Source organism: Martinezella lusitana (assembly GCF_014207095.1).
Classification (GTDB): Bacteria; Pseudomonadota; Alphaproteobacteria; order Rhizobiales; family Rhizobiaceae; genus Rhizobium; species Rhizobium lusitanum_B.
Genome location: NZ_JACHBG010000020.1, coordinates 1 through 55,638 on the forward strand (window position 1 = coordinate 1; position 55,638 = coordinate 55,638).

56 protein-coding genes and 8 pseudogenes (1 of these 64 only partly in view) are annotated in these 55,638 nt (G+C 57.7%); 17 read left to right on the plus strand and 47 right to left on the minus strand.

Going from position 1 to position 55,638, the window contains the following annotated elements; translation table 11 throughout:
* Nucleotides 1-56: 56 nt before the first annotated feature.
* From GGD46_RS26650 to GGD46_RS26685, 9 genes and pseudogenes are all read right to left on the minus strand, one after another.
* A complete protein-coding gene (locus GGD46_RS26650) occupies nt 57-371 on the minus strand; it encodes a thioredoxin domain-containing protein (protein WP_081598422.1) in 315 nt (104 codons plus the stop codon).
* Nucleotides 372-654: 283 nt separating this feature from the next.
* Nucleotides 655-1,446, minus strand: a complete 792-nt coding sequence (locus GGD46_RS26655) for an amino acid ABC transporter ATP-binding protein (RefSeq protein WP_004112771.1) — start codon at nt 1,444-1,446, stop codon at nt 655-657.
* A gap of 12 nt (nt 1,447-1,458) precedes the next feature.
* On the minus strand, nt 1,459-1,968 hold the full coding sequence (locus GGD46_RS33995) for an amino acid ABC transporter permease (RefSeq protein WP_240535386.1): 510 nt from the start codon (nt 1,966-1,968) through the stop codon (nt 1,459-1,461).
* A gap of 5 nt (nt 1,969-1,973) precedes the next feature.
* On the minus strand, nt 1,974-2,747 hold the full coding sequence (locus GGD46_RS34000; RefSeq protein ID WP_004112775.1) for a hypothetical protein: 774 nt from the start codon (nt 2,745-2,747) through the stop codon (nt 1,974-1,976).
* A 1-nt stretch (nt 2,748) separates the two neighbouring features.
* Entirely contained in the window at nt 2,749-3,243 is a 495-nt protein-coding gene (locus tag GGD46_RS34005; RefSeq protein ID WP_081598423.1) for an ABC transporter permease subunit, read from the minus strand.
* A gap of 379 nt (nt 3,244-3,622) precedes the next feature.
* Nucleotides 3,623-4,003 (minus strand): annotated as a pseudogene (locus tag GGD46_RS34450) (amino acid ABC transporter permease); the annotation flags it as partial.
* A gap of 94 nt (nt 4,004-4,097) precedes the next feature.
* Entirely contained in the window at nt 4,098-5,114 is a 1,017-nt protein-coding gene (locus tag GGD46_RS26675; protein WP_004112780.1) for an amino acid ABC transporter substrate-binding protein, read from the minus strand.
* Between the two features lie 114 nt (nt 5,115-5,228).
* The gene (locus tag GGD46_RS26680; protein WP_004112782.1) at nt 5,229-5,696 is read right to left on the minus strand and encodes a RidA family protein; all 468 of its coding nucleotides are present in this window, start codon (nt 5,694-5,696) and stop codon (nt 5,229-5,231) included.
* A 9-nt stretch (nt 5,697-5,705) separates the two neighbouring features.
* Nucleotides 5,706-6,944 (minus strand): MalY/PatB family protein, encoded by a 1,239-nt coding sequence (locus GGD46_RS26685; RefSeq protein WP_240535387.1) that lies wholly within the window; start codon nt 6,942-6,944, stop codon nt 5,706-5,708.
* Nucleotides 6,945-7,063: 119 nt separating this feature from the next.
* Here GGD46_RS26685 and GGD46_RS26690 point away from each other — a divergent pair, with 119 nt between their 5' ends.
* The gene (locus GGD46_RS26690; protein WP_004112786.1) at nt 7,064-7,963 is read left to right on the plus strand and encodes a LysR family transcriptional regulator; all 900 of its coding nucleotides are present in this window, start codon (nt 7,064-7,066) and stop codon (nt 7,961-7,963) included.
* 226 nt (nt 7,964-8,189) lie between these two features.
* Here GGD46_RS26690 and GGD46_RS26695 read toward each other — a convergent pair whose 3' ends face one another.
* From GGD46_RS26695 to gcvA, 6 genes are all read right to left on the minus strand, one after another.
* A complete protein-coding gene (locus GGD46_RS26695; protein WP_015341989.1) occupies nt 8,190-9,422 on the minus strand; it encodes an MFS transporter in 1,233 nt (410 codons plus the stop codon).
* Nucleotides 9,338-10,108, minus strand: coding sequence for a cupin domain-containing protein (locus GGD46_RS26700; RefSeq protein WP_004112789.1), 771 nt, complete (start codon nt 10,106-10,108; stop codon nt 9,338-9,340). Before GGD46_RS26700 ends, GGD46_RS26695 begins: the two co-directional genes overlap by 85 nt.
* Nucleotides 10,095-11,126: an alcohol dehydrogenase gene (locus GGD46_RS26705; RefSeq protein ID WP_004112791.1), complete on the minus strand. Its 1,032-nt coding sequence runs from the start codon at nt 11,124-11,126 to the stop codon at nt 10,095-10,097. The genes GGD46_RS26700 and GGD46_RS26705 overlap by 14 nt, the downstream gene beginning before the upstream one ends.
* A gap of 81 nt (nt 11,127-11,207) precedes the next feature.
* Entirely contained in the window at nt 11,208-11,555 is a 348-nt protein-coding gene (locus GGD46_RS26710; RefSeq protein WP_081598424.1) for an FAD-dependent oxidoreductase, read from the minus strand.
* Nucleotides 11,555-12,052 (minus strand): hypothetical protein, encoded by a 498-nt coding sequence (locus GGD46_RS34015; protein WP_240535388.1) that lies wholly within the window; start codon nt 12,050-12,052, stop codon nt 11,555-11,557. The genes GGD46_RS26710 and GGD46_RS34015 overlap by 1 nt, the downstream gene beginning before the upstream one ends.
* Nucleotides 12,024-12,947, minus strand: a complete 924-nt coding sequence (gene gcvA / locus GGD46_RS26720) for a transcriptional regulator GcvA (RefSeq protein WP_004112795.1) — start codon at nt 12,945-12,947, stop codon at nt 12,024-12,026. Before gcvA ends, GGD46_RS34015 begins: the two co-directional genes overlap by 29 nt.
* A 406-nt stretch (nt 12,948-13,353) precedes the next feature.
* Here gcvA and GGD46_RS26725 point away from each other — a divergent pair, with 406 nt between their 5' ends.
* Nucleotides 13,354-13,617, plus strand: a complete 264-nt coding sequence (locus GGD46_RS26725) for a winged helix-turn-helix transcriptional regulator (RefSeq protein ID WP_004112797.1) — start codon at nt 13,354-13,356, stop codon at nt 13,615-13,617.
* Between the two features lie 12 nt (nt 13,618-13,629).
* Here the strand turns inward: GGD46_RS26725 and GGD46_RS26730 are convergent, their stop codons facing one another.
* Complete coding sequence (locus tag GGD46_RS26730; protein ID WP_240535389.1) at nt 13,630-14,370, minus strand: AraC family transcriptional regulator; 741 nt, start codon at nt 14,368-14,370, stop codon at nt 13,630-13,632.
* A 274-nt stretch (nt 14,371-14,644) separates the two neighbouring features.
* Here GGD46_RS26730 and GGD46_RS34315 point away from each other — a divergent pair, with 274 nt between their 5' ends.
* Both GGD46_RS34315 and GGD46_RS34320 read left to right on the plus strand, forming a co-directional pair.
* Nucleotides 14,645-15,103, plus strand: a complete 459-nt coding sequence (locus tag GGD46_RS34315; RefSeq protein WP_004112801.1) for an aldo/keto reductase — start codon at nt 14,645-14,647, stop codon at nt 15,101-15,103.
* 40 nt (nt 15,104-15,143) lie between these two features.
* Nucleotides 15,144-15,590 (plus strand): aldo/keto reductase, encoded by a 447-nt coding sequence (locus GGD46_RS34320; protein ID WP_276307812.1) that lies wholly within the window; start codon nt 15,144-15,146, stop codon nt 15,588-15,590.
* 81 nt (nt 15,591-15,671) lie between these two features.
* On the opposite strand, the pseudogene GGD46_RS34020 reads toward GGD46_RS34320, so the two are convergent.
* The 5 genes and pseudogenes from GGD46_RS34020 to GGD46_RS26755 form a co-directional block, all read right to left on the minus strand.
* Nucleotides 15,672-15,794 (minus strand): annotated as a pseudogene (locus GGD46_RS34020) (ATP-dependent DNA ligase); the annotation flags it as partial.
* A 10-nt stretch (nt 15,795-15,804) separates the two neighbouring features.
* Nucleotides 15,805-16,521, minus strand: coding sequence for a GntR family transcriptional regulator (locus GGD46_RS26740; protein WP_004112807.1), 717 nt, complete (start codon nt 16,519-16,521; stop codon nt 15,805-15,807).
* Nucleotides 16,522-16,795: 274 nt separating this feature from the next.
* The gene (locus GGD46_RS26745) at nt 16,796-17,299 is read right to left on the minus strand and encodes a GNAT family N-acetyltransferase (RefSeq protein WP_004112810.1); all 504 of its coding nucleotides are present in this window, start codon (nt 17,297-17,299) and stop codon (nt 16,796-16,798) included.
* Nucleotides 17,300-17,500: 201 nt separating this feature from the next.
* Nucleotides 17,501-18,169: an HAD-IA family hydrolase gene (locus GGD46_RS26750; RefSeq protein WP_004112813.1), complete on the minus strand. Its 669-nt coding sequence runs from the start codon at nt 18,167-18,169 to the stop codon at nt 17,501-17,503.
* Between the two features lie 78 nt (nt 18,170-18,247).
* Nucleotides 18,248-19,534 carry a DegT/DnrJ/EryC1/StrS family aminotransferase gene (locus tag GGD46_RS26755; RefSeq protein WP_004112816.1) on the minus strand — a complete coding sequence of 429 codons (1,287 nt, stop codon included), beginning with the start codon at nt 19,532-19,534 and terminating at the stop codon, nt 18,248-18,250.
* 544 nt (nt 19,535-20,078) lie between these two features.
* On the opposite strand from GGD46_RS26755, the gene GGD46_RS26760 reads away from it, so the two are divergent.
* Entirely contained in the window at nt 20,079-21,203 is a 1,125-nt protein-coding gene (locus GGD46_RS26760; protein ID WP_240535390.1) for an ROK family protein, read from the plus strand.
* Nucleotides 21,204-21,438: 235 nt separating this feature from the next.
* Here the strand turns inward: GGD46_RS26760 and GGD46_RS34025 are convergent.
* Nucleotides 21,439-21,734, minus strand: a pseudogene (locus GGD46_RS34025) (hypothetical protein).
* Nucleotides 21,735-22,127: 393 nt separating this feature from the next.
* On the opposite strand from GGD46_RS34025, the gene GGD46_RS26765 reads away from it, so the two are divergent.
* The 3 genes from GGD46_RS26765 to GGD46_RS26775 all read left to right on the plus strand — a co-directional run bounded on the left by GGD46_RS26765 (nt 22,128) and on the right by GGD46_RS26775 (nt 23,914).
* Nucleotides 22,128-22,565 carry a hypothetical protein gene (locus tag GGD46_RS26765; protein ID WP_004112820.1) on the plus strand — a complete coding sequence of 146 codons (438 nt, stop codon included), beginning with the start codon at nt 22,128-22,130 and terminating at the stop codon, nt 22,563-22,565.
* A gap of 142 nt (nt 22,566-22,707) precedes the next feature.
* Nucleotides 22,708-23,301 (plus strand): hypothetical protein, encoded by a 594-nt coding sequence (locus GGD46_RS26770; RefSeq protein WP_004112823.1) that lies wholly within the window; start codon nt 22,708-22,710, stop codon nt 23,299-23,301.
* Complete coding sequence (locus GGD46_RS26775) at nt 23,279-23,914, plus strand: hypothetical protein (protein ID WP_244441506.1); 636 nt, start codon at nt 23,279-23,281, stop codon at nt 23,912-23,914. The genes GGD46_RS26770 and GGD46_RS26775 overlap by 23 nt, the downstream gene beginning before the upstream one ends.
* A 146-nt stretch (nt 23,915-24,060) precedes the next feature.
* Here GGD46_RS26775 and hypE read toward each other — a convergent pair whose 3' ends face one another.
* The 15 genes from hypE to GGD46_RS26850 form a co-directional block, all read right to left on the minus strand.
* Nucleotides 24,061-25,107, minus strand: a complete 1,047-nt coding sequence (gene hypE / locus GGD46_RS26780) for a hydrogenase expression/formation protein HypE (protein WP_004112828.1) — start codon at nt 25,105-25,107, stop codon at nt 24,061-24,063.
* A complete protein-coding gene (hypD, locus tag GGD46_RS26785; protein ID WP_004112837.1) occupies nt 25,104-26,261 on the minus strand; it encodes a hydrogenase formation protein HypD in 1,158 nt (385 codons plus the stop codon). Before hypD ends, hypE begins: the two co-directional genes overlap by 4 nt.
* Nucleotides 26,258-26,485: a HypC/HybG/HupF family hydrogenase formation chaperone gene (locus tag GGD46_RS26790; protein ID WP_004112840.1), complete on the minus strand. Its 228-nt coding sequence runs from the start codon at nt 26,483-26,485 to the stop codon at nt 26,258-26,260. The genes hypD and GGD46_RS26790 overlap by 4 nt, the downstream gene beginning before the upstream one ends.
* Entirely contained in the window at nt 26,476-28,749 is a 2,274-nt protein-coding gene (hypF, locus tag GGD46_RS26795; RefSeq protein ID WP_004112843.1) for a carbamoyltransferase HypF, read from the minus strand. The genes GGD46_RS26790 and hypF overlap by 10 nt, the downstream gene beginning before the upstream one ends.
* A gap of 2 nt (nt 28,750-28,751) precedes the next feature.
* A complete protein-coding gene (gene hypB, locus GGD46_RS26800; RefSeq protein WP_004112846.1) occupies nt 28,752-29,621 on the minus strand; it encodes a hydrogenase nickel incorporation protein HypB in 870 nt (289 codons plus the stop codon).
* Complete coding sequence (gene hypA / locus GGD46_RS26805; RefSeq protein WP_004112848.1) at nt 29,621-29,962, minus strand: hydrogenase maturation nickel metallochaperone HypA; 342 nt, start codon at nt 29,960-29,962, stop codon at nt 29,621-29,623. The genes hypB and hypA overlap by 1 nt, the downstream gene beginning before the upstream one ends.
* The gene (locus GGD46_RS26810; protein ID WP_246779168.1) at nt 29,955-30,836 is read right to left on the minus strand and encodes a hydrogenase assembly protein HupF; all 882 of its coding nucleotides are present in this window, start codon (nt 30,834-30,836) and stop codon (nt 29,955-29,957) included. The genes hypA and GGD46_RS26810 overlap by 8 nt, the downstream gene beginning before the upstream one ends.
* 224 nt (nt 30,837-31,060) lie before the next feature.
* Nucleotides 31,061-31,495: a hypothetical protein gene (locus GGD46_RS26815; RefSeq protein ID WP_028754846.1), complete on the minus strand. Its 435-nt coding sequence runs from the start codon at nt 31,493-31,495 to the stop codon at nt 31,061-31,063.
* Nucleotides 31,492-32,238 carry a hydrogenase expression/formation protein gene (locus GGD46_RS26820; RefSeq protein ID WP_051043299.1) on the minus strand — a complete coding sequence of 249 codons (747 nt, stop codon included), beginning with the start codon at nt 32,236-32,238 and terminating at the stop codon, nt 31,492-31,494. The genes GGD46_RS26815 and GGD46_RS26820 overlap by 4 nt, the downstream gene beginning before the upstream one ends.
* Before the next feature lie 275 nt (nt 32,239-32,513).
* On the minus strand, nt 32,514-32,828 hold the full coding sequence (hypC, locus tag GGD46_RS26825; RefSeq protein ID WP_004112857.1) for a HypC/HybG/HupF family hydrogenase formation chaperone: 315 nt from the start codon (nt 32,826-32,828) through the stop codon (nt 32,514-32,516).
* A gap of 141 nt (nt 32,829-32,969) precedes the next feature.
* Nucleotides 32,970-33,551 carry a HyaD/HybD family hydrogenase maturation endopeptidase gene (locus tag GGD46_RS26830; RefSeq protein WP_004112860.1) on the minus strand — a complete coding sequence of 194 codons (582 nt, stop codon included), beginning with the start codon at nt 33,549-33,551 and terminating at the stop codon, nt 32,970-32,972.
* Nucleotide 33,552: 1 nt separating this feature from the next.
* A complete protein-coding gene (gene cybH, locus GGD46_RS26835; RefSeq protein ID WP_004112862.1) occupies nt 33,553-34,281 on the minus strand; it encodes a Ni/Fe-hydrogenase, b-type cytochrome subunit in 729 nt (242 codons plus the stop codon).
* Nucleotides 34,278-36,068 carry a nickel-dependent hydrogenase large subunit gene (locus tag GGD46_RS26840; protein ID WP_004112865.1) on the minus strand — a complete coding sequence of 597 codons (1,791 nt, stop codon included), beginning with the start codon at nt 36,066-36,068 and terminating at the stop codon, nt 34,278-34,280. Before GGD46_RS26840 ends, cybH begins: the two co-directional genes overlap by 4 nt.
* Nucleotides 36,065-37,177: a hydrogenase small subunit gene (locus GGD46_RS26845; protein ID WP_004112868.1), complete on the minus strand. Its 1,113-nt coding sequence runs from the start codon at nt 37,175-37,177 to the stop codon at nt 36,065-36,067. Before GGD46_RS26845 ends, GGD46_RS26840 begins: the two co-directional genes overlap by 4 nt.
* A 94-nt stretch (nt 37,178-37,271) precedes the next feature.
* Nucleotides 37,272-39,215, minus strand: coding sequence for a flavin-containing monooxygenase (locus tag GGD46_RS26850; RefSeq protein WP_004112870.1), 1,944 nt, complete (start codon nt 39,213-39,215; stop codon nt 37,272-37,274).
* A gap of 17 nt (nt 39,216-39,232) precedes the next feature.
* On the opposite strand from GGD46_RS26850, the gene GGD46_RS26855 reads away from it, so the two are divergent.
* Nucleotides 39,233-39,406: a hypothetical protein gene (locus tag GGD46_RS26855; RefSeq protein ID WP_154660802.1), complete on the plus strand. Its 174-nt coding sequence runs from the start codon at nt 39,233-39,235 to the stop codon at nt 39,404-39,406.
* Nucleotides 39,407-40,012: 606 nt separating this feature from the next.
* Here the strand turns inward: GGD46_RS26855 and GGD46_RS26860 are convergent.
* On the minus strand, nt 40,013-41,035 hold the full coding sequence (locus GGD46_RS26860) for an L-histidine N(alpha)-methyltransferase (RefSeq protein ID WP_240535393.1): 1,023 nt from the start codon (nt 41,033-41,035) through the stop codon (nt 40,013-40,015).
* Nucleotides 41,036-41,789: 754 nt separating this feature from the next.
* Between GGD46_RS26860 and GGD46_RS26865 the strand changes: the two genes are divergently transcribed.
* The 5 genes from GGD46_RS26865 (at nt 41,790) to tnpB (ending at nt 45,125) form a co-directional block, all read left to right on the plus strand.
* Nucleotides 41,790-42,968, plus strand: a complete 1,179-nt coding sequence (locus tag GGD46_RS26865; RefSeq protein ID WP_051043313.1) for a cytochrome P450 — start codon at nt 41,790-41,792, stop codon at nt 42,966-42,968.
* Between the two features lie 34 nt (nt 42,969-43,002).
* A complete protein-coding gene (locus GGD46_RS26870) occupies nt 43,003-43,221 on the plus strand; it encodes a ferredoxin (RefSeq protein WP_004112880.1) in 219 nt (72 codons plus the stop codon).
* Nucleotides 43,222-43,738: 517 nt separating this feature from the next.
* On the plus strand, nt 43,739-44,431 hold the full coding sequence (locus GGD46_RS26875) for a porin (RefSeq protein ID WP_004112883.1): 693 nt from the start codon (nt 43,739-43,741) through the stop codon (nt 44,429-44,431).
* The gene (tnpA, locus tag GGD46_RS26880; RefSeq protein ID WP_015341991.1) at nt 44,353-44,796 is read left to right on the plus strand and encodes an IS66-like element accessory protein TnpA; all 444 of its coding nucleotides are present in this window, start codon (nt 44,353-44,355) and stop codon (nt 44,794-44,796) included. Before GGD46_RS26875 ends, tnpA (GGD46_RS26880) begins: the two co-directional genes overlap by 79 nt.
* A complete protein-coding gene (gene tnpB / locus GGD46_RS26885; protein ID WP_081598427.1) occupies nt 44,793-45,125 on the plus strand; it encodes an IS66 family insertion sequence element accessory protein TnpB in 333 nt (110 codons plus the stop codon). The genes tnpA (GGD46_RS26880) and tnpB overlap by 4 nt, the downstream gene beginning before the upstream one ends.
* Here tnpB and GGD46_RS26890 read toward each other — a convergent pair.
* From GGD46_RS26890 to GGD46_RS26900, 3 genes are read right to left on the minus strand one after another with little or no spacing between them, the layout of a single operon-like run.
* Nucleotides 45,033-47,138: a recombinase family protein gene (locus GGD46_RS26890; protein ID WP_240535394.1), complete on the minus strand. Its 2,106-nt coding sequence runs from the start codon at nt 47,136-47,138 to the stop codon at nt 45,033-45,035. The two genes, tnpB and GGD46_RS26890, sit on opposite strands and share 93 nt — an antisense overlap.
* Nucleotides 47,135-47,371 (minus strand): hypothetical protein, encoded by a 237-nt coding sequence (locus GGD46_RS26895; RefSeq protein WP_028754843.1) that lies wholly within the window; start codon nt 47,369-47,371, stop codon nt 47,135-47,137. Before GGD46_RS26895 ends, GGD46_RS26890 begins: the two co-directional genes overlap by 4 nt.
* Nucleotides 47,372-47,424: 53 nt before the next feature.
* On the minus strand, nt 47,425-47,886 hold the full coding sequence (locus GGD46_RS26900; RefSeq protein WP_004112894.1) for a helix-turn-helix domain-containing protein: 462 nt from the start codon (nt 47,884-47,886) through the stop codon (nt 47,425-47,427).
* Between the two features lie 208 nt (nt 47,887-48,094).
* On the opposite strand from GGD46_RS26900, the pseudogene tnpC reads away from it, so the two are divergent.
* Nucleotides 48,095-49,023: pseudogene (gene tnpC / locus GGD46_RS26905) on the plus strand (IS66 family transposase).
* On the opposite strand, the gene GGD46_RS26910 reads toward tnpC, so the two are convergent.
* From GGD46_RS26910 to GGD46_RS34035, 3 genes and pseudogenes are all read right to left on the minus strand, one after another.
* Nucleotides 48,914-50,869 carry a recombinase family protein gene (locus GGD46_RS26910; RefSeq protein WP_004112912.1) on the minus strand — a complete coding sequence of 652 codons (1,956 nt, stop codon included), beginning with the start codon at nt 50,867-50,869 and terminating at the stop codon, nt 48,914-48,916. The pseudogene tnpC and the gene GGD46_RS26910 sit on opposite strands and share 110 nt — an antisense overlap.
* On the minus strand, nt 50,862-51,038 hold the full coding sequence (locus tag GGD46_RS34030; RefSeq protein WP_240535395.1) for a hypothetical protein: 177 nt from the start codon (nt 51,036-51,038) through the stop codon (nt 50,862-50,864). Before GGD46_RS34030 ends, GGD46_RS26910 begins: the two co-directional genes overlap by 8 nt.
* Before the next feature lie 106 nt (nt 51,039-51,144).
* Nucleotides 51,145-51,261, minus strand: a pseudogene (locus tag GGD46_RS34035) (hypothetical protein); the annotation flags it as partial.
* A 77-nt stretch (nt 51,262-51,338) separates the two neighbouring features.
* On the opposite strand from GGD46_RS34035, the pseudogene GGD46_RS26920 reads away from it, so the two are divergent.
* Nucleotides 51,339-51,527: pseudogene (locus GGD46_RS26920) on the plus strand (transposase domain-containing protein); the annotation flags it as partial.
* Nucleotides 51,528-51,624: 97 nt separating this feature from the next.
* Here the strand turns inward: GGD46_RS26920 and GGD46_RS26925 are convergent.
* Nucleotides 51,625-52,641 (minus strand): annotated as a pseudogene (locus tag GGD46_RS26925) (radical SAM protein); the annotation flags it as partial.
* A 914-nt stretch (nt 52,642-53,555) separates the two neighbouring features.
* Nucleotides 53,556-54,008, minus strand: a complete 453-nt coding sequence (locus GGD46_RS26930) for an SgcJ/EcaC family oxidoreductase (protein WP_004112919.1) — start codon at nt 54,006-54,008, stop codon at nt 53,556-53,558.
* Nucleotides 54,009-54,594: 586 nt separating this feature from the next.
* Here GGD46_RS26930 and tnpA (GGD46_RS26935) point away from each other — a divergent pair.
* Nucleotides 54,595-54,846 (plus strand): annotated as a pseudogene (gene tnpA / locus GGD46_RS26935) (IS66-like element accessory protein TnpA); the annotation flags it as partial.
* A gap of 84 nt (nt 54,847-54,930) precedes the next feature.
* On the opposite strand, the gene GGD46_RS26940 reads toward tnpA (GGD46_RS26935), so the two are convergent.
* Nucleotides 54,931-55,638: the 3' end of an IS66-like element ISRtr5 family transposase gene (locus GGD46_RS26940; protein WP_028755357.1), read on the minus strand. 900 nt of this gene lie beyond the right edge of the window; 708 of the gene's 1,608 nt are visible here — the last part of the coding sequence; its start codon lies beyond the right edge, outside the window; it ends in the stop codon at nt 54,931-54,933.

Consider the following 55,638-nt stretch of genomic DNA (forward strand, 5'->3'; position numbering starts at 1 on the left):
CAGTATCAAACTCAGACGAAACAAAGCAGGCAGAAACCCACAATACATGGCCGAAATCATCCGAGCATGACTGTTAACCCGGATTCAGCGCCGTGCTGTTCGATGTTGCTCGATTGCACGATCTCGTCATGCCTTGCATAATAGGCATCCAGGATTTGCTGGGACTTCGGTGCGGGCTGCCGTTCGGCAAGCATCAAGATGACCATGTCCACATTGTTGCGCACAATTAGTCGGAAGACAATCCTGACCTTACCGGTGCGGACGAATTCCTCTTCGATCTGCAGTGCGACATGCGTTCGGTATTCGACGCGATGGGGGCAGGTCGGCGACGAGTATTCGATCACGGTGACGGGTGCTGAGGCGGAGCCAATCGGCGGTCCGCACGCCCTACGGGTGCATCATGTCCCCCGCGTTAGATGCGGTTGGAAGGTTGCCAATCCAAACACTGAGAATTCCCGCGGCGAGGCGCGAGAATAGAAACTTGGCCAAGATATGAATGTCTCCGGATGATTGCCGGTAAGTTCAGGGCGTCAGTGCTTGGATTTAGACCGCCTCAAACAGATGTCCGTGCAGTCCCGAGTCGGTTCGTCACTGACACTGCTGTGTCATCAAATGCTATACGGCCAGTGCCCAAACTTCAACGGTAGCTATTGCCTAGTGACCCAAGATCTGACTGAGGAATGCGCGCGTGCGTTCCGATTGCGGCGCGCCGAAAAATGCCTTGGGTTCGTTCTGTTCTACGATTTGACCCCGATCCATGAAGATCACCCTGTTGGCCACCGCTTGGGCAAAACCCATTTCATGGGTGACGCAGAGCATGGTCATGCCTTCTTCGGCAAGCGCGATCATCGTATCGAGCACTTCCTTGATCATCTCTGGATCAAGCGCGGAGGTCGGCTCATCGAACAACATCAGCCGCGGCTTCATGCAGAGAGCTCGCGCGATCGCCACGCGCTGCTGCTGCCCGCCGGAGAGCTGACCCGGATATTTATGCGCCTGATCCGGTATTTTCACTTTCTCAAGAAAGTGCATGGCGAGTTCCCTGGCTTCCTTTTGCGGCATCTTGCGGACCCAGATCGGTGCGAGGGTGCAGTTCTGAAGGATCGTCAAATGCGGAAAGAGATTGAAATGCTGGAACACCATTCCGACTTCGCGGCGGACTTCCTCGATCTTCTTCAGGTCGTTGGTCAGTTCGATACCGTCGACGACGATCTTGCCGGCCTGATGTTCCTCAAGCCGATTGATGCAGCGGATCATGGTTGATTTTCCGGAGCCGGACGGTCCGCAAATGACGATCCGCTCGCCCCGCTGCACGGTGAGATTGATGTCGCGCAGGACGTGGAACTCGCCATACCACTTGTTCATGGCGCTAATCTCGACGGCGATATCTGCAAGACTTGGCCGGTCGTCCTGTAACGACGCCGTTTTCATCATGATGTTGGTCATTATGATATCCTCCTACCGGTGGTCGGTCTTCAGCCGACGCTCCAAATATTGCGAGTAGCGCGACATGCTGAAGCAGAAGACGAAAAACACGGCGCCGATGAAGATGAAGAGCTCCCAGTATATGCCCTGCCAGTTGGTGTTGGCACGAATGGCGGCGGCAAGGGCGATCGGGTCAAGCAATCCGATGAACATGACGAGCGTCGTGTCCTTGAACAGCCCGATGAAGGAATTGACGATGCCGGGGATTGAGATCTTGAGGGCCTGCGGCAGGATGACGAGCTGCTGGGACTTCCAGTAGTCAAGGCCGAGCGCTTCCGCCGCCTCATACTGTCCTTTCGGTAGAGCGGCCAGACCGCCACGAATGACCTCGGCCATATAGGCGCTGGCAAAGAGCGTCACCATGATCACAACGCGCAGGATGAGGTCAAAGTTCGTGCCGGGCGGCAGGAAGTAGTTGAGCAGCAGCGAAGCCGTGAAAAGGAGCGTGATCAGCGGCACGCCGCGGATGAATTCAATGAACACGACGCTCAGCATATGGATGAGGGCAGGTTGGAACGGCGGCCAAGTGCAAGCAGGATCCCGAGCGGCAGCGACATAGCTATCCCTGTTACGCCAATGATGATCGATAGCAGGAAGCCGCCGACATCGCGCGAGGCGATGCTATCGAGAGCGATTGGAGCCATGCCGTCTGCGAGGGACGAGATCGGCTGGGCCGCATAAACCCACCAGACGCTCGCGCCGATGACAGCAATGCCGACGCTCGGCCCTTTTCCGGCCCGTGCTGCCAACATGAACAGTCCAGCGCCGACAGCGAAGCCGAAATAGACCGAGATCGGAAACCAGAGGCTGCCACCCCAGATCAGGAAATAGGCTATGCCGGGGTAGACGATGCTGAACCAGAGAGCCCGTCGCGGCAAAGCGCGGAGCAGAACTGGCGCCAAAGCGGCGAAGAGCAGCGCGAATGCCAGCACCGGCCGCCAGTAGAGATGCGCAGGGTAGAAACCGAAGAGAAGCTGCGGCCAGCGGTCGCGGATCACGCCCCAACACGCGCCCGGCGCATCGCCCAGGACTTGCCGACACTCGACAAGTGAGTTGGCCCGCCAGACTGAATTGCCGAGCCATGGTGCGACGGCCACGATGAGCCATGCGACCGTAAGTACGGACCCGACTGTTAGAAGCGTGCTGAGCCAGCTGTTGAAAAGATTTTTTCTCGTCCATTCGAGCGTCCCCCCTCGCCCCGAAGGCCTTGGCGATGCGGCGACCATGTCCTGGCGCACAAAGGAGAGGTTTTGCATGTTCATCTCAACGCTCCTTCAGGCTGACGCGATTGTTGTAGATGTTCATGGCAGCCGAGATGCTGAGGCTGATCGCGACATAAGTCAGCATCAGCATCAGCATGCCTTCGAGCTCGCGCCCGGTCTGGTTGATCGTGATGCCCCCGAGCGTCGAACGGAGATCCATGTAGCCGACGGCTAGGCCCAGCGACGTATTTTTCGTGATGTTGAGATATTGCGAGATCAGCGGCGGCACGATGACCCGCAGGGCCTGCGGCAAGATTACCAGACGCATCGTGCGTCCTGAGGAGAGCCCAAGCGCATGCGCCGCTTCAGACTGGCCCTTCGAAATGGCAAGAATGCCGGAACGAACGATTTCCGCAATGAAGGCGCCGGTATAGAGGCTCAGCCCTATCCAGAGCGCGATGAAGGCATTGCGCAACTGCAGACCGCCGGTGAAGTTCAAGCCCTTCAAGGCCGGACAGTCTAAGTGGAAGCCGAGTACGTAAAGGAGGATTATCATCGGCAACGCAAAGACGCCCAGGCTCTTCCACCACGTGGCCGGGCGCTGACCGGTTTTGCCTTGGACCTGCGCGGCGTGCTTTTACCAATCCCCGATGCCCGATGAGTGAAAGCGCCACAATAGTCAGAATCGCTACGTAATTGAGATCAAATGCTCCAAGCACATCAGGAGCCGGCCCCAGGCTTTGCGAGAAGGCGGGCGTGGGTAGGTAGATGCCGCGGTTCGTAACCGCGATGCTGTCCCAGAGCATTATCGCTGCTGTGGGATGCTCGCCGCGAAATGCGTTCGGTGTCGGCATCGCCTGCGACATCACCGCAGCTACGACGATGATCCAGAGCAGAGCCGGAATGTTGCGGAAGCTCTCGACATAAACCGTCATCAAGCGGGCGACGATCCAGTTGTCTGAAAGCCTCAGCACCCCTGCCAAAACGCCAAGAATTGATGCGGTCAAGCACGCCATTGCGGCGACAATCAGCGTGTTGAGCAGGCCGACGACGGCGGCACGGGCGTGTGTGCTTGTGCTGGAGTAGTCGATGGCATGCGGAGAAATGTCGTAACCGGCCGTGCTCCATAGAAAACCGAAGGAGAAGTCTTTTCCAAGTGCGGCGAGATTGCGAATCGTGTTGTCGACCAGCCACGCTGCCGCAAGCAGGAGCAGGATGAACGCCAGGATCTGGATCGTCCGTGCTCGATAACGGGTGTCGTTAAACAGCATGCCCAGGTGAAACGGCTGGCGCGGAGCACCGGTTTTCATTGTCATGCGAGATATCTCCCTGAAGGTCTGCGCGGCCTTCGGTGCGGGCAGACGAGGCGAAAGCGAAAGGCGCGGGGGCAAGCCCGCACCTTGAAGGCTCTCAGCGGAACGGCAGCGGGTACATAAGACCGCCCTGGTTCCACAAGGCGTTTTGTCCGCGGGCCAATCCGATCGGCGTTTTCTCGCCGATGTTCTTGGCGAAGATTTCCCCGTAATTGCCCTCGGCGGCAATCACACGTTTGGCCCAGGCGGCATCGAGGCCGAGCTGTTCGCCGAGATTGCCTTCCTTGCCCAACAGGCGGTTTATTTCGGGGTTGTCGGTGCCGGCGGAAAGCTTCTCGACATTCTCTGCGGTGACGTCGAGCTCTTCGGCAGCAATCAGCGCCTGCAACGTCCATCGCGCCACATCAGCCCATTGGTCGTCGCCCTGACGCACAAGCGGACCCAATGGCTCTTTCGAGATGACATCCGGAAGAATGACGTGGTCCTGCGGAGTCTTGAAGCTGGAGCGCGTAGAGGCGAGGTCCGATCCGTCGCTGGTATAAACGTCGCAGGCGCCAGCCAAGTACTTCTGGGCGATGTCGGCATTGTTCTCGACCGGTACCGGCTCGTAGGTCATGCTGTTCTTGCGAAAATATTCCGCAAGGTTCAGCTCGGTGGTGGTGCCTGTCTGGATGCAGATCGTCGCGCCGTTCAGGTCCTTGGCGCTCTTTGCGCCGAGCGCCTTTGGCACCATGAAGGCTTGCCCGTCATAGAAATTCACGCCGGCAAAGGTGAACTTGAGGTCGACGTCGCGCGAAAACGTCCAGGTCGTAGTGCGCGACAGGATGTCGATTTCGCCCGATGCGAGCGCCGTAAAGCGCGTCTGGCCGGTCGTCGGCACGAAGTTCACCGCATTGGGGTCCTTCAGGACCGCGGCGGCGATCGCCCGACAATAGGCGACGTCCATGCCTTGCCAAACGCCGGACGCATCCGGCGCGGAGAAACCAGCCTGACCACCGGTCACGCCGCAGTTGAGCTTGCCACGCGCCTGGACGTCGGCCATCGTGCCGGCCGACGCTATGCCCGCCGTCAGCGTCGCCGCGGCCACTGTGGCCAACAACAAAGTCTTCTTCATTGACATTCTCCCGGTTTGTGATCCGAAAGCAGCGGCTTCCTGCCGGTTCTCCGCTTTGGGATCGGTTGAGTTCCCGATTGTTCGTCGTTCCGCAGAGCCTGGTGACACGTATTGTTATTGGTCGATTTCGAGCATCGCCTCTATCTCGACGGGTGCATTCATCGGCAAAGCGGCGACGCCGACGGCGGAGCGCGCGTGCTTGCCTTTGTCGCCGCAGACAGCGAGGAGGACATCAGACGCCCCGTTTGCAACGAGATGTTGCTCGGTGAAGTCCTCAGCCGAAGCCACGAAGACCGTGATCTTGATGATCCGTGCAATCCGATCGAGGCTGCCGAGATGTGCCTGCGCCTGGGCGAGGATGTTCAAGGCGCATTGTCTGGCAGCCAGCGCTGCGGCCGTGACGTCAAGCTCGCGGCCGACGAGACCTGTGGCAATCAACTTGCCGTTCGACAGTGGCAGCTGACCCGACGTGAGAATGAGATTGCCGCTTGCGACGATGGGGAGATAGTTCGCTACCGACTTCGCCGCTTCAGGCAGTTCTAGCCCGAGTTCGGCCATGCGTTTTTCAATCGTTTGAGACATCGGCGCGCCTCACAGTTTAGAGATGGCGGCGTTGATGCGGGTGATCGCATCATCGACAGTCGAGCGAGGACAGCCGAGATTGACGCGCATATAGCCGCGGCCCTCAATCCCAAACTTCTGGCCCTTGTCGAGCCAGACGCGCGCCTTGGTCAGCATGAATTTTTCGAGTGTTGCGGCATCCATGCCGAGCCCACGGCAATCCATCCAGGCGAGATAGAGCGAGTCTGCCGGAAGCACGCGGACCTTGTCGGTCGCATTATTGATCCGATCCGCGAAATAGAGGTGATTGCCGCGCACATAGGCGAGCATCTCCTCCAGCCAGGGTTCGCCATGGGCATAGGCCGCTTCGCAAGCGACCATGCCCAGTACGTTGACCAGCGGGAACATGTTGCGGTCGTATTGGCGCAGCAGTTCACCACGCAGCCGCGGATTCGGCACGAAGATATTTGCGCATTGCAGACCCGGCAGATTGAAGGTCTTGCTCGGCGCGGTGCACGTGATGCTCATTTGCGCGAATTTTTCGCCCAGCGATGCGAAGGCGATGTGTTTCTTCGCCGGGTTGAGGATCAGGTCCTGGTGAATTTCGTCGGAAATCACCAGAATGTCGTGCCGGGCGCAGATCTCTCCCATGGTCCGCAGTTCTTCTTCCGACCAGACATTTCCGGTCGGATTGTGCGGATTGCTGAGGATGAAGATCTTCGTGTTGGGCCGTATGGCCGCCTCGAAAATGGCGGCATCGAACCGGTAGCCGTCCTCGGTGCGAACGAGCGGGGCGAAGGCCAGATGACGGCCATTCATCAGCATGTCGTTGTGGAAATGGGCATAGACGGGCGGCTGGATGAGAATGGAGTCGCCAGGCGCGGAAAACGCCTGTGCGGCGACCTTCAGGATGGTAATGATGCCGGCCGAGGCAACAACCCATTCCGGCGCCACGTCAAAACCGAAGCGCTTTGCCTGCCATCCGGTCACGGCCTCAAGGTAATTTTTGGTCATGCCGCCGGGATAGCCGAAGACGCCGTGCTGGACAGCCTCGGCAAGCGCATCGATGACCGGTCGCGGGGCTTTGAAATCGGTATCGGCAACCCACATGGGAAGAGGATCGGCGGCCGCTTCGTCTGCGGACAGCAGGCGCTCGGCGAAAGCCCATTTCATCGAGTTGCTGTTCTTGCGATCGATGACCTCGTCAAAAATAGATGACGGCATGGCGTGATCCCCACGCGGATGCGGCGCAGTTGCAAGCTTCGTCAATACATTTCCTTTCGTCCGTCGCGGCTGCCTCGGCAGGATCATGGTTGACGAAAAGGTTAATCGCAGTTCATTATGAATGGAAATGGTATGAATTCATGTGGTGATGAGCGGAGGTCATAATGATAGATCGGCAGCATCTTGCGATCCTGAGGGAAGTCAACCGTCACGGCAGCGTCACCGCGGCGGCCGAGAAGATGAACGTCACACAGTCGGCGCTCAGCCACACGATCGCGAAGTTCGAGGATCGGCATGGCATCAAGATCTGGATGAAAACCGGTCGGGGTTTGCGCCTAACGCAAACGGGCGAATACCTGCTCACCGTGGCCGAGCGGGTTCTGCCGCAACTGGAGCACGCGGAACGGGTCCTCATAGACTTCTCATTGGGGCGAAGAGGAATGCTCCGAGTTGGCATGGAATGCCATCCCTGCCAGCGCTGGCTCTCGAGAATGGCGACACCCTATCTGGCTCAGTGGCTCGACGTGGATTTCGACGTGCGCACCGCCTTTCGCTTCGACGGGGTCGAGGCGCTGCTCGGTTATGAAATCGACCTCTTGATAACGCCGGACCCGGTAGAGGCGCCGGAGCTGCTGTTCACGCCCGTGTTCGATTACGAGCTGGTCCTTATGGTGCACGAGTCCCATCCTCTTGCCGGCAGGACATGCGTGCAACCGCACGATCTGATGGACGAAGAGCTAATCACTGTTCCCGTCACCCTAGAGCGATTGGACATTTACACCAAGTTTCTCGTTCCCGCCCATTATCGGCCCCGTCAGCACCGCACGGCCGAAACCGTAGACCTGATGTTGCAACTCGTCTGCGCGGGCAGGGGGGTCACCGTCCTTCCGGACTGGTTGCTGCACGAGGATGGGGCAGGAATGCCGATACGGGCGCTCAGCCTCGGAGAAGCCGGCATCCGGAAGAGCATCAATCTGGGCGTCAGGCGCGGCGAGGAGACCATCTCCTATATCGATGGCTTCCTGACGCTTGCCCGAGAGATGGGCCGCACACCCCTCGCGTGATTGCGGGATGCGTGGTGAGGCAGTTTCGTTCGCCGCGCAAGTTGCGTGTCCTGCCGCATTAGCCGTCCGAGACAAAACCGATTGCCATGCCAAGGCGTCCTGGGTGACGGTTGCGCGCGCCACGCCGGAAGCCAAGCGCTCGTAGAAACGCGCTGCGGCCTCAAGACATGAAGCGCGAGTACAATCTGATCGAGCGACGCGCGGAAACCGACACTAGAGTCCTTCCTCATCTGTTGCGGGGTAAGCTGGCGGCGCGCGATACCAACGGAACGAGCATAAAAGCTACGGCCGGCAGCACAAGCCAGTTGACCGTGCTCCAGCCTGAGCTGTGCAGCAGCGAACCGGCGAAAAAGGAGGCGCAGGCAACTGTCCCGAACACCATAAATGCATTAGCGCCCTGCGCCTTGCCGCGTTCGGATGGCGAATGACACTCGGCAACCATCGCCGTGGCGCCAATGAAGCCGCAATTCCAGCCCAGCCCCAAGAGGATAAGCGATCCCCAGAAGTGCGCGATATCGACACCGCTGAGCGCAATAAGCGCCGACCCGCCGATCAGGAGAAGTCCCACCGCCGCCACGCGCTCCTTGCCGAAGCGTGCCATGAGGCGGCCGGTAATGAAGCTTGGCCCGAACATGGCGAGAACGTGCCACTGAATACCAAGCGCTGCGGAATCGACGGAATGGCCGTGTCCGACCATGGCCATAGGTGCCGCCGTCATGACGAAGGTCATCAGGCCGTAGGAGACGACGCCGGTCGCAACGGCCAGCAGATAGCCTGGCGAGGTCAGTATCTGTGCAAGCGGGCGGGCGCTGATGGCGGTGGCATGCACGGCGGCGGAACCCGCCGGGCGGCGCAGTGGCAAAAGGATCGGCACCGCGAGCAGGGCGAGCATCGCCTGGCTGAGGAAACTGCCGGCAAAGGCATGTCCCGGCAGAGCGTTACGCGTCCATATGACGAGTTGCGGCCCGATGATGGCAGCAATCAGCCCGCCGACCATCACGCGCGATATTGCGCGGTCACGCCCGGCGCCAGTCAGGCCGTCGGTCGCCGCAAAGCGGTAGCTCTGGACATAGGCCGAGTAAAAACCGGCGATCAGCGTGCCCATGCAGAAGACAATGAAGCTTGATTGGACGATGCCCATCGTGGCAACGATCCCCGCGATCGTACCGAGCGCTGCACCTATTATATATCCGGCGCGCCGTCCGAACCGGCGCATAACGGCCGCAGCCGGCAGCGTTCCCAGAGCAAGCCCCAGGTTGAGCATGCTGACCGGCAAAGTTGCTGCGGCCGGATCAGATGCCAGATGCTGGCCGACGAGCCCGCCGAGCGAAATGACGATGGGAGAATTGGCGCCCCCGAGCGACTGTGCCGCCGTCAGAACCCAGACGTTTCTTGACGCAATTTTTTCCTGTTTCGCGACATCGTCCTTGTCGCGGAACGTCGCCTCGGCGATCCCCATTTGGCCGAGGAGGGCATCGGCAGCACATCGGCGTGCTGAAGAGGGGCGTCCTTGATCCAGATTTCGGCGCCCTCTGGGCCTGTCGCCACCTCAAATGATCTGCCTGCCGGCAACCGTCCCCAGCATTGCGGCTCCAGCGTCTCGCCCTGCAATATCAGGCTGCCGGACAGCACCAGAAATTCGAGGCCACGGCGATTTTCGATGGCAATGGCTGAGCCGGACTGCCAGGTCTCGATCGAAACGCGTTCCGCGATATCCTCGAAGAGAACACGCGCCGCACGGGCGCCGGCGCGCAATGGGGCCGCTTGGCCTTCGCCTGGCTGCCGGACAATCTGCATGCTGTCGCCCTGACGAAACTGCCAAAGGCGCACGAAAATCATGCAGCCCTCCTCCGGCGCCGGTACGTGCGAGGTGCCGGGCGGGTTGCGGAAATAGCTTCCGGCCGGATAGTCGCCATGCTCATCTTGGAACGTCCCCTGAAGCACAAGAATTTCTTCGCCGCCGCTATGGACATGGCGGGGAAAGGCGCTTGCCGGCGCGTAGCGCACGATCGAGGTCGCACGCGCGACTTCACCGCCGACGCGGTAGAGCATCCGTCGGTCGACGCCGGCGGCGGGGCTCGGCACCCAGTCGAGCTTGGCCGCATGGGCGATGACCGGCTTTGTCAGGTCTTCATTGATCCGCATTGGTCTGGTCTCCCATCGTCAGAACGATCCGGAATTTCGCCTCACCGGAACGCATTCTTCGGACCGCTTCGGCGGCCTGCTCCAGCGGCATGGTTTCGATCATCGGCCGCACGCCGGCCAGGACGCTGAAGTCCAATGTCTTCTCGTTCTCGAACGGCGACCCCGTAATTGAGCCGATCACGCCTCGCTCAGCGCCCACCAGATATCCAGTCGATACCGGCAGGGGATCCTTGCCGACGCCGAGCACGACCAGGCGGCCTTCCGGTGTAAGTGCAGGCATCAAAACCAAGACGGCGTCCGGATTGCCGATCGTGGTCAGGATCGCTTTGGCGCCGCCCATCTTATTCAAAGCCTCGGCGGCATTTTCCTTGTTCGTGTCAATGTAACGATGGGCGCCGAGCTTCACAGCATCTTCGGCAATATTGTCGCCCCGACCCACCGCGACCACGCGGAAGCCCATCTTGCGGGCATATTGCAGCGCCATGTGCCCGAGCCCGCCTATTCCGAGAATAGCAACCGTATCGCCTGCCTCAGCGCCCGATTTCTTCAAGGCATTGAATGTGGCGATGCCGGCGCAAAGGATCGGTGCTGCCTCTTCCGATGAAAGCTTGTCCGGAATGGAAACGAGTCCGGTCGCGCGCGCAATCATCATTTCCGCGTAACCGCCATCGCAGGAAGAACCGAGAACGGGCTGGTTGCGGCATAGATTGAAACGGCCACGGCATTCATTGCATTCGTTGCAATGCCCGCCGAGCCGGCCAACGCCGACGCGCTGGCCGAGCTTCCAAGCCGAGGGCGTGTTTGATCCAAGCGCGATGATCCGGCCGACCACTTCGTGGCCGGGAACGCGCGGCGGCTGTAGTCTCCGGTCCGCCTTGTCGATGTCGCTTAAATCCGCGCCGCAGATGCCGCAGGCTTCAACCGCAATCAGCACTTCTTCGTCGCCCGGCGTCGGTCGGTCCACAAGCTCAAGGCCGCCGGACGTGGATATCTGCATCGCCCGATAGGTTGTTTTCATGACCTGCTCCTTTCCTCGCATTTCAAGATAGGGGATGAACGATCTCCGTCTCGCCTGGTGATCAGGGGCGTGGCCACACGCTCACCGGCTTCGATGGCCCCAGCCAGATAACCGGGATCGTTGAGTGCTGTTCGCTGCCTGCCAAACTGATCCAGCTCTGCCAGGTCTGATCGACCCCCCAACTCGCGTGCAAATTCCTGAACCGACGGATGCATGTCGGGCCAGCCAGGAAGGGCGGAGATCGAAACCGTCGTGCGAGACATCGGTTTGCGGGTCAGCCGTGAGAATGCGGCCGCCCAGCCGTTCCCGTGCCTCGACCAGGGTAAAGTCGAGCCCGTTGCGATGAAGGTGATAGGCTGCCGTAAGTCCGGCAAGGCCGCCGCCGACGATGACAATGGCCTTAGTCGATATTGTTGTCGTTGAAGCCATTAGCGGGTTATCTGGATGTTATGCTCGCTGCAGTTCAGGCGATGGCGTAAATCCGAATGTCCGGCGCTGCCGCCAGCAGCGGCTTCAATCGGTGACGTCGTCGTCGTTGAAGAGTTCGCTTTCGAGATAGGCCCTGCGTCCTCAACGCTGTTGAACCCATGGAGAACCTGCACGTCATCGTCGCGGATCAGAAGCTCCTTGGAGGTCGCTCCGATGTCTGTGAGGAACGTTTCCTTGTATTTCTGATAGATGCCGATGGCAGCGCGACGGTTCGCGGCGGCGATCTGAAGGGTGATTTGGAGATAAGCCACGGTCATACTTTCGGGTTTCGCTTGGCCGCACGCGGCGAGGGATGTTCCTCGCCAAAAATGCATATGCGCCGTTTGATGCGCCCGCATGGCCGGCTTGACAAATGAGAGTTTCTTGGGCGCGGCAAAGAAAATCTTGGCGCGCTGCGCTGCGGCCGAGTTAGGGCCGTGCCGTGCCGGCTTCTTCAAGCAGCCAGTTGCGAAAGGCCTGCAGTTTCGGCAGCGACGCATACTGCGACCGGTAGACGATGTAGTAGGCAAGCGTCGATGGCACGGTCACATCGGGGAAGAGCCGCTTGAGCCTTCCCGCAGTCAGATCGTCATGGGCGAGGATGCTGCGGGCCAGCGCTACGCCCCGACCCTCGATCGCAGCCTGCAGGACGGCAGCGGAATTATTGATACTCATGCCCCTTTGCGGCTGGGAATCTGATACGCCGCCGGCGCGCAGCCAGCGGTCCCAGGTGACAAAACCGAGTGCCGGGTCCACGGAGAGATCGTGTATGAGCGTCTGGCGCGTCAGATCGGCTGGGACGTTTAGACTTCCAATTTCTGAAAACCTGGGCGAACAGACAGGAAAGACTTCCTCGTCCATCAGCTTTTCGGCGATCAGGTCCGGCCAGCTTCCATCTCCGTAGCGCACGCCAATGTCTATTCCATGTGCCTTGTAATCGACCAGCTTCAGGCTCGTCTCGAGCCGAATGTCGGTCTCCGGACATCTGGCCTGGAAGCGGTCGATGCGGGGCAATAGCCATTTGGCGGCGAAAGCAGGACTGACGGTTACGTTGAGGATTCCGCTCGTTGCGGACGCGCGAAGACGCTCCAGCCCAATGACTAGCTGATCGAGCCCTGCCCTGATATCGGGAAGGGCATGTTCGGCCCGTTCGGTCGGGGTAAGCCTCGCCTTTCCGGTGGTGGTACGATGAAAGAGCGGCATTCCCAGCCAATCCTCCAACCCCCGCACCATCTGTCCTACCGCAGCTGAGGTGACTTTGAGTTCCTCGGCAGCCCCGGAGAAGCTGCCGTGACGTGCACTGGCTTCAAAGGCACGCAGCGCGTTCAGATAGACCGGTGACTTTCTGTTCAAAGTGACTTTCTCCTACGCGAAGAAGGGAGAATTGAGCGGCAAAGCCACGAAGCGACATCTCCATTATGGGCCACACCCCGTCAAGTCCTGTGAGGCAAAGAACGACGTTGTTTGAGTTCCGACGCGCCGCCGATCACGACTCATCGCCGGAACCAGCTTAGGGTTTGCGCGAGACCCAATCAGACTGTCGTGTGCTCTCTCGTTCCACCACTTCAAATCCCACGTCGATGATCTGGCAGGAACGGTCGTTACTGACTGCCGATGCCGCAACAACGCATATTTTCGAGGCGTAGTCACATGCATATGCCTGTCCCGCCAAATCAGCCTTATACCAAACCCCAACTGTCGCAGGGTCAACGCGATTCTCGGCCGCATCCGCGACAAATGGACCATCCTGAAGATCACGATGCTTGCCGACCGGCCGCGGCGCTTCAATGAGTTGAAACGCGTGATAGGCGAGATTTCCCAACAAATGCTCACCCGCAACCTGAAGTCTCTGGAAGCGGACGGGATGGTGACCCGCAAGGTCTATGCGACCGTGCCGCCTCAGGTCGAGTATGGCGTGACAGATCTCGGCAGGTCTCTTGCCGCACCGATCATGCAACTGGCGACCTGGGTGCTGGATCATCTGGGCGAAATTGAAGCCTGTCGCGCGCTGGTTCGTGCATGAGCTCTAAGAAGACTAGGCTACCGATTCAACGATGTTCTGCAGTTTTCCGGCGTCCTGCCGGGGTGGTGCGCCGAACAGCCGTTTGTATTCGCGACTGAACTGCGAAACGCTCTCGTAGCCGACAGCGTAGGCGACGCTTGCTGCTTCTGAGCGCTCCGCGATCAGGCGCCGACGCGCCTCGTGCAGGCGGATTTGCTTCTGGTACTGGAGCGGGCTCAAGCCGCTAATCGCCTTGAAGCGGCGATGGAACACCGACACGCTCATGCCGGCCACAGTGGCCATGGCTGCGATGCTGAGATGCTCCGTGTAATGCTCGCGAATCCATGCCATTGCCCGCCGGACATGGGACAGGCGGCTACCGTTGCCGGCAATCTGCCGGAGCAACGCCCCTTGAGGTCCCATGAGCAAGCGAAACATGAGTTCGTGCTCCCTGTGACGCGCCATGATCGGGATTTCATCCTGGCGGTCGAGAAGTTCAACGAGGCGCCGCCAGGCGTCGATCAATGCCGGCCCTGCGGGGCTGAAGCCGAATCCTTTATTCATTGGGGGTTCCGGCATGCTGCCCATCTCCAGGAGCAGTGCGGATATTACCTCCGGATCGATGTAGAGGTTGAGAGCGACATAGGGCTCCTCGGGTGACGCTTCGCTGATCTGTCCCATGGCGGCGAGTTCGGCCGCCACGACCATGCAGTGGCCGGCGCCATACTCAAGCACCTGGTCGCCGATGAAGACCTGCTTGGATCCTTGCAGCACGAAGCAGACAACCGGGTTGTAGACCGCCAGCCCGGCTCCGACGGTCGATCGAAGGTGCTGACGCTGACCCGCGGCATCTTCGGTTGGGGCTTGCCTGCATGGCGCAAGACAATGGCTTTGAGCTGGGCAAGATCGGTCATGGGGCCCTCTGCCCTCGTTAGCCTGCAAACGTCAAGCGATCAGCAGGATCAGGCAATGAAACGGTAGGATCGGACATCGTCAATCGAAGTGTCAAACTCAAAATGGGCGCATCGGATAAGAAAGGACATTCACGATGCAGCAACGCAAGCTTGGCCGACACGGCCTTACGGTCGGCGCCATTGGTTACGGTGCCACGGGCACCGCCATCGGTTACGGCCCCAGCGACGATCAGGAATCGATCACGGCCATCCGCCGCGCCCATGAGCTCGGCGTCACCCACTTCGACACCGCACGCATGTACGGCTGGGGTGAAGGTGAGAAGCTGCTCGGCATTGCGCTGCGGCCAATTCGTGATCAGGTGACGATCGCAACGAAATTCGGCTTGACGGAAAGCTACTCCCCTGACTCCCGGCCGGAGACCATCCGTGACGTTGTGGACTCCAGACTCAAGAATCTGAACATCGACACCATCGATCTGCTTTACCAGCACATTCCCGACCCCAACGTCCCGATCGAAGACGTGGTCGGCGTGATGCAGGAGTTTGTCCACGCGGGTAAGGTGAAATGCCTCGGTCCTCTCCAACTCGGATGAGGACACCATCCGTCGCGCCAGTGCCGTTGCCCCTATCTCGATTCAGCAATACCAGTATTCCATCCTCGCCAGGGACGTGGAGCCGCTGCTGCCGGTCCTTGAAGAATTAGGCATCGGACTGGTTGCCTATTCCCCGTTGGCGCGTGGTTTCCTGACTGGCCACGTAGCATCTCGCGATCAATACGCCGCCGACGATTTCCGGCAGAACCTCGGGTGGTGGGCGCCGGCGAATTTCGCCAAGAACGTCGAGATTGCAAAAGAGCTCACCTCGCTCGCCGCGGCGAAAGGCGTCAGCCTCTCCCAGCTTGCGTTGGCTTGGCTGCTCACGCGAAAGGACTACATCGTGCCGATCCCAGGTGCTCGCAATCAGCAACGTGTGTCGGAGAACATTTCCGCCGCGGAACTGGTACTGACGGACGCGGACCTCAAGCGTATCGACGAGATCGCTCCAAATGGGGGCATCGGCGGACGAATTTGGGGTGAGTAATGTCAGCAGGTGATTTGCTCGGCCCGCCGCGCGCGATCGTCCAGGTTCGATAGGGCGCTCCTCGAAAGGGTCGAGCGCCCTCGCAGGCCGCTCGGCGATGTCGAAGACAGCGGCATTATCCTGGTTTTCGCGCAAACCCTTGTAGGAGGCATGACGAAGGTTGCCGTCATGTGTCCAGCCGCGGAGCTCGATTTCGGCAATCACAACTGCATATTTACAAACTTCTCACCAGCCGAGGAAAACTTGTCGACCGCCGCCTGTTTACCTCTTGTACGACGCGTGGGAGCGCGTTCTGTTCGAGATCAAGGTGACTCATCAATGCTGATTCCACCGCGCCCGTTGCCTTGCTCAATAACCGCATCGCGTCGATCAGCCTTGCAAGGCTTTGTTCGTAGGAAGGGCCAAGCTCCGAGATAATTATTTCCATCCGGACGGGATGTGAGCAAAAACAGAATTTGTCGACAATTCGGCAGATTTCGCAGTTTGCCGACAGCTGGGCAATTTGGGCAAAGACGGCTTCGGCATGTATCGCGAGCTGGTCGCGGGGCGGGTTGTCACGCTCGCCGTCAGTATCCGGCACATGCGGCCGCATACGCCAGAGCGCGTAGGTGAGGGTTTGACGTGCGATACCATACAAGTCCAACAATGCTCCCTCCACGAGCGGCCTGGTGAAATAGCCTTTCTGAGGGATCGAAACGATCTTGCCCTCTGCGGCAAGTCGGATGAGTGCTTCGCGTATCGGTGTCCGCCCAAGGTCCAGTTCGCAGGCAAGCTCCTGATCACTAAGATGTTGCACCGGCACGCGAGCATAGCGGTAAAGCAATTGAAGTACCGCATTATAGGCCGCGTCAGCCTTTGCGGGGACCTGTTCACCAGCGGAAGTTGGAACGGCTATTCCGCGACATTGGAGAGCATTCTCGCAAAGCCACATTTTTCAGTTTCCTCTGTCGATGCAATTGAAGACCGCGTGACGCCGGGAAATTCAAACGCCACAACGCTTTGGGCTGCTTAAGGATTCGTGGGGACGTGATTTTTGAAGTCCACTATAGATGACAGTCTGGCTGAGGTCACGCCTTCCATGATCTGATGGTCCGAAACACGATTCATGGCAGTCTACGATATGTTCACACGGTCAGATCAGTTGGAGTCCCGGAGGAGGTTTGAGTACACGCAGACCAACACAGGCGCCCCTTGGCCCGTCTGACCTAGGCCGTACTTGCGACCAGCAACATCTTTGTCATTAAAGTCGCATCACCATAAGGTGTCTGTACGTGGTCCATTTCCGACCAGCCATTCTTTGTATAGAGGAGCTTTGCGCTCTCCGTGGTAAGATAAAGCCTTTCGTAGCCGAGGCGCAAAGCTTCGTGTTCCAGCCTCTTAACCAGCAATGAAGCTGTACCCTTATTGCGATGAAATGGATGGACGTACAGCGACTTTAGCCAGGGCGAAAGATCAGGCCTTCCTTTAAAATCACAATTGGAAAGGCTGATCATCCCTGTGGGTCTGCTGTCTTCGCTAGCAACCAAAGTTAGCGGCATAGAACTTCTTGAGGAGGCTTGGAACTCACGCTGTGTCTGCTCGAATGAGCCATTGGCCTGACAACCCCATTGCCCAAAGGACCAGCTTGCACAAACCGGAACCAGATCGCGACAATTCTCCAGATACTCAATCACTATTGGAGCTTGAATGTGTATTTGCTTTTCAGCCATCGTCTCTTCCTATTTGCCGAGTGTCGGGTTGCTTTAGATTGAAGCTCTTCCTAAAGAGCATTGCAGCGGGATAATCTGACGCTGATCAGTAGCCGCGGACAAAAGGGGTCCTCACCTGGGTAACCCTCCAACGCAAACGCATTTGCGCGTTTGGTTCGCTCGCTACGGCTCCAGCCTGCCTGGCACACCATCGCCCAACCATCAACTTGATAGAATTTCTGGCAAAGCCGCCATCTGGCTGAATGTTCTCATGGCGCCGGCTTCCAGCAATTTTTCAGCATGTCCAAGAGGACAATGAGAACCACCGACGAAACCAATTACCCGCATTTTAGCCGCCACAGCCGCCTGGACCCCGGCAACGCTATCTTCGATGACCAAGCAATTATCCGCCGACGTGTTCATTCTCTCAGACGCAAATAGAAAAAGATCCGGGGCGGGCTTGCCACGTGAGACTTGGGAAGCACTGAATACATTCGGCGAAAAATAATCGTAGAGGTCTGTTAGCTTGAGCGCGAAATGCAGTTCCTTCAGATTGCTGCTCGATGCCACGCAACGCGCCACATCAATGGCATCCAGAACTTCGTTGACGCCTGAGATGGCTTTGAGATCGCTGGCATACCGTCTACCAATTTCTGCCATAGCATATTCATGATGCCCCGCCGGCAAGCGCAAGCCAGACTCAGCTTCGATGGTTGAATAGGTTTGCCGATCAGTCATGCCTGTGAAGCGACGATTGTAAGTCTCCGCAGCTATATTATATCCGTGCGCTGCCAACACTTCGATATGAACCGCTGTCGCAATGATTTCGCTGTCGATTAGGACTCCATCACAATCGAAAATCAGAAGTTTTGGCGTTTTGTACGAGGTCATGGGATCACTCCGTTGTCGCTGGAAAACGGCGTTGCAAGAGAGCAAGCGCGAAGGTGACTTTGCTTGGATTCAGCTTGTTCAGACGGTTGTCATGATATCGGAAATCTTTGGGCCAAACTTGGAAAGAGCCGTCCAGACCCGATGAAATGCTTCTGCGTAAAGTTCCATTACCCCGGCTTCGTTGGGTGGCGCGATTTCCGATACGCAAAACATGGTATCTAAAAGTTTTACCGTGTTTGGAAAATCGGCGGCTTTCCAATCCTTGGCAATATTCGGCAGATATTCGAACACTGGCTTCCTGAGCCAGATCAAAACGGGCACGCCCTCCGCCTGCAGCAGTTTGACGATGGTATCCCTTGCCGTCGGACCCGGACCAAAACCGAGAGCTTCCGGCTCGATGCGAAGTGGGAAGCTGAGCATGGACTGATTGCAGTCAGATGGGTCGAAGAGGGGAAATATACCGGAGAGATCTCGGATCATTTCCCATAGAATTTTCCCATTATTCCTTCGAATCTGAAGTTGTGTCTCGAGGTTGCTCAATCGCATTTTTGCTATGGAGGAGGAGAAGACGTTCGGACGGTAGTTATATCCTGCTGAAGACGGCGAAAAAGTCCGATCTCCGTTTCGAGATGAACTCGTCAGTGAAACGCAGTCCACATGTTCAATTAGATCTTTGTCCTCCGTAATCACGAATCCGAGCTCGCCGGCTCCAAGATGCTTGGCGCCGTTGCCAGACAAAGCGAGGGCGTCTGTATCAATGTATGCCCCATTTGCGATCGCTTTTATGGCGCCGATCGATTGGCAGACGTCATCAATCACGGCAATCCCTTCGGCGCGCGCGGCAGATCTTGCATCAGGAACACGAATGTTATTCCCGAAGAGATGGGTAATGAGAACCGCTCCGACACCGGGTCCGAATCGGTCGGCTGCCGCGTCTTGATCGATCCCGGCGAGGTTCATGTCGACATCAACGAAATCGGGCTGAAGGCCACTAATCGCAATTGGCCCCACCGCGCCCGGCCAATTTAGCGCCGCAGTCACCACCTGCTCGCCTCGACCTTTAAAATAATCAAGCTCGATATGGATTGCCGCCGTACCACTGCCGACGGCGCGCACCTTCCACTTCCCCGTCCAAGTAGCGAGATCCTGCTCCAAATCGGCCACGATAGGGTGATTGACCCGATGATACTTTCCACTGTCTACAACTTCGCGGAGTGCATCCAAATGCTCCGTCTGTGTGGCTGGCCAAGGCGTGATCCGCCCGGAAGGAACGGTGGGCTCCCCACCAAGGAGAGCGAGATCCCTTTCTCGCTGGTGCCCTCCGGACTCACAGAGGTCCAGATTATTGCTGGCAAATTCGTTCATTTATTCCTCCGGCGATTGGTTACGTCGATGTCTGTCGATTTGCTGAAGAGTTCTAATGTTTTAGGAGGTCAGATCAACAGTAGTTCTGAAATATATTTAAAAGTATATTTTGCGTTTGTGGGACTTTCTGTTGTAGTGCTCCGGTTTTTGGAAATTTTAATCCCGAATATAAATATATACTCGAAGGATAATTCTTCGTTTTCGAAATGAACATTCAAACGGCGGTGGAGAAAAGCAGGTGTGTGATGATTGCTATATCGGTTCGGGGGTTCGGGAGCGTTCGGCAACGACTGCAGGCACTCAGGCGGGAGTGGCGTAAAGACGATCGAGTTTCCACAACAAGAGAAAGTCGGATCAGACGGAGTCCATGATAAAAAGAACGGAAAAACCATCAATTGCGTGTGCGAGCAACGCGAACACTCACGAAGGATCTGGCAAGCGCCTCATCAGGCCGGCCGAGGGGGACCAGAGCGACAGTAAAGGATTTAGGCCAGCTCATCCCCTAATCGCCGCGCGGACGCTAGGGATTGCAAATCGAGGACGCTTGCTGCAGGCCCTTTACGATATGGGTCCGTCCAGCAGGGTCGAGCTTGCGCGCGTCACCGGTGCCAGCCGCGCAACCATCGGCGGCATAGTCCAACCACTGATCAATCAGAGTATTCTTGAAGAAGGCGACCTGGTACCCCCCGATCGGTCCGGCGGAAAACCCGCTACAAAGCTGTGGTTCTCGAAAGGGGCCAAGCCGATCTGCGCAGTTCGGCTGATGCACGACCGTGTCCACACATGCTTGGTCTCTCTGGAGGGCGAGCTCTATGCTCAACACGAGGTGGATTTGGCGAAAGATCTGACAGATGCTGCCGATGCATTTCAGATCGTCAGTGCCTGCATTGAGAAGTCAGTCGCATCTGCCGACCAAGAGGTTCTAGGCATCGGCATGGCAGTTGCAGGAGAGCTCAACCCGCAAACGGGCTCGATCGCGGCTATGGATTTCGCGCCGTACCTTCATGGCTTTCCGATAAAAGCGGAGTTAGCAAAGCGTTTCGGGGTTCCGGCTTGCGTCGACCAAGATGCCAGAGCCTTGCTGGTTGGCGACCGTTGGTTCGGGCAAGGACGTGGACAGAGAAATTTTGCGGTCGTTTACATCGGTCAGTCGTTGGGCGCGGCCCTCTATGTCGATGGACATCCTTATAGGGCCGCCGGGGGTAAACACTGCCAGATCGGCCATACCATCGTGCAACTCAATGGCCAAATGTGCAGATGCGGACGACGCGGATGTTGGGAAACGATCGCGACACTGCCATGGCTGAGAGGCGAAGCAAGGGCCAGGGGCCTGCCGCAGGCTGGCTTGTTGGATGCGAGCCGCTTGGTGTGGCTCGCCGAAACTGGCGCTAAAGGGGCAAAAGAACTGCTTGAAGACTACGCGTCCAATATTTCTGTCGGGTTAGTGAACCTTCAACAGCTGATGGCACCCAGCTGCATCACTTTGCATGGCGACATCGTGCATGGCGGAAAATTGATGTTAGATCTTATTCGAAAGAGCGTCAGGCAACTGATGTTCAATCCCGGAGATAACGAGATCGCCCTTGCCCTCGGCGATCGTGAAGATGTCGCCGGCCTGCGCGGCGCGGCGGGTCTCGTCGTCTGCGAATTGCTGAATTTCATAATCTAAGCAGAGAACGGCCCCAGTCCTTAGAGACCGCATCTGGTCAAATCCTTTGCAATCATCCACATTTCAAATGAAAACCGCCATCTTTCTCGAAAACCGAATTGCAACAAATTGCTGGTGGATTTGGGGGTTCCTGGGCAGCTGAAGCTGTTGGCGCATGGAGTTGCGTACTGGATGTGCTCGATCCAGCCAAGGAACTGCACAGACCCTGCAATCCCAGTCTGGTGCGGACTGAGGCTTAAGAAAAAAACGACACGAGAACGGACAACCAGATCAATGCGACGCCCAGCAACAGCGCTCGCCTGGCGGCTACGATCTTTTCCTGGCCTTCCTCCGCGACAGGGGTCGTTACGATCCAAGGAACTGAGCCAAGCGCCGCAAAACCGATTAGCGCCAAGACACGACGATCAAATCGGACCGATGCCAGCCGCCTGGCTCATACACTCCCCAATAGCCAAGGAACGCCATTCCGACAGCGAACATGGTGGCGGAGGCAGAGCAAAGTCCGGGAACAGAACCTGATGGTGCACGCATTTCGTATCCTCTTTGTCGGTCAAACCAAGGGCCAATTTCCATGACGGTGCAAACGGGCTTTGCACATATCTGTCAAGAATCGGGTGCCAGCTGAAGCATCGATCTATTGCAAATGATTTAGGAAAATCCGAACATTGAATGACGTGAGCGATCGCAGAAGCTGGTAGGGGGAGCTCCCTTTCCTGGCAGATGTGGTCGCTAACTCGTCGTTCGACAGACGGTTCGACCTCGCAAGCTCTGCATTTTTTCATTGCCAAAGTCCGCAGGCCAGCCGCTCGCCTTTAGGCACGAGTTTTGAGAGGTGCTGTCCAAAAAGTAGGCCACAAAATCACCAATGTTGACTCTGTCTTTCACTCAGCCGAAAAGAACTCCTGCCGACAGAGGGAGATACTCATGGCTGACGAGAATAATACTGGCACAAGCACTGAGATGGCAGACACGAATATACCGGTAAAAACGCCGGCGCCTAAAAAACAGCGCGCTCCGCGACGCCCGAAAGCAACTGCCGAGGCAGCGGGTACTACGCAGGTTGGGAAACCCGCGAAGGCGCCGCGAGGTCGCAGGAAGCGTAGCGACCAAGCCGCAGACACAAAGTCCCAGCCTGTCGAAATGCAGGTGGCCGACATCTCCGTCAAGGAACCCATAAAGGACACTGCAGCCAAGAGGCCGGCACAGCAGTCCGTGCAAAAAGGTACGACGGCCATTTCGGCAAGGGACGAGATGGCGGATCTTCTTCAGCTGGAAGAAGAGAATAAGAGGCTGCGTAACCTCTTGGCAGAGAAATTGCGTGCCGAAAATGCCGATCTGCGCAAGCGGCTCGGGCTAGATTGATCGCCGATCAACAGCGGGATGGTGGCGAAATCGACCTGAGCTATCCTTCTCGGCAGAAGATGCGTTCGCCGGGCTCGCCTTCCGAGCCCGGTGTCAAGCTGCGGCGCCACTATGGATACGGACTGGTCGAGGTTGAGGCACTATGAAATTACCCTGGAAATTCCTTGCTCGATTAACGTCGCGGCGACAGTCCGCACCCGAAAGTTCGATTGGGCATGGTGTCGATACCGACGCAAGCCAAAGCAAAACTCAAGACGTACCGCAGCTTGCGCTAAACCCACCAGAGCCCTCCAGTAGCTCCGAGCCCGATGAAAGCCGATCTATTGAGATCATAAGGACTGATTCAAAAGAATTCGAAGGTGAGGTCGAAATTGAAGGTGCGGCACCGGTTGAAGGTGACGAGGTTCAAGAACTGTCGCCTCCGGAGGTCGGGCAGCCGAGCGCTGAAGCTTCCGCGGTGCCGCTTGAAAGCAATACGCGCAGTCGGGTCCCTGGCATACCGCGGACGAAAAAGCCGGCACATGCGAAAGGAGTTCACATTGACGTCACTGCGCAGAGCACAGCTGTCTCAAGCAATGCTCAAGATGAGACATCCTCATCGTCTGAGGACGGCTTTTTCGAAGAGGTGACAAACCTGGACGAGGAAATCACGCAACTGAGGGTTAAATTGGCTCAAAAGCTGCTTTTGCAGAATGATCAGCTTAAAAAGATGCTTGAGCGATTTGACCGATCGTAATCCTCCTTACGATCTCAAAGATGGGACATACATGAAAACACAGCAGCGAAAATTCGTTGTCGAGCTCAAATCGGCCCGGCGCAGATCAACGATCCAGCCAGCTTCTATCTGGGGTGATACCGACCTCAAGACGCTGGCGCGCGAGGCGGAGGCAGACGCACCACATCTCTTCGAGCCTGACACCGTCTCAGATGTTCCGAAGCGAGAAAGCGAGCTGTGGTCGGATCCAATACCAGAGACTCATCTCAACGACGAGGTTGAAACCGGCGATGATAAACGGATTGCGGCGTCCTCTCTCGAAACCGAACAAACGTGCCCGTCTCAGAAGGACGATGGGGCGATCTTCGCCTCTGTTTCACAACCGAAAGAGGGCTCTTCCAGCCGGTCTCGAAAGAACATAAAGCGTCGACGTGAAGCGAATATCGATAATGCCGACGAAATGACAAGCGGCCAATCAAACGCCAGCCACGACGATATCTCAGGCGAGGAGCTAATCGCACTTGAAGAAGAGAATCGACGGCTTAAGGCTTTGCTGATGAAATATCTTCGTCAAGAAAATATGCAGATTCGACAGATGCTCGCGCGATTCAGCGATCAGCGCGAGATCTTGTGAACCAATCATGTTTGTGTGCCCGCACTTAGATCTCTTCATGGCCACAGGAGGGAGTGCGTATGGAAAGTACGCATTAAAGCTGCTCACCAAGCTCGTTGCTGGCTCCGGGCACGCCGTCTTGCGTGAAGCGATATGCACAGCCGTGCTCAGCAGATCCGCGGCAACTGTTCGCCCCATAGCCAATCGACAATGCGACTGCCACCAAACGACGTCGCCATCTGGACGAAGCAATGGTCGTCATCCTCGGCATGGCCGATCAATGCGGCCTGCGCACCCAACGGATGCGCGCGCATGACGGCGAGCAGCGCATTCGCAAACTCTGGCGCCACCAATACGACGAGCTTGCCCTCGTTGGCGACGTTGAGCGGGTCGAGGCCGAGCAATTCGCAGGCCGCGGCTACTTCCGGTTTGATCGGAATGGTCTCCTCGTCGATGCGGAGGCCGACATTTGAGGCATTGGCGATTTCGTTGAGTGTCGCCGCAAGTCCACCGCGCGTTGGATCTCGCATCAGCCTGATTGACGATCCGGCGACCTCGACCATTGCCGCTACTAACCCGTGCAGCGCAGCGCAATCCGATATGATGTCCGTATCGAAATCCAGGTTCTCGCGCTTCGACATCACGGCGACGCCGTGATCGCCTATCGAACCAGAGATGATGACCGCATCGCCTGGCCGCGCGGCATCGGAGCGTAGGTCGAGACCGGCTCGAATCATGCCGATGCCGGAGGTGGATATGAACACGCCGTCGGCTTTGCCGCGCTCAACCACTTTCGTATCGCCAGTGATGATTGGCACACCTGCCGCGCGGGAGGCCGCTCCCATGGCGTCGGCAATTCGATTAAGATCTGCGAGCGGAAACCCCTCTTCAATAATGAAACCTGCCGAAAGATAGAGCGGGCATGCGCCGGCCATGGCAATGTCGTTAATCGTCCCATGCACCGCAAGCGAGCCAATATTGCCCCCCGGAAAGAACAGCGGCGAGACAACATAGCTGTCGGTGGTCATCACCATGCACCCTGCCGGAACCGCAAATGCCGACTGATCGTTGCCAGCCCGGAGCCAGTCATTGTCGAAGGCCCTGTGGAAAATGCCCTTGACCAACTGGTCCGTGGCGCACCCCCCCGCCCCATGCGAGAGATCGATGCGTCCGTTCCTGAGGTCGAGCCGCGACCTTTTGGCTTTCGTGGTCATGCGATCGTCCTGCTGCTTTCGTCCGCCTTTCCCTGCCTGCCGAAACGGCCGTAGAGCCAATACGCGGCGCAGGCGCCTTCCGACGACACCATGCAGGAACCCATCGGCGAATCGGGCGTGCAAACCTTACCAAACAGCTTACAGTCGGACGGCTTCTTCACACCGCGCAGGATGGCGCCGCATTCGCAGGCCGGATTGTCTTTTGCCGCCGGCGTCACGACGTCGAAACGTTTCTCGGCATCGTATTTGGCATATCCAGGCCTGAGGCCAAGCCCACTTTGGGGAATCGCGCCCAGTCCCCGCCATTCGAAGCTTTCCCGCAATTCGAAGACATTGGCGATCTCGCGCCTCGCCTTCTCGTTGCCAAGGGTGGTCACGGCTCGGATATACTGGTTCTCGACTTTATGGACGCCCTCATTGACCTGGCGGACGAGCATCAGGATTGAATAGATGACATCGAGCGGCTCGAAGCCTGCCACCACGATCGGCTTGTTATATTCTTCGGCAAGGACTTCAAATGGCTGCGTACCAATGACGGTGCTGACATGTGCAGGGCCGAGCAATCCGTCGATCTTGATAGTGCCGAGCGTGCGAGCATCGGAGTTTTCAAGGATAGTCTGGATCGCAGCCGGTGTTAGCACGTGGTTTGAGAAGATCGAAAAGTTTGCGAGGTCCTTAGCGATCGCGAACCGCAGCGACAGCGCCGTCGGCGGCGTCGTGGTCTCGAAACCGATGGCAAAGAAGACGACTTGCCTGTTCGGTTCGGCTTCGGAGATGTTTAGCGAATCGAGTGTCGAATAGACCATGCGAATATCGGCGCCGGTCGCCCTGGCCTTGAGCAGACTCGAGCCGTTTGAGGATGGTACACGCATCAAGTCACCATAGGTGCAAAGTGTGATTTCTGGGCACATGGCAAGCGCGATCGCTGCGTCGATGCGGCCGATCGGCAGCACACAGACTGGACATCCCGGTCCATGAATCATCTGCACATTGGACGGCAGCAGGTCTTCAAGGCCATAGCGCGAAATTGCATGGGTATGGCCGCCGCAGAATTCCATGAAATGATAGCTGCGCGCCGGATCTACCGCCGCTGCGATTTGGCGAGCAATATCTTTGGCGAGCTTGGCATCGCGGTATTCGTCTATATATTTCACGCCGGACCTCCCAGGGCAGCTTCGCGGATCAAGGCAAGCGTCCTTTCTGCTTCTTCAGTTTCGATCTTTGCAAGCGCGTAGCCGACGTGGAGGATGAGATAGTCACCGGGCGTCACATCCTCCACGAGTGCAATCGATATGACCTTTAAGACGCCGTCCAGCGTTACCTTGGCCATATTGTCTGGCAGCAATTCCACCACCTGGACCGGTAGGGCTAGGCACATGTCCGGTGCTCCCAGTTCTGGGCGCAGTCGTGTTTGATGACGTGCCGTGCAAAGGCGGCCTGACCGAGCGCTATACCCCCGTCATTGGGCGGGATCTGGTGCGGCAGGTAGGGCTCGAGGCCATGGTCGCGCAAGGCGCTGGAAAGACCTTCGGCCAGAATGCGGTTTGTGATGCAGCCGCCGCCGAGCATGATCGCTCGCGTGCCAGCCTGCGATGCACCAAGGGAAGCCCAATCGGCGAGGCCGCTGATCAGCGTGCCGTGGAATAGGTCTGCGGCCTTTCGGCGGCCAAGCTGCCGCTCCGCCAGATGGATGATGAGGGGTCGGAAATCAAGCAGGCCATCGGCGAGACTGTAGCCCCCGGCAAGACATTGGGGATCATCGACGAGTGCTTCGAGTTCCATTGCTGCCTGCCCCTCGTAGCTCTGGACGAGGCGGACGCCCGCTATCGCAGCCACTGCATCGAATAGCCGCCCCAAGCTGGACGTATCGGCTGATTGCAAGCCGCGGGAAAACATCGCATCAAGTTGCGCGACACCAGGATGTCCGGGCCAAAGCGTGGCCGCAAGGTCGCGCCGGCCGGCGGCCTGAAGAGCGGCAATTCCCATGCGCCAGGGCTCCCGCGCGACCCGGCCGGCGCCTGGCGCCGGCAAGGGCAGAAGCGAAGAGAGCCGTCGCCAGCGAGGACCGTTGACGACCAGCATTTCGCCTCCCCAACTACTGCCATCGACGCCATAGCCGTGGCCGTCGAGTGCAAGCCCGAGGACCGGCCCGCCGGCATGATGTTCCGCCGCCACGGCCGCGACATGGGCGAGGTGATGTTGCACCGGCAGAAGCGGCAAATCCAAATGTTCCGCGATCCGCGCTGAACGAAAATCCGGATGCAGATCGCAGGCAGCAAATTCGGGCCTGACATCAAGGATAGAGCAGAGATGCTCGAGGGCTTCCCGCTGGAATCTGATCGCTTTGACATTGTCGAGACCGCCGATGTGCTGCGACAGGAACGCTTCCCGGCCCCGTGTCACGCAGATCGCGTTTTTGAAGTCCGCGCCGGTGGCAATCACGCATGGGCCGTCCTCGCCAAGATCGACCGGCTCCGGGACAAAACCCCGGGCGCGCCTCAGAAAGCTCGGCGCGCCGTCAATTACCTGCATGACGGAATCGTCAGCGCGAATGGCAATGTCACGGTCATGTGTGACGATCAGGTCGGCAACCCCGGGAAGCCGATGCATGGCATCGTCATTATCTGATACGAGCGGTTCACCCTCCGGATTGGCGCTGGTCGCAATCAGAGCGGCGGGAGCGCCGGCCGCTTCTGCTGCAAACGCGGCAAACAACAGGTGGTGCACCGGCGCATGGGCGAGCAGCAGGCCGATCCGACTGAGGCCGGGAGCGATGAGCTTGGAAAGGTGATCACGCGCCTCGATAAGGACGATCGGGGCGGCGGTCGAGGCGAGCAAATCCTCTTGCGCCCGCGAGGGCCTGGCAAGTATTCGGGCTGTCTCAATGTCCGGCACCATGATCGCGAACGGCTTCTCGTCGCGCATTTTGCGTCGTCGGAGACGATCAATCGCCGTATCATTGCGTGCGTCGCAGAAGAGCTGGAAGCCGCCGACGCCCTTGATCGCAATGATCTGGCCATTCATGAGCCGCGCGGAGACCTCCGCGATAGGATGGCTAAGCTGTGGGCCGCAAGCCGGGCAGGCGAGGGGCTCACTATGGAACCGCCGGCTTTCGGGGTTGGCATAGTCTGCGCCGCAGGCGCTGCACATCGGGAACGCAGCCATCGAGGTCCGGCCGCGATCATAGGGGAGCGCACGGGTGATGGTGAAGCGCGGGCCACAATGAGTGCAGTTGACAAAAGGATAACCGAAAAAGCGGTTGTCCGGATCATTCAGTTCGTGCCGGCATTCGACGCAGGTGGCAGCGTCGGCGCCAATGCGCGTGGCGCCACGGCCGCCGACGCTTTCGAGGATTTCGAACGTTTCGTCGCCGGCCGGCTCCAGTTCCAGCTTATCGACGGTATCGACGCGGGCAAGCGGCGGCGCCTCCTTCCAGACGCGTTCCGCAAAGCAGTCGACAGCGGTGCCCTCGACCTCGATCAGCACGCCGGCGCTGTCGTTGAGCACGAAGCCGGTAAGCTGCATCATTCTCGCAAGCCTATAGACGAACGGCCGGAATCCCACCCCTTGCACGGCACCGCGCACACGCACTCGCAACCGCCGGACACGATCTTCCGCCATGGATGCCAAGGTGCTCACCATCGTCAGACTACCTGCGAAGCTTTCGCGATCCGGGCCGCCTCAGCCTCCAGCCAGAAATAGAACGCTTCCATGCCGTCGCCGCTGCGCGCAGAAACCGTGAGAGTGCGAAGGCGTGGATTGACGCGCAGCGCATTAGCGATGCAGCGCCCGACATCGAAGTCGAGATGCGGTAGCAGGTCGGACTTGTTGAGAATCATCAGGTCGGCGGCCGCGAACATGTCGGGATATTTGAGCGGCTTGTCCTCGCCCTCGGTAACCGAAAGCACCACGACCTTATGGGCCTCGCCGAGATCGAAAGCGGAGGGACAGACAAGATTGCCGACATTTTCGATGAACAAGACTGAACCGGGCTCGGGCGCCAGGTCCTCGACCGCGTGGCCGACCATGTGGGCGTCGAGGTGACAGCCCTTGCCGGTGTTGATCTGGATTGCGGAAACACCGGTCTTGCGGATGCGTGCGGCATCGTTGGAGGTCTCCTGGTCGCCTTCAATCACGCTGATCGACATTCGGTCCTTGAGGTCGTGAATGGCGCGCACCAGAAAGCTGGTCTTTCCCGACCCGGGGCTTGAAACGAAATTCAGCGCAAAGATGCTGTCACGAACGAACCGAGCCCGGTTTTCGGCAGCATAGGCATTGTTTTTGGACAGGATGTCCTTTTCGATCTGGACGATGCGCTCCGGGTTCATGCCCGGGACATGCACGCCGGCAATCCGTTGATGATGTTGGAGCGCACCGTGTTCCGCGTAGTGACGATCATGAGGATGTCCATGATCGTGCAGGTGACCGCGATGATGATCATGGTCGCCTTGCGCGCCTGTCTTGCTCTTGCCATCTTCCAATGTTGCCATCTCGCAGCCGCATACCGTGCACATCAGATCACCTCCATGTCCTTGATCCTCAATTCATCGCCCGCCGTCGCCTGCACCTGATACCGCCCACAATCCGGGCAGGCGCCAAATCGCTCATCGAGGGGCACCGTCTTCCCACAATCGAGGCACCAGCCCTCGCCGGCGATGCGGTTGATTTCGAGTGCGGCATGTTCGGCAATCGTCCCACGCCGCACAGCTTCGTAGCAGAACAGGAGCGAATCCGGATTGATATGGCTCAAGACACCGACATCGAGGCGGATCGATTTGACTGCGCTCGCACCATTTAGCTGCGCCATCTCGCAGACGATGGCGATCACACTCTCCATCAACGACATTTCATGCATGCGCGGCATCGCGAACGTTAAGCTTGAACTCGACGCAGGGATCGAACAGAGCCGCGAGGCGATAAACTGACCGGGCTGCTGATTCATGAGCACCGATCCGCGATGACAGTAGGGTTTTGACAAATGGACCGGCCGGATGAAAATTCCATTCGGTCGGGGCCAGTATCCGGTAGGCGCAAAGTTTCCCGTTCGCGTCGATCTCGGCCTGATGATAAAGTCTGCCACGCCCACATTCCACCACGCCAAAGCCGCCGTCGCCGGGCACCGAACCACCGGCCATCAGTTCGGAAGGATCATTCTGGCCCTTGGCAAGATGCGCGAGTTGCTTCAAGCAAAGGCCAACGTCGCCTATGCGTGCCATGAAGCGTTGCCTAAGGTGCGGATCGTCTGGCCTGCTGGTGTCGCAATGCCGGGCATAAGCACCGGTTTCGACGACCCGACCGGCAAGATGCGGCAAGGCGCAGTAGTGCGCATCTTTGCAAAGATGGGCAATAACTTCGGCATCATCGGCGGCACTCAGCGGATCAGGGCGCCGGCCTGAAAAAGTTCGGTCGTCCTTGATATCTCGAAAAATCGCCGCGCAAGCCGTGCCATCCGGCGACAATCCGTCGTCTTTCGAGATGCCGAGCCCCTCTGCTGCATCGGCAAGCCGCCGCGCGTTGGCAGCCAGGGCACTATGGTTCACTTTTTTCTCTCGCGATTGGCCGATGATTGCCTGCGACGCGGCCAGGGCGCCGCGCAGATATTGGCCCGCGTCAGCCACCAGACGTAACGATATTGATGAGGGCCAGTGCAAAATCAGCGCCCTCAAAGTTTCGAATATCCGTTCGGCAAGCAATCCGGCCACCGCCGCGAGCTGCTCCTCGATGGGCATCGGTAGGCCGGCTGCATTCAGGATGGCAAGGCGCGCCGCCACCGATTGCGAATAGCCACAGAGCGAAAAAACCCATCCGACAAGCATGGGCGCCTCTTCCGGTCGATGGCCAATGAACATGCGTGCCAATTCTTGCGGGCGGTTGACCCTCACGTCCACGAAACAGGCAAGCGCTTGCGACACCGTCACATCGATCCGGATCGAGCCGGCGCTAAGGAGATAGGTCATGCAACAAGCTCCCGAAGCGCTCGGAAAACCCTCCAACGCAGATCACGGCGCATGGGGCTGGCGGTTGGATGGGATGGCGGCGCGAGCGCAACGATGTTGAAAAATGCGCGCATCGCCTTCAACACCGTCCCCATCGTTTCAAACTCAAAGGCCATGAAAAACAGCAAGCAGGAATCAAAACCGCCAGTCGTCTCGGATTTTTGCCGGCGATGAATTCGATCACGCCTGCCCGCACATTCCGAGTCGTGCCTACAGCAGCCAAAATCATGAACCGTGGCGTCGCGACGATGCGGTCGTTCGCCCGCCGAATGCCAGCAAGCTCGTTTCCGAAGCGCCTTTCGCGGGCGCATAGACGTCCAGCATGTGCCGCCTTTCACCCTATCCTTATCCGAAACGGTCACATGCGTGACGAGATTCTCGAAGCTGATCATTTGAAATAAGCCTCCTCGACATCACGCAGGCGCGCGGCGGAGTCGCGGAAATCCTCTTCAGTCGCGAGGGCGAGGGATGGGATGTCGACGATTTGCAGCATGTCGAGGACGATCTCATCCATGTTGTCGTAAAACTGTACGGACCAAACGTTTCGGGCCCCTGCTGCCGTCACGCGACAGGTGCGGTAGCCGCGTGATGTCAGTTGTACGGGACCGGCTCCGAGCGTGACCTGCAGGAAATTCACATCCTCGATGCTCATCGGAAACAACGACAAAATGATAGCGTGCGCAGGATCGCCATCCCGGTACTGGACAATGCGGTCACCGATCTCGGTCAGCACCGGCATGACGTTCATAGCGCCAGGCGGCGCAGGTCCATGTGAGACCAAGGCCGGCAGCGCCGTGCAGGCCCTCCGCACCGTCATAGGAATCGGGCCGACCTCGATATATTCCGCAATGAGGTCGCCGGCGGGGTCGGTAAAGCGCATATGCCAGACGCCGGCCATAACCGCTTCCTTGAACTGCGCCAGGACCCCGGAGGGCAGCGCCGCTACCCCGCAAACCTCGCCCTTGCCGAGCGTCTGCGTGACCAATTTCTTGTCATCGTCGTCGAATTCGAAAATGTCGAATAGCTGCCCCGGCTGGCCGGCTTTTTGCACCGCAAGCGTTGCAGCAATGTCGGATATGAGCATTGCGGCTCGGCAGCTTCGGCCGTTTAGGGAGCCAACTGGGTAGGCTGGCATTGTCTGCTCCAAATCAGCGTGTAATTCATTCTCGCACTTGGGATCTGCAAGCGGCGTACCAGTTGCTGAGAAAGATGGGTCGTATTGATCTGAAGGAAAATTCCGGTCGCGGTCTTATGCGGATGCGCACACGCGGCCCCGATGCTGAGGCAGCGCGTTACGCTTCGCAATATTCAGCAATCCGCCCGCAGCCAGCAGGATCGATCTCGTCCGTCTCCGGCTGCCCTTGGACAGTCCACATGAACATGTGGCCGACAAGGAAGAGGAGATTGCGTTCAGTTGAGAAATACGAACTGCCAGTTTTCCCGCAAATGCAACGGTAATTCCGGCTCGCGGGAGATAAGATCGGCAAATAGCGTTTCGAATGACCGTCCTTCGACCGCTTCAGCAAGACCGGCCAACGCATCGTCGATCTTGTGTGCTTCGTCGGCATCGAGCACCCGGATCGCAGATCCTAGATGAGTAAGAACGTACGTCCCAACCGGTTGCGGGCCGACCAGCACCATCGAAATCGCAAAAACCGATCCGTGGCGCTCGCACTCCGCTGTAAATTCGCCACCAGTCACCTGCATCGGAATTCCTATGCACACAATCAGCCCCTCGATCTGCCTGGGTTCATGATATTGGGAACCGGAAGGGTTCTCGCGCGGGTCCTTGGGTTTTGGATGCAGCCGGCGAACAGGAACGCAACCGACGACTGCCTCGGTTGCATCGGAACCCCCCTGAACCACTCAATTCGCCCGGTCCGCTCGCCGCTCGTAATGTGCAAAATCGATGTCGTTGGCGAGGAGAGCGGGCGCGGCGGTGCGGCGCGAACTGATGGCGACGCCCCATCGCTCCAGGATGCCGGCGGCTACCATTACGGCGGCCGGGATTACGGATTTGACGGGCTCAGTCACCGGTCCGCCCCAGCTATCGAGGTCCACCGGTTGGCAGCCGATCAGTGCGAGTCTTGCGGGATAGCGATCGAGAAGGTCGGCAGCGCTCAGAACTTCCTGGAAGCCTGTCTGGTGCAGGCTCATCTTTTTGGCGCCGGTGAATTTCGGCACGTCGTCATTCTCGACGATCTTCAGCGTGCCGGGCGCGAGACCGAAGTCGACCGCGTCGAATACAATCAGATGATCGGCTTCGGTGACATATTGCACGAGATAAAGGCCCTGGGTGCCGCCGTCGAGCACGGTGACGTTGGTCGGCACCGCATAGGCCTGGTGGAAGGCTTCGACAGCGCGGACGCCAAAACCCTCGTCCGCCCAGAGAATATTGCCAATGCCGAGCACCAAAACGTTCGGTTTGCGAGAGTTCGCTTCGTCCATCCTAGTCCTCGTTGTGCTTGGACAGCCGCTCGCCCGAAATCATCGACGAAACGATGCTCTGGCGGCTGACGATGTCCTCGCGTACCGCGATATAGATATGGATCATCACGAAGATCAGGATCACCCACATTCCCAGATGATGAAGGGTATGAACGGACTGGCTGTTCGGCCAGATGAAGAATACCCGACCAAACAGCCTGTATGCCCAGCTGTCGTGGCCGACGCTTTCGCCATAGAGCGCAAATCCGGTGATCACCATGAATGTCAGCGGCAGCGTGAACGTCACGAACATGACGAATTGCGACAGCGGATTGTGGCCAGCATATTTCAACGCGCGTCCAGTAAGGAATGTGTAAACGCGCACCTCGTGCAGCCATTCGCTCCAGAACCGTCCGCTCCAGAAGGGAACGTAGAAGATTTGGCGTGCATGCACGTTGCCGACGAAGACCCAGTAGATTCTGAGGATCAGGGCCACGGCCAGGATCTGCCCGGCGGCGAAATGGACAAAACGGATATAGCCCATCAGGAAATTGGCGCTCGCCTCGCCGGGTGCCGCCGCCAATGGGCTGCCGATGAAATAACCCGTCAGCGCCAGCGCCAGGATGGAGAAAGCGTTTATCCAGTGCCAGAGGCGAACGGGCGCCTCGTAGGCATACACGTTTTCGCGCTCGCTGGCGCGTTCGTCATCGGCGTTTGAGATAGCAGAGATGCTCATGATCGTCCTCCTCATCTGACTTGGACCTTGGCCATTTCCTGTCCGTCCGGGCTCATGATATGGGTGGAGCATGCAAGGCACGGATCGAAGGAATGGAGGGTTCGGAGGATTTCGAGCGGCTGCGACGGATCCGACATAGGCGTGTCAATCAGTGAGGCCTCGAACGCGCCGATATTGCCGTGCGGATCGCGCGGACTACCGTTCCAGGTGGTCGGCACCACACATTGATAATTGTCGATCTTGCCCCCCTTGATCTTGATCCAGTGTGCGAGGGCGCCGCGCGGGGCCTCGGTGAAGCCGACGCCCTTGACCTCGCAAGGCCAAGTCTCCGGCTTCCATTTGTCGATGAAGGCGGTGGCGCTGTCGCCGGCCTTGATATTGGCGACCAGCTTGTTGTGGAAATAGCGCATCTGCCGGCCTGCCCAGACGGATTCGAGCGCGCGAGCGGCGGTACGCCCTAGTGTCGAAAATAACGCCGCGGTCGGCAGGCCGAGGTCCTTCAGGACCTTGTCGACGGGATCCTTGAATTCTGCCTTGCCCTGGGCGTAGCCCAAGACCCAACGGGAAAGCGGGCCGACTTCCATGGCGTGGCCGCGCCAGCGCGGCGCCTTGATCCAAGAATATTTTCCGCCTTCGTCCAGCTCTTGAATGTTGGTCTTGGTGCCCTTGGCATTCGGCCCAAGCTCGTAATGCGGCACGGTGACACCGTCCCAGGGATGCAAGCCCTTGGCCTCGTCCGGATATTCGTACCAGGAGTGACTGACGAATTCCTGGATCTGCTCTGGATCGGAATGGTCGACTGGCAGGACTTCGTTGAAATTGCCATTAATGATCGCACCGCGCGGAAGCTTCAGGCTCGCCTCCGTGTAGTCATTTGCGTGTTCCGGCACGTCGCCATAGGCAAGCACGTTCTTGCCCGACAACCCGCCGCCGAACAGCCAATCCTTGTAGAAGGAACCGATCGCCATGATGTCCGGTAGGTATACCTTCTCGTTGAACTCGATCAGCTGGTCGATCACCGACGAAATTTGGTTTAACCGTTCCATTGTAATCGCGCCGACGGCTCCCGTGCCGTCGAGGTTGATCGGACAGGGCACTCCGCCGACCAGCCAATTCGGATGCGGATTTTTCCCGCCGAAGATCGTGTGGATCTTGACGATCTCCCTCTGGAAATCGAGGGCTTCGAGATAGTGTGCTACGGCCATCAGGTTCGCTTCAGGCGGCAGCTTATAGGATAGATTGCCCCAGTAGCCGTTCTTGAATGGACCAAGCTGGCCGGATTGGACGAACTTTCTCAGCCGTGTCTGGATGTCTTTGAAGTAGCCCGGCGAAGACAATGGCCAATCGGACACCGATTGGGCAAGCGCCGAGGTGGCCTTCACATCGGCCGTGAGGGCAGATATGACATCCACCCAGTCGAGCGCATGCAGGTGATAGAAATGCACGACGTGGTCATGAACCTGCAATGCCAGCTGCATGAGATTGCGGATCGAATTGGCGTTTTCCGGAATGGTTATGCCGAGCGCATTTTCAACCGCCCGCACCGATGTGAGCGCATGGGTTCCGGTGCAGACGCCGCAGATCCGTTCCGTGAAAGCCCAGGCATCGCGTGGATCGCGATTTTTGAGGATGACTTCAATGCCTCGCCACATTGTGCCGGTGGAAACGGCATTGCGGATGATATTGTCCTCGTCGACATTGACCTCGACCCGCATGTGGCCTTCGATGCGGGTTACAGGATCGACCACAAGACGCTTGCCGGAATTGTCGAGCGTGAAGCCATCTGGCGTTTGGATGGTCATCGTGATCTTTCCTGTCCATTGCCGTTTTTAGGACCGGTTTTCCCGCGCTTGGCGGTGACCTGCTTGACGGCGCTGATTGCAGCATGGGCAGCAATCGCCCCACCGACAACACCAGCTGCGGTCATGCCCACCTGGTCTGCAGTGGCTTCCACGCCGAATGGGCTGACCTCGGTCAGTCGGGAGTAAAAGCTTCCTGCGTCCCAGAAATTTTGTTCCGAGCAGCCGATGCAGCCATGACCCGACTGGATCGGGAAAGAGACGCCGCCATTCCAGCGAACGGTCGAGCAGGCGTTATAGGTGGTCGGGCCTTTGCAGCCCATCTTGTAGAGGCAGTAGCCCTTGCGCGCGCCTTCGTCGTCCCACTCCTCGACGAACTGGCCGGCGTCGAAATGAGCGCGCCGATAGCACTTGTCGTGGATGCGCTGCGAATAAAACATCTTAGGCCGACCCTGATGATCGAGTTCGGGGAGCTTGCCGAACGTGGTGATGAAGGTGACGACGCCGGTCATCACCTCTGCGATCGGCGGACAGCCAGGCACTTTGATGATCGGCTTGTCGCGGATCACTTTGTCGATCGGCGTCGCCTCGGTGGGGTTGGGCGTTGCGGCCTGAACGCAGCCCGAAGAGGCACAGGTTCCCCAGGCGATGACAGCCAGGGCGCCTTCGGCCATCCATTTGAGTTTCTCGACGAAGGGTCGCCCGCCATCGATGCAGAACATCCCGCCTTCGTTGAGCGGCGGATTGCCTTCGACGGCAAGAATGTACTTGCCCTTGTGCTTCTCCTTGGTCTCTTTGAGGATCGCCTCGGCCTGGTAGCCGGCCGCCGCCATGATTGTATCGTCGTAATCGAGTGAAATCATCGACAGGACTACATCCTTGGCCAGCGGATAGGCGGAGCGGATGAAGCTTTCCGAGCAGCAGGTGCATTCGAGCCCATGCATCCAGATCACCGGCACACGCTCTTTGGTTTCAAGTGCCTCGGCCATCGCTGCGGCCGTATCGGAGCCAAGGCCGAGGCAGGCCGCCGTGAGGCTGCAGAACTTCATGAAACTGCGCCGGGTTATGCCCTGGCGACGGATAACATCGTAAAACGTTTCGGTCGCGGCCATCCTGCTCCTCCACCTTCCCACCCCTGAGGCCTTTTTATTCAGTGAGCGATTTTAATCCTCGATCTCAACTCGACCCCTGAGTGGCGACCGCTTTTCAAACCGCTTCAGCCGAGGCCTTTGACTGGTAGCCGACGTTCCCCATGATGTGGTAGTCACTGAGGTCTGCCTCCTTCGTTAGGTTCCAATAGTCGATAAGGCGCCAAGGGCTGTTTGTTACGATTCGCCCCCGGGCGTTGCGGAAATAAGTGGACATGCCGGGATGGCTCCAGATCATCTTCTGGTGCATTTCCTGGATCGTCCGGTTGTAGTGTTGATAAACGTCTTGCCGGCATTCCACCTCGGATAACTTCTTTTCTCCCATCTGGCGCAGAACGCTCAGCACGTAGTCCAGCTGGCTTTCGATCGTGAAGATGAAGTTCCCGCGATGACCGAGGGCTGTATTGGGGCCGTAGAGCATGAAGAAGTTCGGGAAACCCGGCATGACGCTACCAAGATACGCCTGACAGTCGTCATCGTCCCAAGCCTCACGTACTGTCACGCCATCGCGTCCGAATATCTGAACTGGAAGCAAGAAGCGTGTGATATCGTAGCCCGAGGCGACGATGAGAACATCTGCCTCATGGCTGTCGCCATTTATCGCTCGGATCGACTTGCCTTCGACCTGTGCAGCAGCGCTGTCCACCAGACTGACCTGCGGCTTCAGAAGGGTTCTGTACCAGCCATTGTCCAGGAGCATTCGCTTGCCGAACGGCGGGTAGGGGGGAATGACCTTCGCCAGTAGCTCGGGCCGCCCGGCGAGCTGTTCTTCGATATATCGTGTACACGTCTCGCGGTGGCCGTCGTTCAGCGCATTCACAGAGCGATCGGGATGCGGCCATGCCGGATCCTTCTGCAGGGATTCGTGCACTTGAGTATCAAAAATCCAACTCAGCCGGAGCCTATAAAGCCATTCGTAATGTGGTACCGCGCGGAGCAAGAACTGCATCGACTCGGGAACCGACATAAGAAATTTTGGAAAGGGTGCCGCCCATTGGCGCGATCGTTGGAAGATTGTCAGGGCGCTCACCCGATCGGCGATGGCCGGGACAATCTGCATTGCCGATGCTCCGTTTCCGATCACAGCCACGCGTTTGCCGTCGAGCGTAACCCCGGGATCCCAATTGGAGGTGTGCACCAACGGTCCGTCGAAGTCACGCAGCCCGGGAATGTTTGGCCATTTTGGCGTGGTAAATCCGCCCACGGCTGAAATGACCACATTGGTTACAAGGGTTTCTTCCCGCCCGTCTGGCAAGCGCAATCGAGAATGCCAAGTCCGGCTTTCCTCATCATAACGAGAAAACAGGCATTCCGTGCCGTAGCGGATTGAGCTTTCAATACCGAAGTCGCAGGCGACCCGGTTGAGATATTCATCAATTTCCTGCTGCAACGGGAAGAACTTACTCCAGTCGCCGCTGGCAAACGTGAAGGAGTATAGATGTCCGGGCGTGTCGACCCCGCAGCCAGGATAGCGATGTGAATGCCAGACCCCGCCTGTGCGGTCCTGCTTTTCAATCTGGATGTAAGAAACGCCCAGTTGTCGCAGCCGAACTGCGGCCGCGATGCCGGACATGCCGGCTCCGATGACAAGTATGCGGAAGTTGTCCGGCAAACACACCGGATCAGGAACCGCGCCTGAATACCTCCGCAGCTTGTGGATCATCATGTCAGCATATTCCGGCGGAATAGGCTCAGCTTCTGACATGGAGAGCATGCGGATCAATTCTTCTGCCGATAAGTCTGCCCTTGCGATGGGAACGCCTTGGCGCCAAGCCATGATGGCGCTCAGTGCTGCATCGCGAATCTCCGCCTGCAATTCGATTGCCAGACCACCGGAGTCGTTGTCGTCCCAGCCGCTCTTGGCAGGAATAAACCGCGGACCTAGCCAATATTCTCGTCCTGTGAACTGATAAAGCAGGAGCAACAAGGTTGGGATATTGGCCGAAGGGAGTGCTTCGGCGATACGCTGACGAAACTGGTCGATGTCTTCAAAGTGAGCCATGGATTAGGTTCCTGCGGTTGAAGGATCTGGACCAATCGTCCAAGGCCTCGCGCCTGGATGCGATTGCTGTCCAAGTTCGAGGGTTCCACGACGGGCGTTTGGGGAGATTCTGCAGCAATTCGGCAAATATCAATTCAAAACGCGCCGGACCGGTCGGCATTGATCGCCGCGAACAAAAAGCCGCCTATTGAGGCGCCGTCAGATTAGAGGTTATGACGACGATGAGGGTTTGCTCGTGCGTTCGTCGCGACCACCCAGGTACAACCTGATGCGTCTGCGTGGCCACCGTTCGATATTCCTCGGCGAACATGGCCTGTTCCTTCTTCGGGATCTGGAGCCTTCTGCTCTCGGATGACCGGGCATAGGTCCCGGCAGATAATTTGGCGCTAACATTTCGACATCTCCATGCGGTACCGTCGGACCGTGACGCGTCTGCAAATGCTTCGCAGCAATATGCGTGCCAAAGGAAAAAATGTTTTCTTGTTCAACATAATCGATCAAACCGCCCGGCGTTGCATATCGATCGATTGTCGCATATCGGACAAGGCCAAGTGATCTTGACCCGTTAACCGCCTGACGAGCGCGAGGGACTGCTGCCGACCTCCTCGCCGGGACATCGAGTTCGGGGCCGAGCGTCTCGGCCGCGAATGTTGCCCAATCCGTTATGCCCGATATTCCCTCGCGCTTTGGCCGAAAGGGCACGACAAATCGTTGCCAGACATGGGTGGAATGGCTGGTTATTGCCAATAGCATGCGAAGGATTGGCTCTTCGCCGGCAGCGGCGGCAGGACTTGTTCTTAGGTCGCCTTTTCCAGCACGTGAATGTCTGAGCCGGCGGCATCTGAAAGCACATCAACCGACACAAGCCCTGCCAGGTTCGCGCATTCTCTGAAAAACTCTTCCGAAAAAGAAAATGAGTTCTTCAAATGCAGCCGATCACCATTTTTAAGTTCGATGCTTTTTCCTTTGAGTCGAAACGACAAATTTCTATTCACCGTCGCGGTGTGGATCACCTGCATGAAGCTGTCATCACCTCTTATATCCGCCTCATACTCAAACACTCCTGGATCAAAGTTATCGTCGACGGGTAATTCTGCCTTCATTCGATAAAATACGTTTAGCTGAAATTCTGGATGCGCTTCGTAGTAGGCTTTTGCGACATTCCACCTCAGATCCGAGCCTATTGAGATCGCAAGCCAGCACTTCTCAGCGCTGTTCGATATCCTCCTCAACGCCTGGACAACCGCCGCAACCGGAGGAGCCTCACTTATGGAAGCGGCAAGATTCCCAAAAGTCCGCCCGAACATGACGACCAATGCCGTTTCCTCATCGGAAAAAAAGCGCCGCCCGGAAAAAATGTCATCTCGTATGAACTCGATCTTCAGGTCGAACGATGGTGGCGATCGCTCTATATCCGAGAGGAACTCGTTCGAGCGATCAACCAGTACGCAACGTGAGGTTTTTCCGCGCAACTCCGTTGCAAGGGGAAGGGTCTTCTGCTGAAATGCTCGCACTGTTCCGGGGCCAAAGTCGAGAATTGACACCCCTTTTTGAGATCGCTTGCCCTGAGGCCATCGGACATACTCTTTTACTCTCTGCTGAAGGTCTCGTGCCAACTTGATCTCGGCGTCGACCATATTGGTTGTCCCGGTATCCAACGCATTGTTCATCCTCTGGGTTTCAGCCCTTGCCCACAACAGCGAGCCGCTCATCGAATTGCCGTCCCGATCACATCCAGTGTGGTGAGCGTATTGTTCTGGACCTAAGTCTGGCGCATATTTTTGTTGAAACAGCTTCAAACTCGTTTCAAGAAAGCTCACAATTGCTCTCCTCTGTGGGTGGCGATGGATTGGCGACAGGCGAAACTTTTGCGCAAAAAATTCTTTTGCCCGTCGCATTGAGCGCACGGATCGTGGCGGCGGCTTTCTGTGCCATACGTATGGCGGTGTCTTTGCAGCTACCCACCTTTTTGTGTGGGGCCGACTGTCGGATTTTCCTCCTCCAGCAAGTCGGCGGCGGTTCAGGCATTATTCAGGCCAAGGCAGAACATCGTTTTAAAACAATGAAGTGCTACTCATGCGCCTTTGACCGTGTCCGGCATTGTCGGAAGCGCGACACCGTAATGTCGCGTGTTTGCTCGTCGACCTCTACGCCAAGTTGCTTGCGCGAGCGCGATCGCGTTTCACCGGTTTTTGTTAGCTCCTCGACACAAGCTTTTTCAGCTTGCTCGGGATCAAATAGCCGAAGAGCAACGGGAAGATCGCTTTTCGGCCGACCAAAGGGAACTGGCATGAATTTTGAACTCTCTCTGCGAGGCGATCAGCGCTGCCGGCACCTTGAGTGGCCTCATAATCGGGGGATGTCGGGTCGCGATCGACCGGACAACCAGATCGCGACGGTCAATAGCCGGAGTTGCCGAGTATCGCCACTCGCCCTCTTGGCTTTTCGATCGGCAGATGAAGAGCGGCAATGGGACTTCAGCCGTCAAAGAACATGACGGGCTAATGCAGCCAGCCGCCGTTCAGGAGAAATCAATTCGTGGGTGACCCAATTCCAGATCATGTTCCGCGCGAAATGGTGAGCGACTTCAGCTTGTTCACGTCACCCGGCATGCAACGCGTCTCCAATGGAGATCCTCATGGAGCCGCCGCTCGTGTTCACGCCGGACCACCAGTGTTTTATTCACTCCACAATACGCGTGATGGTCGTGGCACGTGGCTCAGAACCCGGGCCAAAGACCAACGCAAAGTGCTGCAGGACCCTGATACTTTTTCCAGCAATCGCAGCATTTTCGCCTCTGCGCTCGGTGACGACTGGCCGTTGATCCCACTCGAGCTTGATCCACCGGCCCACGGCATCTTTCGCTCCCTGCTTAACCCCCTGTTCTCGCCAAAACGAGTGATGGCGCTGGAAGCGTCTATCCGTGCGCAAGCGATCACCATTGTCGAAAAGATCTCCGTGTCGGGTAAAAGCTGCGAGGTGATGAAAGATTTTGCCATTCCATTCACAGTTGGCGTCTTTCTTCAGTTTTTGGGATTACCGAACGAGCGGCTCGACGTATTTGTCGGCTGGGCGAAGGCCTTGCTCCACGGAGATAAGGTCCAACGATCGGCAGCCGCTCGGTCTATTCTGGAGTTTATCGATGAACTTGCGGCCTTGCGCCGGAAAGAGCCTGCAGGCGACTTCATGACCTTCGTCGTGCAGGCACAGATCGATAGCCGCCTGCTGGCCGAAAACGAAGTCCGTGGCATCGGCGTACTATTGTTCGTCGCGGGGCTCGATACGGTCGCAGCCGCGATCGGCTTTGACTTGGCCCATCTGGCACGCAATCCAAAAGACCAAAATTTGTTGCGCAGTGAACCGGAACGGATCGTGCTCGCAACCGAAGAATTGTTGCGGGCATATTCGACCGTACAGATGATTCGTGTGGCAACGAAAGATATCGATTTCGAAGGCGCGCCGATTCGCAAAGGGGATTATGTTTGCTGCGCTACGATGATTGCCAATCGTGATCCGGCGGAGTTCGAGGATCCCAACGTGATTGACCTGGCACGCGAGGACAACTGCCACACCGCGTTCGCCGCAGGTCCCCATCGTTGTCTTGGTTCGCACCTTGCCCGGCGGGAGATCATCATCGGCTTGGAGGAATGGCTGTCTCATATTCCTCATTTCCGTATCAAAGAAGGTACGGCCCCCATAACCCATGGCGGCCATGTGTTCGGGATCGAAAATCTGGTCCTGGAATGGTCATAACTCGAGCGCCGCTATGCAGCTTCGGAGGTGCGGCATGCACATCATCGTCCACACTGCCAAATGCCAGGGACACGCGCGATGCTGGTTCCAAGCGCCGGAGATCTTCAAGTTGGATGAGGATGGTTATATCCTGCCCGGCAATATCGACGTTGCTGCAGGGAACGAATTTCGCGCATCCCGGGGTGCTCGATCATGCCCCGAACGTGCGCTGGAAATCACCCGCTCATTCGATACAGTTGGAGTCACGGCGTGAACTGAGGCTTTAGACCTGCAAGCGATAAGCAGACGGTTGATCGACGATCCACCCGTGTTTCAAAAGCTGCTACCTGCAAACATCATGCGCCGATGTCGCTCAGGTCTGTCTGACATGCGACAATGGCGGACTTGCCGGAGAGCTGCTTTAAGAAAGTTACTGCAAAACAAAGGGTTTTTCCTGCGGCATGCATATTGCTTCGAGCCATTTGCGAACGCTTCACGATCAAAGTCAACTGAGCGGAAATGTCGAAAATGTCAGCAAAATGCTCTCTGCCGCCGCCTACCTCCTGCCATCAGATTTCCGGACGTAATGGAGAGATCTGGTCTTGTCACCAAGGAATATTCAGGACGAATTGCTTCTCTTGAAAACGTAACGATAGTCCTTGCTTGCTCAGGGATGGGAATGAATCCCTGATCCCAAATCTCATGCATAAAATTCGCTTTCCAGGACGATTGTTGAGCACGCGTTTAGCGCGGGCGATGAATTTCTCTTTGACCCAAACATCGGAGCTTCAGTGAATATCAGACCCATTCTTCTCGGCGGGATTGCAACACTTTCAGTCGCGCCTTCCGTATGCGCTATCGATCAAGTCGTCGCCGTCGAGCCGGAACCGGCTGAACTTGTCCGCATCTGCGATGCCTACGGCAAGGGCTATTTCTATATCCCTGGATCTGAAACCTGCATGCAAGTCGGGGGTATGGTCCGCACGCAGGCATCGTCATACAATCCTTACGCCCCAGTTGAACCCAGCGGCACCACCTGGCTGACGCGAAGCGAAATCTATGTCAATGCGGCAACGGAGACTGAATATGGCCTCCTGAAGACGACGACGACTCTACGGTTCGATTATACGGACGATAGTAGCACGATCGGCGCCGATCTACCTGTGGCGAATATATCGCTTGGTGGTTTCCTCATCGGCCGCGCCGGCTCTCAATATAATGATTGGATCGGCTATGTCGGCAATGTCATCAATCCGGATGTAATCGGCAATGGCCCTCTCAAATTGAATCAACTTTCGTATTTTTATGATTGCGGCGTAAGCGCCGTCTCCGCCCCATTGAATTGGCTATATTTTGAGGCTTGCCGGGTGTGCGAGAAGGTTTCCAGGACTATCTGGAGATTTGCATGGCAGATGATGGATTTGTTGGGCGTTACGAAGTTGTCGAGCCGCGCCGCGGAAACCGGCGTTGGCCGGACGATGTGAAGGCGCGGATCGTGGCGGAAAGCCTTGAGCCTGGCGTTCGTGTTGTTGATGTCGCGCGCCGTCATGACGTTGTTGCGCACCAGCTTTCCTTGTGGCGCCGGCAAGTGCGCGAGGGCATTCTGGCGTTGCCTTTTGAGACTATGTCGGGCCAGTCGGAGAGCGGCGATGCCGAGCCTGCATTTGTGCCTTTGGCGATTGCGGCAGAGCCGAGCGAGGCTGTGAGTGTTTTGGCGCCGCCGCTGCCGGCGACGGTTTCGTCGGTCTTGACATTGGAGATCGGCCCGGACGTTGTGATGCGGGTTCCCGGCGATGTGCCGGTTGAACGTGTGGCGGCTCTGGTGCGAGCCATGCGAGGGACGGCATGATCGTCGCGGGCCAACGCCTGCCGATCCTGATTGCAACGCGGCCGGTTGACTTCCGCTGTGGGCATCAGGCGCTGGCTCTGATGGTGCAGACCGAATTGAAGCTCGATCCGCATTCCGGGGTGACGGTGATCTTCCGGTCGAAGCGCGGCGATCGCCTGAAGATCCTGGTGTGGGATGGCACCGGAATGGTGCTAACCTACAACGATCTGCATTCATACTGCATCTCTCTTTCGGATTCAGTTGAAGGTTTTGGCGTGTCTGGCATTTTCCTTATGGGCGGCGAGGCGATCGACGAGTTGGTTCCATCGACTGCATTGCTTTTGCGGTAAATCGCTCTTCGGAAGCTCGTACAGGTAATAGTGTCCGTTGTAGGCATGGCTGGTGACGAGGCCATGTTCAGCCCATCTGGCGAGGGTATGCTCATGGATATTGAGGTGTGCAGCCGCCTCCTTCTTTGTCAACATCCCACGATCCCGGAGCCGGTCATAGCGTGATCTCAGCTTGTATTCGCGAACAAGATAGGTGACGCGTTTGGTTGTGAAGCGGGCGTTGCGCTGGTCACGGCGCGTCACCGAGCCCGGACGGTATCCCTGATTGTTGAGAATGTCGGCGATCTCGGAAAAAATATGATCGTCGAGGAGTTTATCGATCAGTTGGATGACGTCGGGGCTCGTCTTGACCTGCTGGCTGGGCGATTTTGGGCTGATGGTGACGAGTGTCTGGGTTTTGCCGCCTTTGAAGCGAATATGAGCCTTGGTTGTGCCTCTCTTCGGTAGTTTGAGGAGGGTGACATCCTCAATGATGTGGGCAAGCAAGCGCTTTCGTTCGCGGTTCGGGGTCTCTGAATTGGTCCAGAGCTTTTTGAAGTCCGCCGTCATTGTGACCAACCGCTCTTGGACGGCCTTATTGAGGATGAATTGATCGTGCTCCTGGGCGCGCTCGCGCTCTTCGCGGGCATTAGCCAAGATGCGGAGCTTCTCGTTCCATTCCCCTTCGAGCGTGTCGGCGACAAGGCGGTTATTGGGATCGACGAGCATGAAACGGCGCTGGGCGAGATCGGCCTCGGTTTGGGCGCGCTCGATTGCGCGACAGCGCAGCCGGTCCGCCTCTTCATGTCGCGCTTCGATTTCTTTGCGGACTTCAATTGCCAGTTCGACGGCTGCCGGCGTCATCTGATCCGCGATCAACATGCCGATGGCTTCGTCGACGGGAGGAGCAGCGATCGCCTGGCACACGTGTTCTCCGCGATTGCTACGGGCGCGGTCACAAACGTACCAGGCTTCCTGTCGACCGCGTCGGGCAGCGTAGCGCATGTGAAAATGCCTGCCGCATTGCCCACACACGGCCCGTCCCTGCAGCAGCGCCGGTCCTTCCCGCGGAGGCGATGCGACACCGGCGTTCCATTTATGGCAGATGTTCGACTTTAGAATCCTCAGGTTCTCTTGGTGCTGCTCCCAGCTGATATAGCCGGGATGGGCATCTGGAATACACGCCGTCCAATCGTCGGTACCTTGTTCACGGACGAGCTTTTTGCCATCGATGGTTCGTCGATAGCGACGGCGACCATAGGCATAGGCTCCGGCGTAACGTGGATTATGCAGCACGCGCATCGCCGTCGAAGGCGTCAGTGGCCGAAAAACAGTCTGGCTATCGTGCAGGCGGGAGGGAAAGAGAATACCTTCCTGACGAAAGGCCTTGACGGTCTGGGAGGCGGATCCGACGCGAGAGAACGTCTCAAAGAAATGAGCAATCGTCTCTCTAATTTGCATGTCCGGATCGAGAGCCACATTGCCGGAATGGTCATAGACCAGTCCGGTTGGCAGGGGGCAACGGAACTCGCCGCGCCGTGCCTTGTTGAGAATACCGCCGCGCAGCCTTGCCTTGATCACATGCAGTTCGGCCTCACTCATTGTTCCCTTGAGGCCGAGCAGGAGGCGGTCGTTGAAACTTGCCGGGTCATAGACACCGTCCTCGTCGAGGATCAGGGTGTCAGCAAGGGCGCAGATCTCCAGTAGACGCTGCCAGTCGGCATTGTTGCGCGCCAGCCGGGAGACCTCCAGACCCATGACGATCCCGGCATGCCCCATGCCGACATCGCTGACCAGCCGCTGAAATCCCTCGCGCCAGACCGCCGATGCGCCGGATTCACCCTGATCGTTATCGATGACGATAATTTGCTCCTCGCGCCAACCAAGTGCGATAGCGCGCCCGCGAAGCGCATATTGCCGCATGGCGCTCTCGGTATTGTCGATGACTTGCCGCATCGAAGATTGGCGGATGTAGAGGTAGGCGCTGCGTTCACGGTGATGGGACTGGACTTTGAGGTGTACATTCATGTTCATGGTGCTCTCCGTTGGTGGATGCTCATGGCGATGGTCGCCAGGACATGAACGACGGCGCTGAGGTCGTCGCGCGCCGGTCGGGTGGCCAATGACAGGTAAAACGGGTCTTGATCAGGGCTTGCCGCCGCAGGCAGTGCACGGGCCCATCCCCACATGCCGCGGCGCAGAAAAAGCATGAGGCCGCTACGGGCCTTGAGCGGCAGAACTTCGCCGAGAGCTGCACTGCGCAGCATCTCGTACTGGTCCGCGATGGCCGGCAATGAACATGCCGGTCCCGTGGCAACGTCTAGCGGATCGTTTTTTTTAACACCCGCTCGATCGTCCTGGGATGAAGCTCGATATCGAGTTCGTTGCGGACCATCTTGGCGAGCTCGCGTGCATGAACGGGTACGCCCGGAACCAGCCTTGCCTGCAGAAATGCCAGGACTTTGTCGTCGACCTTGTGGGGCCCGCGGGGACCCGGCTTTGCCGGCACCAGTCCAGCAATCCCACTCGTGTCGAAGTTTGCCTTGGCCTGGTAGTAGGTCGGTCTGGAAACACCATACTCGTCGGAAGCGTCCGTTACCGAGACGTTGTCGACGGAGACGCGTCGCAGCATCTCGTATTTGACCTGGACGGCGTCGCGCGGATCGAAGAACTCGCTGCCGCGGAACTTCGGGTCGCGCACCTTCTCGGAATTTGGATTGAAGGTGCCCTCGTCGATGAGGGCATCCATCTTTGATCGCTTGCCGCCGTACTTCGCAGGCATTGCGGGCTCCGGGTATGAGATCGAGCATTAATGTAATGCTAATTATACCGCACTTCTGATTTGTATCAAGGACATTCTCTGAGCAAATTAGGGAAATATGCCATACAGCGAGTCCTCTTGCGGCATAATCTCGTTTACATTAGCGGCATAATTGTCCTTACACTCCGCTCGCCACCGCGCTGCCAACCTGTCACAAAGGTGTTCCACCATGTTGGCCAATTCCATCAAGTTCGAAACCAGCAAGAGCGCCCGCCCGTTGCTCGCGGCAACTTCCGGATCAACGCTCACAAGATTGGTCGACTACATGGCAAAACGGCTGCTGTTTGAAAGCACGCGGCTCTATGTCGACGAGACCACGGCTCCGGTGTTGGATCCGGGGCGAGGCAAGACGAAGACCGGTTATCTCTGGGCCGTGTTGCGTGACGACCGCGGCTGGAACGGTTCTGCGCCGCCGGGCGTGGTGTTCCATTATCGGCCCGGGCGTAAAGGCGAATATGCCGCTGAAATCCTCGACGGGTTCAACGGGACAATCCAGGTGGATGCCTACGGTGGTTACTCTCACCTCGCCACGTCGGACCGGATGGGCGGTGATCCCTTGAAGCTGGCTTTCTGTTGGGCGCACGGGCGCAGAAAGCTGATCAAGGCCGCGCCAAAGAGTGGATCGCCCATCGTCGACGAGGCGCTGGTGCGGATCGCCGCGCTCTACAAGATCGAAGGCAGTATCCGGGGCTCAGATCCCGAACATCGCCGGGCAGTTCGACAGGACCTGTCCCTCCCGCTGGTGGACGAATTCTTCACCTGGCTCGCAGCGCAAGCCAGCGCGTCTCACGCAAGTCCGACCTCGGAAAAGCCCTGGCCTATATGCTGACGCGGCAGGACGGATTCCGGCTGTTTCTGGACGACGGCCACGTCGATATCGACTCCAACCTGGTGGAAAACGCGATCCGCCGACCAGCCATGAATCGCCGCAATGCGCTCTTTGCCGGTAGCGACGTTGGCGCGACATACTGCTCATCTGACGATGTCCTTAAAATAAAAGGGGATTTTGAACCGGATCCTGAGATATCGGACGTCTTGATCGCCTGGCATCTGCTTCGCGGCGAACAGTGTCGTCTTGAAGGTCGGAAAGTTGAATGATCCAAGGCGCTCCAGCACATAGCTGTCGAGCGGGAAGGACGCCGCTGCTTACCATCCGATAAGCCGTAGCTCGACTTACCTTCAGAATGTCGGCGGTCTCGTCGAGGGTTCTCTCGCCGCGTTCAGCCCGTTCGCCTTCCCGATAGACGGGGATGCCGTGGATGTTGCGAAGACTGCAGACGTGGCTTCGTGTCCAGCTGGCGCCATGTCCAGTCCGCTTGCCGGAGCGGTTCAGGATCGCTGCGATTGACAAATCAGGTAACTGCCTTGCCAAGGCGCGCACGAGATCGACAACAATTTCCGTGATTAGTAGCCGAATGATCTTTTTGCGCGTCTCAATGGATACGCTGGGGCTGTCCCATGCCTGCCCCAGGTCCCTGCCGAGCTTCATCAGTCTTGCACGGTCATCTGCCGATAGCGCGGGCATGTCGCGGTCGGTCGAGAGCGTCTCAAGCTCGATCTCCAGGTCACGCAATTGGATCAGTTTCTCATTCCAGCGTCTTTCCAACTCGCCCGCGACCAACCGATTGTCGGGATCGACAGCGTCATACTGGCGCCGCGCTCGAGCAGCCTCATATTGTGCTTGCTTGATTGAGTTCTCGAGTTGCTGACGCTTATCGCTATGACGCTGCGTGTGCGCCTCCATTGCCTGCAACGCCGCCTCGATCCCGAGGGGTTGCAGTCGTTCGAGAACTTCCTGCGCGACGGCCCGATCGACGCGCATGCCACCGAACCCGATGCAGTTTGCAGCCGCCATGTCGCCGAATGTGCCGCGACAAACGTATCGCTGCGTGTTGCCGCCTTTCCCAGAATATTGAATATGCAGTCGACGACCGCAGCGACCGCAACGAAATAGTCCAGGCAACAAAGCTTCGCCACGCCTTATCGAACCCCGCCCTATGTAGCTTTTTCCATTCGCATTCTCGGCGATCAGATGCTGATTCCTTTCAAACTCGGCCCAGCTAATATAGCCTTCATGATGGTCGTGGATCAAAACTTCCCAGTCCTTCGAATTACGCCGCAACGTATCACGGATGACCCGTTTGCGCCCATCCTTGATCATCACCCGTGTCCCACGCCGGCCGTAGGCGTACGAGCCAGCGTAGACGGGGTTTGTCAGTATGTGATGAAGGGTATGATAAACCGGAGCTTTCCACTCGATCGGCGGTTTGCCGCGCCCTTGATTGACAGACGGAACCAAGACATTCTCTTGCCTGAACCAGAGCAACACCTGGCGGACGGTCTGCAGTTCGGCGAATTTACGAAAGACGAGCAGAATGCTCTCCTGAACGCGCCGATCAGGATCTTTCTCGACACGGGCATCATCCGTCTTCACATATCCGACGGCAACAGTCAGATGAAGTTCGCCGCGCCGCGCTTTTTGGCGCATGGCCTCGACGGATCGTTGCCGAAACACGGATAACTCCATCTCGCTCATCGTACCCTTCATGCCAAGAAGGAGACGATCGTTAGGCGAGCGCGGATCGTAAATAGCCTCTTCGTCAACGATCAGAGTGCCGACCAGACCACAAAATTCCAGCAACGTATGCCAATCACGGCCATTGCGCGCCAGACGTGAGGCCTCAAGCGATACGACTGCTCCCACCCGACCTTCACATATCGCCGCCAACAGCTTCTCGAATCCTGGGCGGGCGATGCCACCTCCGGATCGTCCAAGGTCATCGTCGACGATCTCGACGGTCTCCCAACCCAACTGTCGAGCACGCTCGACTAAGCCGTACTGCCGTCGTTGGCTTTCCAGGTTATTGGCAACCTGGTAGGCTGTCGACTGCCGGACGTAGACGAAGGCGCTAAGGCTAAGATGGTCGGCGGTAATCTTACTCATTGCCCGCCTCCTTTCCGCCGTCGGCGAACCGCTTGCCGGCCAGCTTTGCCGCCGCTTCCGTCAACAGTAATTGAAGGAGTGTTAAGGCTTCCCGGCGCTGGGTGTCGCTCAGGTCTACCGGCCGGGCTGTCACGAACAGATCCAATTGCATGCGAAATTGCTTTCTCATGGCTTATCCCTTCGGCTTCTTGAACCGAGCGAAAAGGTACGTGAGAATCAATGAATGCGCGCAGTTCAATAAGCTTGGCTGCCGAAAGGCGCGGCTCGGCTACAATCTCGATCGAACTTGCCGCAGGATCAAACATCCATGCGGGGATTTGAAATGAGCCACCATGGGCTTGTCGAATCAGCAGATAATGAACACCTTCGTGCTCATGGCTGCCGGTTACCAATACGGTTTGGTCAACCAGTGGATGGAAGGGATAAGTGACCGTGGACTCGAATGCCAGAAACCCGGCATTATGAACCCGGCTTCGAGGGAGGGGGCCGCAACTGGGCCCGGTTTGCCAGCCTGATCGGCACTTGTAAAATGAACAGCGTTGAACCCTACGCCTATCTGTGCGATCTCTTCGTCAGCCTCGCAAACGGCCACCTAGCAAAAGACATCGATGCCCTCATGCCCTGGGCCTACGCCGCCCGCATCAAGGCCTCACAATGAGCTCGTCAGGTACTCTTCGGTGAGCTCATTTGACGGGCCGTAGATCAACCTCAGATCACTGCAACTGAAAAATCGATGGGGCGTGGACGCCGCATACGTTTTGAACGTAGCCTTCGCCGCAACGACCGATGGCCGACGCGCCGAAGCCGATCACAGTTGGGCGTGTTTCGGCCGAGTAACCAAGCAAATTGCGCCGCAGACGACCAGTTCTCTCCGCTAATGCAAGCTCATCATCCGGCAGCGCGAAATGGTCGAGCCCGATTTGCAGATAGCCGGCAGCGGCTAACGTTTCGGCCATGACCGAGGCCTGCTCAGCGCGCCCGGCTATATCGGGCAATGCTGCCCGGTCAATCAGGAGCTGATTTTTTCTATAGGATAGATCGTGCGAATAACCGAAGACCGCGAGACGGTCGGGACGCATCTCAATAGCTAACTTCGCGCTCTGGCGACAGGACTGGACTGTTTGATAGGGCAATCCAAACATCAGGTCGAAATTGATGCGCCCTATTCCATGCAGGCGAAGGTTCTGGACGGCAGTCATCACCTGCGCCTCGCTCTGAACCCGGTTGATCGCCTTTTGTACGATGGGATCAAAGCTCTGCACACCAACGCTTGCGCGGTTCACACCGGCTTTCTCCAAGGCTTCGGCCATATCGGTGGTGAAGGTGCGCGGGTCGACCTCGATAGCGATGTTAGCCGCTTTCTCGAACGCGAAGTGGCCGCGCAAAAGTTCCATTAGCGACAGGAAGTCTGCTGGCGGCATGATGGTCGGGGATCCGCCCCCGAAGTGCACGTCGCTCACGCCAAGTGCCTTCGGCGCTTGCTCGGCGACCAAGCGGATCTCCTCACGGAGCATTGCTAGATAGTGGATGATCAAATTATCCAGACGAGTGATGCTCGTTGGAAAACCACAATACCAGCACATCGAGCGGCAAAATGGAATGTGCAGATAGAGCGAAACAGCGTCATCGGTTGGCAGGCTCCGCAGCCATTCCTCATACGTATGGGCGCCGATTGCAGAGGAAAACTCCTGTATCGTTGGATAGATGGTATACCAAGGTAAATGCGCCTCGCTATGTTTTTTCGAGATGAAAGTTGATGATGAGGCGCGCAATGACTTTCGTCTCCAGTCCGGCTTATCATGTCCAGATTTCACGCGTCGTCTTCCTTTCGATCAGATGGGATTCTGCGCTCGAGGGGTGCTTTTTCGCCGCCAGGCATCATGGCTTCCCGTCTTCCAATGCCGGTCGCCCGTTCCCGCCGCCCTTAAATCGCAAACGCAAAGGTCATTCCAGTCGAGTGAACGATCCAGGACTTGCGTATCATCGACGTCGCTGAAATGAGCTGTCCTTAGTTCGAATGCCGAAAGACGTTTGTGCTTAAATTCGGATTGTGACGATGACCCAACGCCTTGAAGCCAAATGCAACGTTGTCCTTTCGACAATGTCCGACATAGGACAAGCGCGCCGCCCAATCATCTCGATGTTTTGAATCCCATTTGTCGCTTGGCATGATGGATGCGTAGCTCCACAATGCACTGCGTCAAGGAGGAGGAGCCGTCCCGCGATCGGCCTCTCCGAGGAGGCGGGCACCGTTGCTGAGAGTGGGCTCTGGTCGAACGCTTTGAATTTGTACTCTGATTGATCGCTGCGCCGGCTAAGGGCGGAGAATCTGTTCGGCCCCTGGCGCCGGTTGACAGAAACGGCCTCAAAAGGTGACGGGCCGCGGCAGCCTCTTCCTCGCCGGCAATTTCGACCAGTGCTTTTGCAAGAACGACGGAGACGACGTGTCGACGAGGCCGCCGGAAGCCGCTTTTTCAAAGATGACGCCGGCATAGACCTTCATGCCATGACCCTTTCGGCGGTTTCAAGCTCACGTTATGGCCCGTCATACGATCCAGCGATTTTCGTTGGGAAGAAAGAACAGTGAGGCAAGTGTTGCTGGCGAAAGTTCTGGCTTGGAGTGATGAGCTGGAGTTCACCGCAAGCGTGTGCTGGCATATCGCCAGCACGCGTGCTCGAGCCATCCCTATGTCTCAGGCATCGATGAGGAGTGATGGGCTGTAATCATCCATTTTCCGTCCATGAATTCATAGGTGTAGGTGTAACGTGCGGGAATTTTGGTGCCATCGGCGAATGAAAAAGTATAAATGCCGCTGTCCGTTGCCATGTTACATCCGATCCTGATCACGCGCAGATCGATCGATCCTTTCGGCCGCTTTTTGAGAAAGTGCTCGAAATAAGCGGCTCGCTGCTCGTGTGTCAGGCGCGGTGTGTTCGACAGCGTCGGCAGCAGGATCGCATTTTCCGCATAATTCGCGGCAACTTTTTCGGAGTCGAGTGTTCTGAGCGACGCATTCCAGCGATCGAACAATTCTGCTACCTGCTGCTCGGTGATCGGAGCGCAGTTTACAGTGCCAGCGACGGCTTGCTGCAAAGATAAAGTGGAAAGTACCGCCGCGGCGGCAAGTGTAAGACGCATGCTTCATCTCCGGTTTTTGATTGCGCGATAGTTCTCGGCAGGGCTTCTCCTGACTGCTTTTGATTGCTTTCAGCGTCACTCTTGTGCCGTCGACGCCCCAGGTTCTCTGCAATCAATGGTCCGCCTGATGCAGCACCGCCATCAATTCGCAAAATCGATTGTTTGAATAGCACACATCCACGGCATCAATTTACACGCTAAACAGCGCATCCCTCGTTAGGAATCGCCGAGCCGGCCAAGCTCCTGCCGCGGCGCATCTCAGCAATCTGAAGTTAGGGGCTGCTCTCGATCAACGAGCTTCTTCATGACAAGTCGCGGCAAATGCAAAAGATAGGATGATTTGCCACGACGCTTTGCCCCTTATCGGATACATGGTTTTGCCTGTCCGGGAGGGTCGCCGCTCGCAGCCCTTCGATTGGACTTTTGCGGTTGGTGATTCCACTCAAGCAACCGAATATTTTTCGTGCCCGGCACTCTGATATGTCGAATTCCTCAAGCGAGTTCTGGGTAAGCGCGATTTTCCCCGCACCTTCTGCAATTGAGTGAGCTTTGGCATGAGGTGTCCACCAAAATAGGTGGACACCAAGTGATGGAAGAAGGTCAAAAACTTGCCGTGCGGCTGGTCGGTAGGAATGGGAGACGCCGTTTCGATCAAAGTTCGAAAGACCGCCTTATTGCGGCCTGCCTTGAACCTGGCGCATCGGTATCGAAACTCGCGCGCGATCACGGGGTGAACGCGAACCTCGTTTGGAAATGGATACGGAAACATACCCAGCCCCTTGCGTCGCCGCCGTCTTCGACATCGTCTTTTATTCCGGTGCAAATCACCGCGGCCAGCGACGAGTTTGAGTGTAAGCGCGCATTTCCCTGCGCGTTGACGCGGGCGCTATGAGGGTGATCGTCTTTTGCCGATGGGCCTTGATCAGGCGGGTGCGGTTTTTGCGAAGTTGAATGGTAGGAGGTCGTTGATGTCGGCGCCGTCTGGACGCTGCGGCAATTCGGTGAAGACGTGTCGCAACCAGGCGAATGGCTCGACGCCACAGGCGCGACAGGTCAGCATGAGGCTGTAGATTACGGCACTTGCCTTGGCCCCGTCGACAGTGTCACAGAAGAGCCAGGATTTTCTTCCGGTTGCAAAAACTCTAATGTCGCGCTCCAATAAATTGTTGTCGATCGGCATCCTGCCGTCTTCGGTGTAGCGCGTCAGATATTGCCACTGGTTTCGCGTATAGGAGATCGCATCGCCGAGCTTGGTATCGGGCACGACCTTGGGGGCCATGCTGTCGAGCCACTCCTTCAGGGCGTCAAGGACTGGAACGCTGTGCTTCTGGCGCAGGCGCCGGAGGCAATCGGCTTGCGTTTCGCCGTCATCCGGCTTTTCGTCCCGCACCTGCCTTTCAATCCGATAGAGCTGGTCGAAGAACTTCAATGCCTGTGTGGGCGGGCCGCTTTGTTTCTTCCCGGCCTTGAAGGCGTTGACGAAGCGTCGCCTGGCGTGAGCCATGCATCCGACATGCGTTGCCCCCTTGAGGGTGCGCCAGGCCTGATAGCCGTCGCTCATCAAGATGCCGCGATAGTCACCCAGGAAAGTCTGCGGATGCACCTGCCCACGACCGGGCTGATATTCGAG

What these genes read in the sequence shown, in the direction of transcription:
- GGD46_RS26705 (WP_004112791.1), bottom strand. Translation starts at nt 11,126, where the DNA reads ATGAAAACAACCTATCGGGCGATGCAGATATCCACGTCCGGCGGCCTT.
- hypE (WP_004112828.1), bottom strand. Translation starts at nt 25,107, where the DNA reads ATGACCACGAAAGCCAAAAGGTCGCGGCTCGACCTCAGGAACGGACGC.
- GGD46_RS26655 (WP_004112771.1), bottom strand. Translation starts at nt 1,446, where the DNA reads ATGACCAACATCATGATGAAAACGGCGTCGTTACAGGACGACCGGCCA.
- hypF (WP_004112843.1), bottom strand. Translation starts at nt 28,749, where the DNA reads ATGGTGAGCACCTTGGCATCCATGGCGGAAGATCGTGTCCGGCGGTTG.
- GGD46_RS34000 (WP_004112775.1), bottom strand. Translation starts at nt 2,747, where the DNA reads ATGAACATGCAAAACCTCTCCTTTGTGCGCCAGGACATGGTCGCCGCA.
- GGD46_RS26710 (WP_081598424.1), bottom strand. Translation starts at nt 11,555, where the DNA reads ATGGCTTCAACGACAACAATATCGACTAAGGCCATTGTCATCGTCGGC.
- GGD46_RS26675 (WP_004112780.1), bottom strand. Translation starts at nt 5,114, where the DNA reads ATGAAGAAGACTTTGTTGTTGGCCACAGTGGCCGCGGCGACGCTGACG.
- GGD46_RS26865 (WP_051043313.1), top strand. Translation starts at nt 41,790, where the DNA reads ATGGTGAGCGACTTCAGCTTGTTCACGTCACCCGGCATGCAACGCGTC.
- GGD46_RS26765 (WP_004112820.1), top strand. Translation starts at nt 22,128, where the DNA reads ATGGCTGACGAGAATAATACTGGCACAAGCACTGAGATGGCAGACACG.
- GGD46_RS34315 (WP_004112801.1), top strand. Translation starts at nt 14,645, where the DNA reads ATGCAGCAACGCAAGCTTGGCCGACACGGCCTTACGGTCGGCGCCATT.
- GGD46_RS26680 (WP_004112782.1), bottom strand. Translation starts at nt 5,696, where the DNA reads ATGTCTCAAACGATTGAAAAACGCATGGCCGAACTCGGGCTAGAACTG.
- GGD46_RS26900 (WP_004112894.1), bottom strand. Translation starts at nt 47,886, where the DNA reads ATGCCTGCGAAGTACGGCGGCAAGCGATCAAAGATGGATGCCCTCATC.
- GGD46_RS26845 (WP_004112868.1), bottom strand. Translation starts at nt 37,177, where the DNA reads ATGGCCGCGACCGAAACGTTTTACGATGTTATCCGTCGCCAGGGCATA.
- GGD46_RS26895 (WP_028754843.1), bottom strand. Translation starts at nt 47,371, where the DNA reads ATGCTGCGCAGTGCAGCTCTCGGCGAAGTTCTGCCGCTCAAGGCCCGT.
- GGD46_RS26745 (WP_004112810.1), bottom strand. Translation starts at nt 17,299, where the DNA reads ATGGCTGAAAAGCAAATACACATTCAAGCTCCAATAGTGATTGAGTAT.
- GGD46_RS26840 (WP_004112865.1), bottom strand. Translation starts at nt 36,068, where the DNA reads ATGACCATCCAAACGCCAGATGGCTTCACGCTCGACAATTCCGGCAAG.
- GGD46_RS26755 (WP_004112816.1), bottom strand. Translation starts at nt 19,534, where the DNA reads ATGAACGAATTTGCCAGCAATAATCTGGACCTCTGTGAGTCCGGAGGG.
- GGD46_RS26750 (WP_004112813.1), bottom strand. Translation starts at nt 18,169, where the DNA reads ATGACCTCGTACAAAACGCCAAAACTTCTGATTTTCGATTGTGATGGA.
- hypB (WP_004112846.1), bottom strand. Translation starts at nt 29,621, where the DNA reads ATGTGCACGGTATGCGGCTGCGAGATGGCAACATTGGAAGATGGCAAG.
- hypA (WP_004112848.1), bottom strand. Translation starts at nt 29,962, where the DNA reads ATGCATGAAATGTCGTTGATGGAGAGTGTGATCGCCATCGTCTGCGAG.
- GGD46_RS26820 (WP_051043299.1), bottom strand. Translation starts at nt 32,238, where the DNA reads ATGCCAGCCTACCCAGTTGGCTCCCTAAACGGCCGAAGCTGCCGAGCC.
- tnpA (WP_015341991.1), top strand. Translation starts at nt 44,353, where the DNA reads ATGGCAGATGATGGATTTGTTGGGCGTTACGAAGTTGTCGAGCCGCGC.
- tnpB (WP_081598427.1), top strand. Translation starts at nt 44,793, where the DNA reads ATGATCGTCGCGGGCCAACGCCTGCCGATCCTGATTGCAACGCGGCCG.
- GGD46_RS34005 (WP_081598423.1), bottom strand. Translation starts at nt 3,243, where the DNA reads ATGATAATCCTCCTTTACGTACTCGGCTTCCACTTAGACTGTCCGGCC.
- GGD46_RS26890 (WP_240535394.1), bottom strand. Translation starts at nt 47,138, where the DNA reads ATGAACATGAATGTACACCTCAAAGTCCAGTCCCATCACCGTGAACGC.
- GGD46_RS26930 (WP_004112919.1), bottom strand. Translation starts at nt 54,008, where the DNA reads ATGCGTCTTACACTTGCCGCCGCGGCGGTACTTTCCACTTTATCTTTG.
- GGD46_RS26870 (WP_004112880.1), top strand. Translation starts at nt 43,003, where the DNA reads ATGCACATCATCGTCCACACTGCCAAATGCCAGGGACACGCGCGATGC.
- GGD46_RS26810 (WP_246779168.1), bottom strand. Translation starts at nt 30,836, where the DNA reads ATGCCCATCGAGGAGCAGCTCGCGGCGGTGGCCGGATTGCTTGCCGAA.
- GGD46_RS26690 (WP_004112786.1), top strand. Translation starts at nt 7,064, where the DNA reads ATGATAGATCGGCAGCATCTTGCGATCCTGAGGGAAGTCAACCGTCAC.
- GGD46_RS34030 (WP_240535395.1), bottom strand. Translation starts at nt 51,038, where the DNA reads ATGAGAAAGCAATTTCGCATGCAATTGGATCTGTTCGTGACAGCCCGG.
- GGD46_RS26815 (WP_028754846.1), bottom strand. Translation starts at nt 31,495, where the DNA reads ATGATCAGCTTCGAGAATCTCGTCACGCATGTGACCGTTTCGGATAAG.
- GGD46_RS26770 (WP_004112823.1), top strand. Translation starts at nt 22,708, where the DNA reads ATGAAATTACCCTGGAAATTCCTTGCTCGATTAACGTCGCGGCGACAG.
- cybH (WP_004112862.1), bottom strand. Translation starts at nt 34,281, where the DNA reads ATGAGGAGGACGATCATGAGCATCTCTGCTATCTCAAACGCCGATGAC.
- GGD46_RS26700 (WP_004112789.1), bottom strand. Translation starts at nt 10,108, where the DNA reads ATGCGGATCAATGAAGACCTGACAAAGCCGGTCATCGCCCATGCGGCC.
- GGD46_RS26910 (WP_004112912.1), bottom strand. Translation starts at nt 50,869, where the DNA reads ATGAGTAAGATTACCGCCGACCATCTTAGCCTTAGCGCCTTCGTCTAC.
- GGD46_RS26695 (WP_015341989.1), bottom strand. Translation starts at nt 9,422, where the DNA reads ATGGGGATCGCCGAGGCGACGTTCCGCGACAAGGACGATGTCGCGAAA.
- GGD46_RS26850 (WP_004112870.1), bottom strand. Translation starts at nt 39,215, where the DNA reads ATGGCTCACTTTGAAGACATCGACCAGTTTCGTCAGCGTATCGCCGAA.
- GGD46_RS26790 (WP_004112840.1), bottom strand. Translation starts at nt 26,485, where the DNA reads ATGTGCCTAGCCCTACCGGTCCAGGTGGTGGAATTGCTGCCAGACAAT.
- GGD46_RS26740 (WP_004112807.1), bottom strand. Translation starts at nt 16,521, where the DNA reads ATGTGGCTTTGCGAGAATGCTCTCCAATGTCGCGGAATAGCCGTTCCA.
- GGD46_RS26725 (WP_004112797.1), top strand. Translation starts at nt 13,354, where the DNA reads ATGCTTGCCGACCGGCCGCGGCGCTTCAATGAGTTGAAACGCGTGATA.
- GGD46_RS26830 (WP_004112860.1), bottom strand. Translation starts at nt 33,551, where the DNA reads ATGGACGAAGCGAACTCTCGCAAACCGAACGTTTTGGTGCTCGGCATT.